The organism is Nocardia sp. NPDC127526 (assembly GCF_042672265.1).
GTDB lineage: Bacteria > Actinomycetota > Actinomycetes > Mycobacteriales > Mycobacteriaceae > Nocardia.
On record NZ_JBHXVO010000045.1, the window covers coordinates 1 to 41,657 of the forward strand.

At 68.9% G+C, this 41,657-nt stretch carries 37 protein-coding genes; 27 read left to right on the top strand and 10 right to left on the bottom strand.

The genetic code is table 11. The annotated features are described in order from the left end of the window. Positions 1 to 37 precede the first annotated feature (37 nt). A complete protein-coding gene (locus ACFVIV_RS36985) occupies positions 38 to 496 on the bottom strand; it encodes a VOC family protein (protein ID WP_379204651.1) in 459 nt (152 codons plus the stop codon). Positions 497 to 750: 254 nt separating this feature from the next. On the opposite strand from ACFVIV_RS36985, the gene ACFVIV_RS36990 reads away from it, so the two are divergent. After that, positions 751 to 2,532, top strand: coding sequence for a thiamine pyrophosphate-requiring protein (locus ACFVIV_RS36990; RefSeq protein WP_379204653.1), 1,782 nt, complete (start codon positions 751 to 753; stop codon positions 2,530 to 2,532). 1 nt (position 2,533) lies between these two features. On the opposite strand, the gene ACFVIV_RS36995 is transcribed toward ACFVIV_RS36990, so the two are convergent. Continuing rightward, on the bottom strand, positions 2,534 to 3,745 hold the full coding sequence (locus ACFVIV_RS36995; RefSeq protein ID WP_379204655.1) for a pyridoxal phosphate-dependent aminotransferase: 1,212 nt from the start codon (positions 3,743 to 3,745) through the stop codon (positions 2,534 to 2,536). A 93-nt stretch (positions 3,746 to 3,838) separates the two neighbouring features. Between ACFVIV_RS36995 and ACFVIV_RS37000 the strand changes: the two genes are divergently transcribed. Further along, on the top strand, positions 3,839 to 4,420 hold the full coding sequence (locus ACFVIV_RS37000) for a winged helix-turn-helix transcriptional regulator (RefSeq protein ID WP_379204657.1): 582 nt from the start codon (positions 3,839 to 3,841) through the stop codon (positions 4,418 to 4,420). Positions 4,421 to 4,441: 21 nt separating this feature from the next. Here ACFVIV_RS37000 and ACFVIV_RS37005 read toward each other — a convergent pair whose 3' ends face one another. Together ACFVIV_RS37005 and ACFVIV_RS37010 are read right to left on the bottom strand one after the other, a co-directional pair. Continuing rightward, the gene (locus ACFVIV_RS37005; RefSeq protein ID WP_379204659.1) at positions 4,442 to 4,870 is read right to left on the bottom strand and encodes a CBS domain-containing protein; all 429 of its coding nucleotides are present in this window, start codon (positions 4,868 to 4,870) and stop codon (positions 4,442 to 4,444) included. 89 nt (positions 4,871 to 4,959) lie between these two features. Then, positions 4,960 to 6,330, bottom strand: coding sequence for a dihydrolipoyl dehydrogenase family protein (locus ACFVIV_RS37010; RefSeq protein ID WP_379204661.1), 1,371 nt, complete (start codon positions 6,328 to 6,330; stop codon positions 4,960 to 4,962). A 265-nt stretch (positions 6,331 to 6,595) separates the two neighbouring features. Between ACFVIV_RS37010 and ACFVIV_RS37015 the strand changes: the two genes are divergently transcribed. The 6 genes from ACFVIV_RS37015 (at position 6,596) to ACFVIV_RS37040 (ending at position 13,399) form a co-directional block, all read left to right on the top strand. After that, a complete protein-coding gene (locus ACFVIV_RS37015) occupies positions 6,596 to 7,891 on the top strand; it encodes a DegT/DnrJ/EryC1/StrS family aminotransferase (RefSeq protein ID WP_379204663.1) in 1,296 nt (431 codons plus the stop codon). Then, on the top strand, positions 7,888 to 9,060 hold the full coding sequence (locus tag ACFVIV_RS37020) for an MFS transporter (protein ID WP_379204664.1): 1,173 nt from the start codon (positions 7,888 to 7,890) through the stop codon (positions 9,058 to 9,060). Before ACFVIV_RS37015 ends, ACFVIV_RS37020 begins: the two co-directional genes overlap by 4 nt. Next, positions 9,057 to 9,986 carry a sulfotransferase gene (locus ACFVIV_RS37025; protein ID WP_379204666.1) on the top strand — a complete coding sequence of 310 codons (930 nt, stop codon included), beginning with the start codon at positions 9,057 to 9,059 and terminating at the stop codon, positions 9,984 to 9,986. Before ACFVIV_RS37020 ends, ACFVIV_RS37025 begins: the two co-directional genes overlap by 4 nt. A 6-nt stretch (positions 9,987 to 9,992) precedes the next feature. Beyond that, positions 9,993 to 10,808, top strand: a complete 816-nt coding sequence (locus ACFVIV_RS37030) for an SDR family NAD(P)-dependent oxidoreductase (protein WP_379204668.1) — start codon at positions 9,993 to 9,995, stop codon at positions 10,806 to 10,808. Next, positions 10,802 to 11,677 (top strand): family 3 encapsulin nanocompartment shell protein, encoded by an 876-nt coding sequence (locus ACFVIV_RS37035; RefSeq protein WP_379204669.1) that lies wholly within the window; start codon positions 10,802 to 10,804, stop codon positions 11,675 to 11,677. The genes ACFVIV_RS37030 and ACFVIV_RS37035 overlap by 7 nt, the downstream gene beginning before the upstream one ends. Before the next feature lie 306 nt (positions 11,678 to 11,983). Further along, the gene (locus ACFVIV_RS37040; protein ID WP_379204671.1) at positions 11,984 to 13,399 is read left to right on the top strand and encodes a PQQ-binding-like beta-propeller repeat protein; all 1,416 of its coding nucleotides are present in this window, start codon (positions 11,984 to 11,986) and stop codon (positions 13,397 to 13,399) included. A gap of 358 nt (positions 13,400 to 13,757) precedes the next feature. Here the strand turns inward: ACFVIV_RS37040 and ACFVIV_RS37045 are convergent, their stop codons facing one another. The 5 genes from ACFVIV_RS37045 to ACFVIV_RS37065 form a co-directional block, all read right to left on the bottom strand. Then, positions 13,758 to 14,558, bottom strand: coding sequence for an SAM-dependent methyltransferase (locus ACFVIV_RS37045; RefSeq protein ID WP_379204673.1), 801 nt, complete (start codon positions 14,556 to 14,558; stop codon positions 13,758 to 13,760). Positions 14,559 to 14,673: 115 nt separating this feature from the next. After that, positions 14,674 to 16,866 carry an RNA polymerase recycling motor ATPase HelR gene (gene helR / locus ACFVIV_RS37050; RefSeq protein ID WP_379204675.1) on the bottom strand — a complete coding sequence of 731 codons (2,193 nt, stop codon included), beginning with the start codon at positions 16,864 to 16,866 and terminating at the stop codon, positions 14,674 to 14,676. A 171-nt stretch (positions 16,867 to 17,037) separates the two neighbouring features. Beyond that, complete coding sequence (locus ACFVIV_RS37055; RefSeq protein ID WP_379204676.1) at positions 17,038 to 18,273, bottom strand: FHA domain-containing protein; 1,236 nt, start codon at positions 18,271 to 18,273, stop codon at positions 17,038 to 17,040. Next, positions 18,270 to 18,713, bottom strand: coding sequence for a hypothetical protein (locus ACFVIV_RS37060; protein WP_379204678.1), 444 nt, complete (start codon positions 18,711 to 18,713; stop codon positions 18,270 to 18,272). The genes ACFVIV_RS37055 and ACFVIV_RS37060 overlap by 4 nt, the downstream gene beginning before the upstream one ends. A gap of 63 nt (positions 18,714 to 18,776) precedes the next feature. Continuing rightward, the gene (locus ACFVIV_RS37065; RefSeq protein ID WP_379204679.1) at positions 18,777 to 20,324 is read right to left on the bottom strand and encodes a hypothetical protein; all 1,548 of its coding nucleotides are present in this window, start codon (positions 20,322 to 20,324) and stop codon (positions 18,777 to 18,779) included. Positions 20,325 to 20,482: 158 nt separating this feature from the next. Here ACFVIV_RS37065 and ACFVIV_RS37070 point away from each other — a divergent pair, with 158 nt between their 5' ends. The 19 genes from ACFVIV_RS37070 (at position 20,483) to ACFVIV_RS37160 (ending at position 41,387) form a co-directional block, all read left to right on the top strand. Further along, the gene (locus ACFVIV_RS37070; RefSeq protein WP_379204680.1) at positions 20,483 to 20,893 is read left to right on the top strand and encodes a hypothetical protein; all 411 of its coding nucleotides are present in this window, start codon (positions 20,483 to 20,485) and stop codon (positions 20,891 to 20,893) included. Between the two features lie 372 nt (positions 20,894 to 21,265). Then, on the top strand, positions 21,266 to 21,646 hold the full coding sequence (locus ACFVIV_RS37075; protein WP_379204710.1) for an NADH-quinone oxidoreductase subunit A: 381 nt from the start codon (positions 21,266 to 21,268) through the stop codon (positions 21,644 to 21,646). Positions 21,647 to 21,739: 93 nt separating this feature from the next. Further along, a complete protein-coding gene (locus tag ACFVIV_RS37080) occupies positions 21,740 to 22,294 on the top strand; it encodes a NuoB/complex I 20 kDa subunit family protein (RefSeq protein ID WP_379204682.1) in 555 nt (184 codons plus the stop codon). Then, positions 22,291 to 23,097, top strand: coding sequence for an NADH-quinone oxidoreductase subunit C (locus ACFVIV_RS37085; RefSeq protein ID WP_379204684.1), 807 nt, complete (start codon positions 22,291 to 22,293; stop codon positions 23,095 to 23,097). Before ACFVIV_RS37080 ends, ACFVIV_RS37085 begins: the two co-directional genes overlap by 4 nt. Next, positions 23,097 to 24,428, top strand: coding sequence for an NADH dehydrogenase (quinone) subunit D (nuoD, locus tag ACFVIV_RS37090; protein WP_379204685.1), 1,332 nt, complete (start codon positions 23,097 to 23,099; stop codon positions 24,426 to 24,428). Before ACFVIV_RS37085 ends, nuoD begins: the two co-directional genes overlap by 1 nt. Then, positions 24,425 to 25,120: an NADH-quinone oxidoreductase subunit NuoE gene (gene nuoE / locus ACFVIV_RS37095; protein WP_379204687.1), complete on the top strand. Its 696-nt coding sequence runs from the start codon at positions 24,425 to 24,427 to the stop codon at positions 25,118 to 25,120. Before nuoD ends, nuoE begins: the two co-directional genes overlap by 4 nt. Further along, positions 25,117 to 26,436, top strand: a complete 1,320-nt coding sequence (nuoF, locus tag ACFVIV_RS37100; protein WP_379204689.1) for an NADH-quinone oxidoreductase subunit NuoF — start codon at positions 25,117 to 25,119, stop codon at positions 26,434 to 26,436. The genes nuoE and nuoF overlap by 4 nt, the downstream gene beginning before the upstream one ends. Then, positions 26,433 to 28,901: an NADH-quinone oxidoreductase subunit G gene (locus ACFVIV_RS37105; protein ID WP_379204690.1), complete on the top strand. Its 2,469-nt coding sequence runs from the start codon at positions 26,433 to 26,435 to the stop codon at positions 28,899 to 28,901. Before nuoF ends, ACFVIV_RS37105 begins: the two co-directional genes overlap by 4 nt. Then, positions 28,894 to 30,672: an NADH-quinone oxidoreductase subunit NuoH gene (nuoH, locus tag ACFVIV_RS37110; protein ID WP_379204692.1), complete on the top strand. Its 1,779-nt coding sequence runs from the start codon at positions 28,894 to 28,896 to the stop codon at positions 30,670 to 30,672. The genes ACFVIV_RS37105 and nuoH overlap by 8 nt, the downstream gene beginning before the upstream one ends. Continuing rightward, entirely contained in the window at positions 30,669 to 31,532 is an 864-nt protein-coding gene (locus tag ACFVIV_RS37115) for an NADH-quinone oxidoreductase subunit J (protein WP_379204694.1), read from the top strand. The genes nuoH and ACFVIV_RS37115 overlap by 4 nt, the downstream gene beginning before the upstream one ends. Further along, complete coding sequence (nuoK, locus tag ACFVIV_RS37120; RefSeq protein WP_067538598.1) at positions 31,529 to 31,828, top strand: NADH-quinone oxidoreductase subunit NuoK; 300 nt, start codon at positions 31,529 to 31,531, stop codon at positions 31,826 to 31,828. The genes ACFVIV_RS37115 and nuoK overlap by 4 nt, the downstream gene beginning before the upstream one ends. A 19-nt stretch (positions 31,829 to 31,847) precedes the next feature. Further along, positions 31,848 to 33,719, top strand: coding sequence for an NADH-quinone oxidoreductase subunit L (gene nuoL / locus ACFVIV_RS37125; RefSeq protein ID WP_379204712.1), 1,872 nt, complete (start codon positions 31,848 to 31,850; stop codon positions 33,717 to 33,719). A gap of 73 nt (positions 33,720 to 33,792) precedes the next feature. Further along, the gene (locus ACFVIV_RS37130) at positions 33,793 to 35,409 is read left to right on the top strand and encodes an NADH-quinone oxidoreductase subunit M (protein WP_379204696.1); all 1,617 of its coding nucleotides are present in this window, start codon (positions 33,793 to 33,795) and stop codon (positions 35,407 to 35,409) included. Further along, positions 35,406 to 37,043: an NADH-quinone oxidoreductase subunit NuoN gene (gene nuoN / locus ACFVIV_RS37135; protein WP_379204697.1), complete on the top strand. Its 1,638-nt coding sequence runs from the start codon at positions 35,406 to 35,408 to the stop codon at positions 37,041 to 37,043. The genes ACFVIV_RS37130 and nuoN overlap by 4 nt, the downstream gene beginning before the upstream one ends. A 157-nt stretch (positions 37,044 to 37,200) precedes the next feature. Continuing rightward, complete coding sequence (locus tag ACFVIV_RS37140; protein ID WP_379204699.1) at positions 37,201 to 38,271, top strand: hypothetical protein; 1,071 nt, start codon at positions 37,201 to 37,203, stop codon at positions 38,269 to 38,271. 120 nt (positions 38,272 to 38,391) lie between these two features. Next, on the top strand, positions 38,392 to 39,204 hold the full coding sequence (locus ACFVIV_RS37145) for an SAM-dependent methyltransferase (protein WP_379204701.1): 813 nt from the start codon (positions 38,392 to 38,394) through the stop codon (positions 39,202 to 39,204). Positions 39,205 to 39,312: 108 nt separating this feature from the next. After that, entirely contained in the window at positions 39,313 to 39,798 is a 486-nt protein-coding gene (locus ACFVIV_RS37150) for a hypothetical protein (protein ID WP_379204702.1), read from the top strand. A gap of 15 nt (positions 39,799 to 39,813) precedes the next feature. After that, positions 39,814 to 40,551 carry an ABC transporter ATP-binding protein gene (locus tag ACFVIV_RS37155; RefSeq protein ID WP_379204704.1) on the top strand — a complete coding sequence of 246 codons (738 nt, stop codon included), beginning with the start codon at positions 39,814 to 39,816 and terminating at the stop codon, positions 40,549 to 40,551. Then, positions 40,548 to 41,387 (top strand): ABC transporter permease, encoded by an 840-nt coding sequence (locus ACFVIV_RS37160; protein WP_379204706.1) that lies wholly within the window; start codon positions 40,548 to 40,550, stop codon positions 41,385 to 41,387. The genes ACFVIV_RS37155 and ACFVIV_RS37160 overlap by 4 nt, the downstream gene beginning before the upstream one ends. 37 nt (positions 41,388 to 41,424) lie before the next feature. Here the strand turns inward: ACFVIV_RS37160 and ACFVIV_RS37165 are convergent. Further along, a partial coding sequence (locus ACFVIV_RS37165; RefSeq protein WP_379204708.1) for a cytochrome P450 occupies positions 41,425 to 41,657 on the bottom strand: 233 nt, incomplete at its 5' end.

Here is a 41,657-nt window from a genome sequence, read left to right on the forward strand (position 1 = left end):
TTCGCATCACCGCGAACCTCCCGCCGCGCCAGGATGATCAGGCGCGATCGTAGGCGTCGCGCAGGGCCTGCACATCGATTTTCGACATGCCGCGCAGCGCCGTGGTGAGCGCGGCCAGGCGCGCGGGATCGGTGGCCGCCATCAGCTTGGGCAGATCGGCGGGGGCCACCTGCCAGCTCACGCCGTACTTGTCGGTCAGCCACCCGCACGGCCCGGGCTCACCGCCCTCGGTCAGCGCCGCCCACAGCCGGTCGATCTCGGCCTGGGTGTCCACCACGACCTGGATCGAGGCCGCATCGGTGAACTCGTGGCCCGGCCCGCCGTTGAGCAGGGTGAGCGCGTGCCCGGCCAGCTCGAGCTGCACGGTGAACACCGCGCCGTCGGGGGTGCGGGTGGTATCGACGATGCGGGATTCGGGAACCACCGAGGTGTAGAAGGCGGCGGCCTGCTCGGCCTGGTTGTCGAACCAGAAGAAGGTGTTGACGGTGGTGGACATGGCGGGCTCCTTGCGAGGTTGGTGAGCTGCTTTCACACTCTGGTCGGAACCGGCCCCCGCCCTTCGACGTATCCGCCGAAATTTCTCGAAGAATTTTTCTCCCGCCCCTTCCGTCGTGCGCACGCGCGGCGATTGATCGCCACCAGAGCACGCGCGGCGATTGATCGCCACCAGAGCACGCGCGGCGATTGATCGCCACCAGAGCGGGTAGCTCGCCCTCGACAGGGTTGACGAGCAGCGGACGGAGAAGGCCGATGTCGACAGATGTTTCCGATCATGTGGTGGGGCGGTTGCGCGAATGGGGCGTCGACCACGTCTTCGGCTACCCCGGCGACGGCATCAACGGATTGATCGCCGCCCTCGGGCGCGCCGACAACCAGCCGCAATTCATCCAGGCCCGCCACGAGGAGACCGCCGCCCTCACCGCGGTCGGATACGCGAAATTCAGTGGGCGCGTAGGGGTGTGCCTGGCCACCTCCGGTCCGGGCGCGATCCATCTGCTCAACGGGCTCTACGACGCCAAACTCGACCACGTGCCCGTGGTCGCCCTGGTCGGGCAGACCGCGCGCAGCGCCATGGGCAGCAGCTACCAGCAGGAGGTGGATCTGCAGGCCCTGTTCAAGGACGTCGCTTCGGACTACCTCGTCGAGGTGAACGTCCCCAGCCAGCTGCCCAACGCCCTCGACCGCGCCTTCCGCACGGCCGCGACCCGCCGCGCCCCCACGGCGCTGATCATTCCCTCCGATCTGCAGGAGGAGACCTATGAGCCACCCCGGCACGAGTTCAAGCAGGCCCCCTCCAGCGCGCCCGCCGCCCTGCCCGCCACCACCGTGCCGCCGCGCGCCGACCTCGAACGCGCCGCCGAGATCATCAATGCCGGCAGCCGCGTGGCCATCCTCATCGGCCAGGGCGCGCGCGGCGCGGCCGCCGAGGTGCTCCAGGTCGCCGACCTCACCGGCGCAGGCGTGGCGAAGGCCCTGCTCGGCAAGGACGTGCTGCCCGACGATCTGCCGTTCGTCACCGGCCCCATCGGCCTGCTCGGCAGCCGCCCCAGCTACGAGCTCATGCGCGACTGCGACACCCTGCTGATCATCGGCTCCAATTTCCCCTACACCCAATTCCTGCCCGACCTCGATCAGGCCCGCGCCGTGCAGATCGACCTCGACGGCACCATGATCGGCATCCGCTACCCCACCGAGGTCAACCTCATCGGCGACGCCAAAGCCACCCTGCGCGAACTGATCCCGCTACTGGCGCCGCGGCGCGACCTGGAATGGCGCGAAACCGTGGAACACCACGTCACCCGCTGGTGGGAGACCGTCGAACACCAGGCGATGCTCGACGCCGAACCGGTCAACCCCATGCGCGTGGTGTGGGAGCTGTCGCAGCGCCTGCCCGACAATGCCGTCGTCACCGCCGATTCCGGCTCCTCCACCAACTGGTATGCCCGCTGCCTGCGCCTGCGCGCCGAGATGCGCGGCTCGCTGTCGGGCACCCTGGCCACCATGGGCTCCGGTGTCCCCTACGCCCTCGGCGCCAAGTTCGCCCACCCCGACCGGCCCGTCGTCGCCCTGGTCGGCGACGGGGCCATGCAGATGAACGGGCTGGCCGAACTGCTCACCATCGCCCGCTATCACCGCGCCTGGACCGACCCGCGCCTGATCGTGTGCGTCTTCCACAACAACGACCTCAACCAGGTCACCTGGGAACTGCGCGCCATGGGCGGGTCCCCCAAATTCGAGCAGTCGCAAACCCTGCCCGACGTCTCCTACGCCGATCTGGCCCGCTGCATGGGTTTCCAGGCCATCCCCATCGACGATCCCGACGCCCTCGCACCCGCCTGGGACCGCGCCCTGGCCGCCGACGCCCCGGTGCTGATCGACGTGCACTGCGATCCGGAGGTGCCGCCCATCCCGCCGCACGCCACCTACGACCAGATCAAGGACATGGGCCTGGCGCTGCTGCGCGGGGACCCGCAGGCCTGGCACGTGATGGTGCAGGGCGCCAAGACCAAGGCCCAGGAGTTCCGGCCCTGACCTACTGGCGGTAGGTCTCCAGGAACCGGCCGATGCGCTCGATGATCGCTTCGAGGTCATCGGCGTGCGGCAGGGTCACGATCCGGAAATGGTCCGGGCGCGGCCAATTGAAGCCCGTGCCCTGCACGATGTGGATCTTCTCCTGCAACAGCAGATCCAGCACGAACTGCTCGTCGCTGCGGATCGGATACACCTGCAGGTCGATGCGCGGGAACGCATACAGCGCCCCCTTGGGCTTGACACACGAGATGCCGGGCAGCGCATTGAGCGCCTCGAAGGTGCGGTCGCGCTGCTCGCGCAACCGGCCACCGGGCAGGGTCAGATCGTAGATGCTCTGATGCCCGCCCAGCGCCGCCTGAATCGCCTGCTGCGCGGGCACATTCGCACACAACCGCAATCCCGCCAGCATGGTCAGGCCCTCGAGATAGTTCTCCGCGTGCTGGGTCGGCCCCGACACCACCAGCCACCCGGACCGGAAACCCGCGGCGCGATAGGACTTCGACAGCCCGGAGAAGGTCAGCACCAGCAGATCCGGGGCCAGCGACGCGGTGGCGGTGTGGGTCAGATCGTCGTAGAGGATCTTGTCGTAGATCTCGTCGGCGAACACCACCAGATTGTGGCGGCGCGCCACCTCGAGGACCTGGCGCACCACCTCCGGCGAATACACCGCACCGGTCGGATTGTTCGGGTTGATGAGCACGATCGCGCGCGTGCGATCGGACACCTTGGCCTCGATATCGGCCACATCCGGGAACCAGTCGGCGCCCTCGTCGCAGAGGTAGTGCACCGGGCGGCCGCCGTTGAGCACCGTGGCCGCGGTCCACAACGGGAAATCCGGCGCCGGAACCAGCACTTCGTCGCCGGTCTCGAGCAGCGCCGTCATGGCCATCATGATCAGCTCGGAGACGCCGTTGCCCAGGAACACCTCCTCCACGTCGACCCCGTCCACGCCCAGGGTCTGGTAGTACTGCACCACCGCGCGCCGCGCCGAGAGCAGCCCCTTGGAGGTGACGTAGCCGGCCGAGGCGGGCAGGTTGCGCACGATGTCCTGCAGGATCTCCGCCGGCGCCTCGAACCCGAAGGTCAGCGGATTGCCGGTATTGAGCTTCACCACGTGATGGCCCTCGGCCTCGAGCCGGGCGGCGTGCTCGGCCACCGGACCGCGGATCTCATACGACACTCCCGCCAGCTTGCTCGACTGCTTGACCTGCATGAACATCCTCTTCTCGAAGTCGTTGCCGCACACTCTACTTGGTAAATCCAAGTTTGCACTTTGAATTTCCAAGTTCTTGGTTACAGTGGGAGCGTGCCACGCCGAAGCTATGACCACTACTGCGCGCTCAGCCGCGCCCTCGACACCGTCGGTGATCGCTGGAGCCTGCTGGTGGTCCGCGAATTGTGTTCCGGACCGCGCCGATACAGCGATCTGTTCGCCGACCTACCCGGAATCAGCACCGACATGCTGGCGGCACGGCTCAAGGACCTCGAACGCGACGGCATCCTGACCCGCCGCAAGGCCGGGCCGCGCACCTCCACCGCGGTCTACGAACTCACTGCAGCCGGTGCGGGTTTGCGCACGGTGCTCGACGCCCTGTCCGCGTGGGGCACCCCGCTGCTGGGTGAGCGGCGCGCCACCGACGCGGTGCGCGCGCACTGGTTCGCCCTGCCGCTGGGACGCGCGCTCGCGCAGCGGATTGCGGCGGGCACGGTCACCGTGCACATCGGGGAGAGCGTGTTCCACTACGTGATCACCGAGACCGGCCTGTCCCATCACGACGGGCCGGCGGCGGTCGCGGATCTGGTGCTGCACCTGGACCTGAACCGGGCGATCGCCATCGCCACCGGCGCCGAGTCCCTCGCCGATGTCCTGGAAGACCGCGCGCGCTGACCGCGGCGCGGTCGCCGCCGCTCAGCTCTGCAGGTAGCGCACCAGGTGTTCGCGTTCGGTTTCCAGCTCGGAGATCTGGCTCTTGACCACGTCGCCGATGCTGACGATGCCGACCATGCGCCCGCCCTCCATGACCGGCAGATGCCGGATGCGATGGCGGGTCATGGTGTGGTTGAGCGTCTCCACCCGGTCCTCGGGCGAGCAGGTGTGCAGGGTCGCGGTCATGATCTCCGAGACCGGCACCTCCAGCAGCGCCGCCCCGTCGCTGTGCAGGTTGCGCACGATATCGCGCTCGGAGACGATGCCCGCCATCGCCACCCCGTCCGGCGAGACCACCACCGCGCCGACATTGTGTGTCGCGAGCACTCGTAGCAGTTCGCGCACCGTCGCATCCGGTGCGATCGTGATGACGCCGGTCGCCTTACGACGCAGGATTTCCGAGATTCGCATATGTCCACCACCCGTGTGATCCGATCACCGCCGTCTCTCAGCATGGACCGTTCACGAGCCGGTGACCAGCAACGATTACGCGGCGATATCTAACCGGAAACGAGGGCGTCCAGCGCGGGCTCGATAGCGCGATGGAAGGTCGGATAGGCGAAGATCATCTCCCGCAGCGCGTGCGTGGGCACCTGCGCGTGCACCGCCACGGCCAGCGCCGCCAGCACCTCCCCGCCGTCGGGGCCCACCGAGGTCGCGCCCACCAGCACACCCCGGTCGGCGTCCTCGATGAGCTTGATGAACCCGGCATTGCCGGATTTATGCAGCCAGCCGCGCGTGGAGGACGGGAGCTGCGAACAGCCGGTGCGGACGGTCGATCCCGCGGCCCGCGCGCGTTCCTCGGTCAACCCCACCGAGCCCACCTCCGGATCGGTGAACGTCACCCGCGGCACGGCCCGATACTGCGCGGGTTCGGCGAGTTCGCCCAGGATGTCCTGCGCGGCGATGCGGCCCTGATACATCGACACATGTGTAAAGGCCCCCTGACCGGTGACGTCGCCGATGGCCCACACGCCGTCGGCGACCCGCATGCGCTCATCGACGGGAATGGATGTCGCGTCCTCGTCCACCCCGAGCACGCCGAGACCGAGGCCCGCGATAGTGGTGCGCCGCCCGGTCGCCACCAGCAGGTGCCGGGCGCGCACCGGTTCGCCCCGGTCGAGCTCGACGGTGAATCCCTGCCCGTCGTGGCGCACCGCGGCGCCGCGCCCGGCGCGCACCGTGATGCCCTCGGCCTGGAACACCTCGGCCAGCAGCCGGCCCGCCTCCGGCTCGTCCTGGGGCAGCAGCCGATTGGCCACCACCGTGACCCGCGCCCCGAAGCGCGCGAAGATCTGCGCGAACTCCACCCCCACCGGGCCGCCGCCGAGCACGATCAGCGATTCGGGCACCGCGGTGACCGCCACGGCCTCGCGGTTGGTCCAGTAGGGCGTGCCCGCGAGGCCCGGCAGGGACGGAACCAGCGGCGCGGTCCCGGGATTGAGCACGATCGCCGTGCGCGCCCGCAGCACCCGCTCCCCCTCCTCGGTCGCCACGGTTACCTCACCCGGCGCCGAGATCCGCCCCCACCCGCGCACGAGCCGGCCCCCGGCCTTCTCGAACCGCTCCACCGCGACGGCATTGTCCCAGTTATCGGTGATCTCCTCGCGGACCCGCGCCGCCACCACACCCCACTGCGGGCGCACCGCCGCCGTCCCGGCCAGCCCGTCCACCCGCCGCGCCTCGGCCAGCACGCCCGCGGCCCGCACCATCGCCTTGGTGGGCACGCACGCGTAGTACGGGCATTCGCCGCCGACGAGGCGGGCCTCCACGCCGATCACCGACAGCCCGGCGCGCGCCAGCCGGGTCGCCGCGTCCTCACCGCCCGGTCCCATCCCGATGACCACGGCATCCACGGTGTCGGCGCCCATGACCGCTCCTTTTCCCTCGTCGGCGTTTCGTTCCACCGTAATGCGCGCGGCCCCGCCGACCCGGCTCCGTCATCGAATGGTCAGCATCGGCGATGCTGGGCAAAACGGCTAGCAACACTGCGTGTTTCGTGAAACAGGTTCGCAGACTGCCGGTTTCGCAGCGAAGTTGTCGAGAATGTCTGTGCAAGCGACCAATTGGGCGTACCCTTGCCGACAATCGGGCGGCAGCACCGATCCACGAACGGCAGTCTTGACAGGAAACCCTATGGCGCACAGTGGGATTGACGACTCTTTGCTGGCCCTTCACGGCGGCGATCCGGTGCGGCGAACACCCTGGCCCACCTACGACCGCGGCGCGGTGTGCGTGCACCCCGAGGACGAGGACGCCGCCCTGCGCGCCCTGCGCAGCCACCTGTACTTCCGCTACGACTACCGCCCGCCCCAGGACACCGAGTGCGCGCAGTTCGAGGCCGAGCTGTGCGAGTTCTTCGGCTCCCGCCACGCCCTGGCAACCTCTTCGGGCACCACGGCACTGGCGCTGGCCATCATGGCCGCGGGCATCGAACCCGGATCCCTGATCGCCTGTCCCGGTTTCACCTTCGCCGCCACCCCCAGCGCCATCCTGCTCGCCGGGTGCACGCCCTTCCTCGTCGACGTCGACGAGAACCTGCACCTGGACGTCGAGGATCTGCGCCGCCGCTGGACACCGCGCATCACCGCGATCGTGGTGGTGCACATGCGCGGATTCGCCGGGGACATGGCCGCGCTGAGCCGCTTCGCCGACGAGCAGGGCGTGCCGGTGTTCGAGGACGCCGTCCCGGCGCTCGGGGCCGAGCTGGACGGCCGCAAGCTGGGCACCTTCGGGCTGGCGGGCGCATTCAGCACCCAGTCCGACAAATCGCTCAACAGCGGGGAGGGCGGGTTCCTGCTCACCGACGACAGCGCCCTGTTCGCCCGCGCCACCGTGCTGTCGGGCGCCTACGAGGGCCGGTTGCGGCGACACTTCCCCGGCGGCGAACCACCCCTGGCCACCGATCTGGATCTGCCGTTGTTCAGCTTCCGCATGGACGAGATCCGCGCCGCCCTGCTGCGCTCGGAACTGGCGCGACTACCGTTGCGGCTGGCGGCCTTCCGCAGCAACTACGACCGCGTCGCCGCCGCGCTCGCCGACCTCGACGCCATCGCCATCCGCCGCCCGGTCGCGCCCGGCGCCTACCTCGGCGAGGCCTTCATCTTCCGGGTCGGCGGCGCCCGCGCACCGTGGTTCGTGCAGGCCCTGCGCGCCGAAGGCATCGAGGCCCGCAATCTGGGCTCGGACTCCGATCACAATATTCGCGCCTTCTGGAATTGGCGGTTCCTGTTCCGCGGCATGGACACCGGCGCGGTGCAGCGGTTGCTGCCCCGCGCCACCGGCTATCTGCGGGAGGCGGTGGACGTGCCGCTGTCCTCGACGCTGACACCGGAGGACTGCGCGGATCTCGTCGCGGCCGTGCGCAAGGTCGCCGCCGCGCTGCCCAGCGCCGAGGCCGACCCGATGTCCGCACCGGCCGGGCACCGATGACCGCATCCTCGCAGACGGGCGCACTGCCGCGCCTGGCGCTGGCCGGGGTGTTCGGGGGACTGTTCTGCGGCTATCTCGGTCTGGCAGCGGCCATTCCGGTGCTGCCCGGCCACGTCCGCGCCGAATTCGGCGCCGGTGACCTCGCGGTCGGGCTCGCGGTCACCGCCACCGCGCTCACCGCGCTGCTCACCCGCCCCTGGTTCGGCGGGCTCGCCGACCGGCACGGGCCGCGCACCGTCATGCGATTCGGGGCCCTGGCCGTCGCCGTCGCCGGGGTGCTGTATTTCGTGCCACTGGGTTTGGCCGGGCTGCTGGCGGTGCGGCTGCTCGCGGGCCTGGGCGAGGCCGCCCTGTTCACCGCGGGCGCGGCCTGGGCGGTCGCGCTCGCCCCGCAGCAGCGGCGCGGGCAGGTGATCGGGCTCTACGGGGTCGCCATGTGGGGCGGCATCTCCCTGGGCACCGCCACCGGCGCCGCCCTGGGCAGCCTCGGCGTCGGCGCGGTCTGGCTCTTCTGTGCCGCCCTGCCCGTGGTGGGCATGGCCCTGATCAGCACGGTCACGCCGCCACCGGCCACCGCGCCCGGCGGGGGCCGCGGGCTGATGCTGCGGCCCGCCGCGCTGCCCGGCCTGGCCCTCGCACTGGCCGCCGCCGGCTACGTGGGCCTGGCCGCCTTCATCATCCGCGACCTGGACCTGCGCGGAATCGGTTCGGGCGCCGTCGTGCTCAGCGTCTTCAGCGCCGTCTACGCCGGCACCCGGCTGTTCATCGGGCACCTGCCCGACCAGCTCGGCCCCCGCGGCGTGGCCACGGTCTCCGGCATCGGCGAAGCGGCCGGGCTGCTCATCATCGCCGCCGCCCCGAACCTGCCCGTCGCGATCGCCGGCGTGCTCGTCATGGGTGCGGGGTTCTCGCTGCTGCACCCGTCGCTGGCGCTGCTGGTCATGAACCGCGCCGACGCCACCAAACAGGGTGCGGCCCTGGGCGCCTACACCTCGTTCTGGGATCTGGGCCTGTTCGTGTGGGGCCCGGCCACCGGGGCCATCGCCGCCGGATTCGGTTACCGGGCCGTGTTCGTGGCCGCGGCCGGCTGCGCCCTGGCCGCGGCGGCGCTGGGTTACACGATTGGGCAACCGGTCTCGGCACCGGCTGAGAAGGGAGTCGGCAGATGACGACCACACCGCAGATCACGGTCTTGTGCATCACCGGCTGGTGCCGCAACGGCAGCACCATCATCGGCAATATCCTCAACGAGATCCCCGGCTTCTTCCACGTCGGCGAACTGCACTTCCTGTGGAAGAACGCCGCCGGGCGCGGCGCCAACGAACAATGCGGCTGCGGGCTCAAACTCGTCGACTGCCCCTACTGGTCGGCCATCCTGCCCATCGGGCGGCCCCCCGGCACGACCCTGGAAGCCCACGCCAACACCGTCATCCGCCGCCAGCTCGCCACGGTCCGCACCCGCCACACCTGGCGGGTGCTGCGCAGCGGGGTCTACAACGCCGATCTGCGCGCGCACGCCGACCTGATGGGCCAGGTCTACCACGCCATCGCCGACCGCAGCGATTCCCGCGTCATCGTCGACACCTCCAAGATGCCCGGCGAATCGGCGCTACTGGCCCACCTGGACGGCATCACCCCCTACTACGTGCACCTGGTGCGCGACCCGCGCGCCACGGCCCAATCCTGGAGCAAGCCCAAGGAATACGTGTACGCGCTGCCGCCGGGCAAATCCACCGGCTACTGGACCGGATTCAACCTCGCCGCGCACGCGCTCACCCGCCGGCATCGGCGCCGGTCGATGTTCCTGCGGTACGAAGACTTCATCGCCGACCCGGCCGCCGGCATCGACGCGCTGCTGCGGCTGGTCGGCACCGACCCGGTGCTGAGCCCGATGCGCGGGCGCACCGTGGAGCTGCACCGCAACCACACCGTCACCGGCAATCCCGACCGCTTCCACACCGGCGCCACCCTCATCCGCCCCACCGACGACGCCTGGCGCGCCGGGCTGCCCGCCCCCGCCCGGCGCACCGTCACCGCCCTGTCCTGGCCGCTGGCCTGGCGCTACGGCTACCTCACCGGCACCCGAAAGGAGTGAGCGACAGTGGATCTGGGACTGACCGACAAGGTCGCGCTCATCGCGGGCGGATCCAGCGGCATCGGGCTGGCCATCGCCCGCGAACTGGCCGCCGAAGGCGCGCACATCGCCCTGGGCGCCCGCGACCCGGCCCGGCTCGCCGAAGCCGAACGCCTCGTCAAGGAGACGGCGCGCGGGCGCGTGCACGCCACCGGCGTGGACATCACCGACAGCGCCGCGACCACCCGCTGGATCGAGGAGGTGGCCACCGCATTCGGGGCCCTGCACATCGTGGTCGCCGGCGGCCCCACCCCGCCGACCGGCCCGGCCGCGGCCTTCGCACCCGCGGACTACCGGGCCGCCGTGGACACGGTGCTCCTGCCCGCGGTCGACCTCGCCCTCACCGCGCTGCCACACCTGCGCGCCGGACGGTGGGGGCGAATTCTGTTCGTGGCCTCCGAAACCGCCGCCGTGCCCAACAGCGGGCTGGCACTGTCGGGGGTGACCCGGGCAGCGATCGTGCGCTTCGCCCAAGCCCTGGCCGCCGACACCGGGCGCGACGGCGTCACCGTCAACGTGCTCGCCCCCGCCGCCACCCACACACCCCTGCTGGAACGCGTTGTCGCCCAACGCGGCGACGACGTCGCGACCGCACTCGCGGCCGTCGGCGCGCACACCGCACTCGGGCGCATCGCCCGCCCCGAGGAAATCGCCGCTGCGGCAGCGTTTCTGGCCAGCACCCGCGCCGGCTACATCACCGGCACCGTCCAGCTCATCGACGGCGGCGCCAGCGTGCTCGGCGCCTCCGCCACCCACTACGTCCCCCGGGAGCAGACATGCTGAAGTCCGACACCATCAAACCGACACTGGCGCAGGTCGTCGCCGACCGCAAACGCGAATTCTCCCCCGGGCGGATGTTCGTCGAAGCCTGTGCGCGCGACGGCCTGCACGCCGCGGTCGACTACGACGTCACCATCACCGACTCGCTCACCAGCTCCCGGCGCAAATCCCGCTATCCGGCCCGCAACATGCTACGCACCATCGACCTGTCCCGGGATCCGCGCGAATTCTATTGGCACGAAGCCCCGCCCATCCCCGGCGACACCCCCATCGCCGGAGCCGAGGTGCGGCGCGAGCTGGCCAGCCGCTTCCACAAATCGCCCATTCCCGAGCTGCTCACCACCACCGCCTGGGTGCAGGTGCCCGACCGATTGTGGGAGGATCCCGACACCTTCGAGGCCTTCGTCAACTACCGGCTCATCGTGCGGCTGTGCACCGCCGAGAACCACACCATCCTGTGCGGCCCGCACGGGCTGCTCGCCATGGCGGGCGGCGAGCGCATGACCTCACCCGGGCCGTACGCCTCCACCATCCTGCGGGCCTGCAACGAGGTCGAGCAGATGGGCGGCACCGCCGACGGTTTGATCATCAATCCGGCCGACTACTACCTCGCCCTGGGTGCGGGCCGGCTCATGCAGGACCTCGAAGACAACGGCGTGTTCATCGTCCGCACCCGCCTGGTCGATCCCGGCACCGCCCTGGTCGGCGACTTCGGCCACGGCGCACAGCTTTTCGACGCCGGACGCTCGGTCATCCGCTTCGCCGAACCACCCGCGGGCACCTTCGCCGAACCCGGCATCGCGCTGCAGGCCGAAATCTACGAGCGCGTCGTGGTGAACCTGCCCACCAGCTTCTTCCTGGTCAGCATCTAGTCCCACCGTAACCGGCCACGAAACGCCCTTCGAGCGCACCGATCCCGATGTCGCGGTCATCGGCGCCGGAGTGGCCGGACGGTGGTGCGCGCGCGAATTGCCTGTATTCCACATCGTCACCCTCACCGCCATGGTCCACCGCACCCTGTCCCCCAACCCCTTCCCCCTCCCGTAACGCCCCCGCCACCCCCGACGAGGTACTGGGCAGATGATCACCGGGAACTGGTGGCGGCATCGCCCGAGAAGGCCCCGCCACCAGTTCCCGGTCGACGTCGTTTCACATCGATGCGGGGAGGAGAGCGCCGAATGCCCACGGCGGCACGACGGTTCACCGGAGGAGGCAGGCGCGGGATCTGGATCGCGGTGCTGATCGTGGCGGTGGTGGCGGGTCTCGGCGCGGTGGCGTGGGTGACCCGATCGGCCGAGGAGCCGCAGGCGGCGCCCGTGACCGACGGGCGGTTCCTGATCGCGGATCGGCTCGATTCGACTCCGGTGCCGCAATGGACGCTGCGCGCCGCCGACCTGTCCGATGCGCCCGGCGCGGTCCTGATGTCGATGCCGGGCAGCCTGAACCGCTACTACGGATACGGCTCGCCGACGGATGCCGGGACGACGATCGTCGCCGCCACCGCGGTGCCCGGCGAGCCGCGAGCGGGCGACGACGCCGGCCTGCCCGTGGGACCGGTGCGGTTGCACGGCATCGACCCCGCCACCGGCCGGCTGCGCTGGACGACCGAGGTCGGCGAGCTCTCGCACTGCCGCGAAGTCGTCGTCGACGGACAATTGGCCTGCCTCGGCCCGCACCGCGTGCTGATCCTCGACGCCGCCTCGGGCGCGGTGCTCGGCGACCACACCACCGACTTCGAGGTCGTGGACGTGACGGTGCGCGAGGGCGTCGTGTCGGTCGCCGGCCGCACCGCGGACAGGATGACCGCCATCATCACCCGCGGCACCGCCGCCGCGATCGACGCCGCGTGGCGGCGGACCTATCCGGCGCCGGTGCCCGGCGAGCCGGTCGCACCCGGCATCGATTCGCGCGACTACTTCCTGGACGGGCGCGGCAAGGACATGCGCGTCTACGATCTGCGCACCGGCGACTTCTTGTTCACCGGTCCCTTCGCCAAGGCCTTCGACGGCGGCCTCCTCGCCGTGCAGGTGGTCGAAAACGGCTGGAGCACAGGACGGGTCCTGCTCGTCGACCGCACCGGCGCGCCGATCACCGAGGTCGCCAATGCCGGTTTCATCGTCGACTGGTATCCCACCGCGACCGCGGCACCGCCGCCGATCCTGACCGGCGAAAGCGCCTACGAGCGCACCACGGGTGCGACCCTATGGACCAATGCGCGGATCGGATACCCCGACACCGCCGGACGCGCGAATGCGATCATGGGCATCGTCGGTACCACCGTGATCGTGCGATCGGCCGAGGGCACCGAGCTGACCGGCCTGGATCTCACCGACGGACAACCGATCTGGCAGCAACCGGCGCCGTTCGCGAACGCCTCGCGCTACACGCTGTACAGCGGCGTCACCGACGCCACCCACCTCATTCTGACCGACGGCAGCACCGTGCACGCGATCGACGTCGCGGACGGCTCGACCGCCTGGTCGATGCCCTTGCCGCCCAGCGGCAGACCCTACCTCCGGACCGGGGTCACGGCCCTGGGCGGTCGCCTGGTCGTGACGACCGCCCACGACTTCACCGGATACGCTGCCGCATAAGGCGGAATAGCTGCCTTGGCAAATGATTGTCGGTGTTGCGCGCGTTGGAGCCCGCCATCAGCACCAGCACGGTGTCGGCCGGTCGATCCGGCAGGCAGAGGGTGGCGGCGAGACTGCCCTGCGGGACCGGGAATCGCAGCTCCCGGCAGCCGCCGGCTGCGACCGGATCGGCGTCGGCGACTCCGGGTTACAGGCACAGCAGCACGGCGGCCGCCGATGCGGCGAGGGCACGGACAGGGGTTCGCACGCTGGGCGCAACCCCGGACGATGGGCGCATGGGGGCGTCCGGCCCGGTGCTGGCGAGACGCGGTACCGCACACTGCAATTCGTACCGCTCGAGCGCCCGGATGGGCCCGGGTCAGGGGGGCGCGGGTTTGCGTCCGATGCCGCCGTAGATCACCAGTTTGGTGATCAGCAGCTCGGTGTCGAACCATTGCTGCAGCGGCGCCAGGCCCTTCTCCATGTCCTCGAATCCGTCGAGGAAGCGCTGCGCCTGCTCCCGGCTGCGGTAGGCGACCTGGGCGGGACTGCCGCCGGTGTCGTCTCCGGTCTGATTCATGAACTCCGCGGCGGTGCTGTCGGAGGCCTGGGTGAACACCAGATAGCTGCCCGGCGCCAGCACATCCCGGAAGCGGGCGATCACCTCGTGCGGCTTCTCCTCGTCCATGATGAAATGCAGCACCCCGACGATCAGCAGGGCCACCGGCTGCGTGAAGTCGACGAGTTCCTCGGTGCGCAGCCGGTCGATCAGCTCCTCGGTGTCGCGCACATCCGCGAGCAGGGAGGTCACCCCGGGCGTGCCCGCCAGCAGGGCATTGGTGTGCGCGTGCACGACCGGGTCGTAGTCGACGGCCACCACGCGCGCCGCCGGCTGCTCCTTCCGCGCCACCTCGTGCACGTGCGGTGCGATGGGGATGCCGGCGCCGAGGTCGAGGAACTGCCGAATCCCGTGGCGCGCCGCCAGTTCCACGCCGTAGAGCAGGAACCGGCGGCTGAACCAGGCCAGCCGCCGGGTGGCCGGATCGACCGCGAGCATCCGATGGGCGACCTGCTGGTCGACCTCGTAGTTGTCCTTGCCCCCGAGCAGATAGTTGTACACCCGCGCCGCATTCGGCTGGGATGGATCCGCTCCGACCGGGACGCGACCGGCCTCCGCCACCGCACCTCCCCTCGTCTCCTGCGATCGTAGCCAAGCTGTGGCTGCGCACAGGCGGAAACGGCTTGCGAGAGCACGGACTACGTGCGCAGACAGCGAACTGGGCGGTTCCGGTCGCTCACCCGGCGCGCACGGGCGCGCCGGTGTCGGACAGTCCCGACAGCGCCGCCGGCAGCGGGTCGCGGTGCAGCACGCCGAGGCGCTGGGTGGCGCGGGTCAGGGCGACATACAGCTCGGCCGCGCCGCGCGGACCGTCGGCCAGGATCTGCTGCGGGTCCACGACCAGCACGGCGTCGAATTCCAGGCCCTTGGTCTCCGAGGCGGGCACCGCGCCCGGCACACCGGGCGGTCCGATCACGATGCTGGTGCCTTCGCGCCCGGCCTCGTCGCGCACGAATTCCTCGATGGCCGAGACCAATTCGCCCTCGGTGACCTGCCGCGACCAGGGCTGCACACCGCAGGCGCGTACCGATTCGGGCGGTTGCACCCCGGGCGCGAACTCCGCGAGCACCTGCCCCGCGACGGCCATGATCTCGGCCGGGGTGCGGTAGTTGACCGTCAGCGAGCGATACAGCCAGCGGCCCGGCACGTACGGATCCAGCATGGTGCCCCAATCGGTCGCGCCCGCCGCCGAACGGCGCTGTGCGAGATCACCGACGATCGTGAACGACCGGCCCGGGCAGCGCCGCATGAGCACTCGCCAATCCATTGCCGAGAGCTCCTGGGCCTCGTCGACCACCACGTGCCGGTAGGTCCAGTCACGGTCGGCGGTCGCGCGTTCGACGAGTTCGCGGGTATCGCGCTCGAGGAAGCGATCGGCCAGATCCTCGGCGTAGAGCAGGTCGGTGGCGAACAGATGATCCTCGTCGTCCATGTGGTCCTCGCGGTTGACCATGAGGTCCAGCACGCCCGCGGCATACGCGGCCTCGGCCGCGCGCTCCTGGTCGGCGCTGCGGTCCTCGGGCTTGTCGCGCCCGAGCAGATCCACCAGTTCGTCGAGCAGCGGCACATCCGACACCGTCCACGCCTCGCCGTCCTCGCGCCACAGCGCCCGGTGCGCGCCGGCCGCGTCGAGGCGTTCGGGGGAGGTGTACAGCTCCGCCAGGAGCGTCTGCGGCGTCAGGATCGGCCACAGTTCGTCGAGCGCGGCGGTGAACCGGTCGTTATCGGCGAGCTCCGCGCGCAGATCCGCGCGCAGCTGCTCCCAGGCCTCGCGATCGGATCGGGTCAGCCAGCCCTTGCCGATGCGGGCGATCGCGCGCTCGGTCAGCGCCCAGGTGAGCACCTCCACGAACACCGAGCGCGCGTCATTGTGCGCCAGCCCGCTGGCCCGCGCCTCCTCGCGCGCCCACCCGGCGATCTCGGCGTCGATGCGCGTGGTCACATCGGCCAGCTCGATCGGCAGCGGATACTCCGGCAGCCGTTGCCGATCGGCGATCGCCGCCTGCAGCACCTCCAGGATCTGCAACGACCCCTTGAGCCGCGCCGCCTCCGGGCCGTCCTCGGCGGTGACCCGCAGCCCCGGCACGAAATCGCCGGTGGTCACGAACACCACATCGGATTCGCCCAGCGAGGGCAGCACGCGCCCGATGTGGTGCAGGAACGCCGGATTCGGCCCCACCACCAGCACCCCGTGGCGTTCGATCTGCCGGCGCTGGGTGTACATCAGATACGCCACCCGGTGCAGCGCCACCACGGTCTTGCCGGTGCCGGGCCCGCCCTCGATCACCAGCACGCCCGGATGGTCGAGCCGGATGATCTCGTCCTGCTCGGCCTGCACCGTGGCCACGATGTCGCGCATGCCCTCACCGCGCGGCGCGTTGACCGCCGCCAGCAGGGCCGCGTCCCCATCACCGTGCGCCCCGCCGTCGGGCCGGCCCAGCACCTCATCGGTGTAGTCGACCAAGTGCCGTCCGCGCGTGTGGAATTGGCGACGCCGCCGCATGTTCTCCGGCGTCGCGGCGGTGGCCACGTAGAACGCGCGCGCCGCGGGCGCCCGCCAATCCAGCAGCAGCGGCTCGAACTCGTTGCGGTCGTCGTAGATGCCGATCCGGCCGATGTACAACCGCTCACCCGTCACGGTGTCCAGCCGTCCGAAACACAGCCCGTTGTCGGCCACGTCCAGCCGCTTGACCTCTTTGGCCAGCGCGCGCACCTCGGCGTCGCGCTGCAGCATCGATTCCCCGCCGCCCCGCAGGGCCGCGCCGTAGCGGCCCTTGGCGGTCGCCCGCTCACCGTCGAGCCGGGTGTAGAGGTCGGCCACGTAGGTCCGCTCGGACCGTAGTTCCTCGTCGTATCCTCGAGTAGACACGCTGCCCCTCCCATTTCCGCGGATTCTTGCTTCGGCCAGCGATTGTGCAGCATGACCCGGCCCTTGCCGCAAGTCCGGGTATGCGCTATATGTTTAAAGGGGCAAGCACGTGATGCGCCCCCTTCCCTCATCGCCCGCAATCAGCAGGCAACCTCCTCCCCGCGCAGCGGCTCAGATCTGCCCGTGCTGGGAGTCGAAGGTGAAAGTGCGCCCACCCAGCAGGATCTGGGTGCCCGGATCGAGAATGACGGGCTGACCAGGGGTCGCGCGAATCCAGACGGGGTGATTGGGCGGGCGGATGTGGGTGCCGTTGGCCGAGCCCCGGTCGATGACCGTCACATCCCAGTCCATGAGCCGGATTTCGGCGTGCACGCGCGACATGCCGCCGGAGGCGTCCTCGATGCGGATGGGGTGGGCGCCGTGGCGGACCTGGGTGGAGCGTTCGGGTTCGCGGCCGATGACGATATCGGTGTCGAGGACATAGGAGGTGCCGTCGTCGAGGAGCAGCACGCCCAGCGGCGGGCGCAGGCCCTCGGTGAGCACACAGGTGAGCTGATCCATGCGGATACCGCACACCGCGCAGAAGGAGACGCGGGGGTCGTTGAGGTGGTGGCGGGCGCATTTGAAGCCGCGCACGGTGACACCGCGCGGGCCCGCCGGGGTGGGGGTGGAATGTCGTTGCGGGACAGCGGGAGACGAGCTCGCGGCGGCACGGGAAGCCTGGGCGGCGGCCGCGCCCGCGCCGGCGGCCTTGGACGCCACCTTCGCCCCGTTGACGGGTTCTTCGGCGAGATGGTCGGTTTCGGGGTCGGCGGCGGGTGCGGGGTCGGGCGGGCGGGCGCGGGGTTTGCGGAGCCGGGGAGTCGATGTGCCGGAAGCGGGTTCGTCCTTGTCGTCGAGCCACAGCACGGCGCCACTGCCGGGCAGGCGGCCCTCACGCAGCGACCAGACCCCCGGCGGCGGCAGCTCCTCGCGCGGGGATTCCTCGTCGATGAAGACCGCCGCCGCGCGGGCGGGCATCGGGCTGACCACCCGGTCGACACTGAAACCCGCGTCGCGCCCGTGCAGGATCTCCACGCGCTCACCGTGATCGAGCACGGCGGTGACCCCGCCGTGCAGGAACACCGCCAGCCCGCGCTGACCGGGCGTCAGGACCCCGAATTCGACCTGCTCCTCGTCGTCGCGGCTCATCAGCCAGGTGCTGACCAGCCGCGCGAAGGTGCGTCCGGTGCGGCGGGTTTCGCGCGAGGCCGCCTCGCGCACCAGCTTCAGCAGCGTCTCGAGCACCGTGATCGCGGTGGCATCGGCGGTGATCGGGTCCGCCTCGCGGTGGGCGACGACCACCACGACCCCGTCGACGCGGGCCACGAGGTGCGCGCCGGGGACCACTTCCGCCCGTGCGCTCATACGATCCGTCCCCCATTGAATCGCCAGCGCGGCAGCAGCACCCGCACCGGCCCGTTCACGAACACCCAGAACGCCAGCCAGGTCACCGTGAAGTGAATCGCGAACGCGGGCAGCGACGGCCGCAGATACGACGGCAGCACGATCGTCGTGTGGCGAACCAGCACCCACATGAGCAGACCCTCGTTGACGATGGTCACCAGCCCGAACAGGGTGGGCCAGTCCTTCTCCCATCGGAACTGCTGCAGGAAGTGATACAGCAGCTCCCACGCTACCCCGGCCACCACGACCGCGAGCAGGATCGACAGGGTGATGCGATAGGACTGGACCAGCGACAGCGGCCCGGTCGGGAGCACGGGTGTGAGCACCAGCGCGACCAGGACACCGATGATGCCCAGGATCACGAGGCGGGTCTGTATGCGGCCGTTGAGTGTCGGGGTCATGCACATCCTTGCGTGAGGCTCAGCTGAATCCTCGCCGGAATCCGTGGCCCGGGTGAGCCGAAGTCAGGAACCGATCTTCTTGTTCATCACCCACAGCCGCCATTGGCGCAACGAGCGCAAGGGGCCGAAACGCGGGCAGAAGCCCTGGGCGGCCAGATCGTCGGCGATTTCCAGGGCGGCGTATTGCAGGCCCAGGAAGGTGTCGACGCCGGCGTAGTAGCCGCCGAGGGTGGCGCTGCCGGCGGCGTAGATGCGGCCGGTGCCGCTGCGGGTGCCGATCAATTCGAAGGTGCGGTCGACATCGAGGCGGCCCAGCGGGTTGCGGCCGGCGCCGGTGTGGTCGAGCAGATCGGCCAGCAGCCGGTGTTCGCGGATGTCGGCTTCCAGGCCGGTGCAGTCGATGATGTAGTCGGCGTGCACATCGGTGGGGCGGTCGGGCTGCGGGAACGGCAAGGGGGCGTGGTTGTCCGGCAGGACGGTGGTGAGCACGCCGGGGCGGGTGCGGTCGGGCACGAGCTCGCGCACGGTGCCGACCATGATCTGATACCAGCCCTGGGTGCGGCCGCGCTGCAACTGTTCGCGCCAGTTCTTGCGGATCGGAGTGTTGGTGCCGCCCATGATGTTCAGGAATTCGGCGCGCTCGCGGCCCTCCAGTTTGCGCAGCCGCTGCTTGTACTGCCCGCCCCAGGTGCCCTTGGGCCAGTTGAATCCCTGATACGCCCAGCCGTGACCGCCCTTGCGGCGCATGAAGATACTGGGACCGTGCGGCCCGGCCACATAGGTGCGGAACAGGTGCAGGATCTGGGTATTGAGCCGCAGCCGATCCCGATCGTCGATGAGCCGTTGCAGCACCCGGCTGGCAACGATGCCGCCGCCGCGCACCATGACCGTGCCGGGACGCCGTTGCAGGGCCTGATAGACGTGCTCGTGCGGCTCATAGGCGTTCACCACCCGGGTGGGGTCGCGATACTTCTCCCGGTACTCCTGCAGATCCGGCAGCAGCCGCAGCCCCGGATATCCGACCGCGATGTGAACATAGTTGCTGCGGAAGGCGATTCGTTTGGTGGCGGTGGCCCGCTCGGGCGGGGTGAGGATCGTGAAATAGCCGCCGCCGTGCCGTTTGCGCACCATGCGCACATGCCCCTTGTACAGTGACCGCGCGTAGTCGACGCGATGGTATTCGCGCTCCATCGCGGTGAACACCTGCCCGGCGCGCGGGGTGTAGTAGTTGGCGAAAACGGGTTCCACCAACACATTCCACAACGGCCGCAGCGTCTTCTCCGCAACCGCTTCCCGCAGCGCATAACTGGGAAAGCCCCACAGATTGTCCGGGTTGCCGGTGGAATCGCTGCGCAGCCGCTCCTGCCGCGGAATCTGCGACACGCGCGTCAGATATTCGTAGGACCCCCACGGCACGTCCTGGGGCCCGAGCACTGCCATGGCCGTCGCCGGCACTCCGTAGATCCGCAACCGGTCGAACAGCACGAACGACCCGATCCCGCTGCCGACGCTCACCAGCGGCACGTCGATCACCGGAATCCCGGCCTCCCCCACCATCTCATCGGTCCACACATCGGTGTCGATGAGCAATTGACTGAGATCTCCCCTCATTCGCCGGATGGTACCGGCCGCGACTTACGAATCCATTGCCGTCAGCTTGTCGAGCCCCCCGGCCATCGCCGGTTTTCACCTGCCGGCCGCGGCGACGCGCGCACCGGTTCGCGCGAAGCTGCCACGCGGGCGCGGTGCGGGCACGTAGCATTCCGGTCGTGGCCGATGCGAAACGTCCCGCCGCGGTGCGGGTTCTCGTCTACAGCAATGACGCCGATACCCGGAGCCAGGTCATGCTGGCGCTGGGCAGACGCCCGCATCCGGACCTGCCGCCCCTGGACTACCACGAGGTGGCCACCGGGCCGATCGTGGTCGAGCGCATGGACGCCGGGGATTTCGATCTGCTCATCCTCGACGGCGAATCCGCCCCGACCGGCGGACTGGGGCTGGCCAAGCAGCTCAAGGACGAGATCGCCGAGTGCCCGCCGATCGTGGTGCTCACCGGCCGGCCCGATGATGTGTGGCTGGCCAATTGGTCGCGCGCCGATGCCGCGGTCTCCCATCCCATCGATCCCATCCGGCTCACCGATGCGGTGCTCGGTGTGCTGCGGAGTCGCTCGGCGGCGTGAGCCGCGCGGCGCGCCCGCTCTTCCCGGCCGGGATCCCTCATGGGTCCCGGCCGTAAACATGCCTGCGGAACGGGCATTCAACGTCACGTGACATTCGCGATTCCGTCCAATCGGTCATAAAAGACCGTTCCGAATTCGATCAAACACCCACCGCGAAACGTCGTGTATGGTGCCGTCCGAGTTGTAGGCTGTGCCGTAGCTCACACGAGCGCGGGATCGGTATCAGTCCAGCCGCCGCGTCAGTCCCCGAAGTCCCCGCGCCGTCGTGCAGCGACGCGCCCTGGGGTGTGACTGGCACGGCAGACGACGATGTCGGCCCGCCTCGGCAGCTGCCGTCCGTACGCGTCCAGTCCGCAGGAGGGGTTGTCTGTTGTGAATATCGAGGTGCCGACGCTTGTGCTCGGCGCGGTAGCCGCCGCGTTCGGGCTGTTCTCCGTGGGGCTAGCGGCCCTCATCGGACCCAAACGCTACAACCGGGCCAAGCTCGAGGCCTACGAGTGCGGTATCGAGCCGACCCCGCACGCCGTGGCCGGCGGGCCGGGAAACGCTGCCGGGCAACGCTTTCCGGTGAAGTACTACCTCACCGCGATGTTGTTCATCATCTTCGACATCGAGATCGTGTTCCTCTACCCGTGGGCCGTGCACTTCGACTCGCTCGGGGTGTTCGGGCTGGCCGCCATGGCGCTTTTCATCTTCAACGTCTCGGTGGCCTACGCCTACGAGTGGAAACGAGGCGGGCTCAGCTGGGACTGATCAGCGCGAGAGGGATTGGCGCCGAGGGGGATTCGACATAGTGCTTCCCGCCCGCGGGCGGGATCAGATGAGCCACGGGAGATGTAGTCCGATATGGGTCTCGAGGAGAAACTGCCCAGCGGGTTCCTGCTGAGCACGGTGGAAGATTTGGCCGGCTATCTGCGCAAGAGCTCGCTGTGGCCGGCGACGTTCGGCCTGGCGTGCTGCGCGATCGAGATGATGGCCACCGGCGGCGGGCGATTCGATATCGCCCGCTTCGGCATGGAGGCCTTCCGCGCCTCCCCGCGCCAGGCCGATCTCATGATCGTGGCCGGCCGGGTGAGCCAGAAGATGGCCCCGGTGCTGCGCCAGGTCTACGACCAGATGACCGAACCGAAATGGGTGCTGGCCATGGGCGTGTGCGCCTCCTCGGGCGGCATGTTCAACAACTACGCCATCGTGCAGGGCGTCGACCATGTGGTGCCGGTCGACATCTACCTGCCCGGCTGCCCGCCGCGGCCGGAGATGCTGTTGAACGCGATCCTCAAGCTGCACGAGAAGATTCAGGAAATGCCGCTCGGCGTCAATCGCGAAGAGGCCGTGCGCGCCGCCGAGGCCGCCGCGCTCGCCAGCCCCACCACCATTCAGATGAAGGGGCTGCTGCGATGAGTTTCGATACACCGGCCGGCACCGAGAGTCCCCCGGAGGACACCGTGACAGACCAGCACGGGGAGTCGAACCAGCCGATCGATCCCGAAGCATCCGAGAATCAGTCCGACGCCGCCGACACCGAGATCCCCGCGCCCGCCGACGAAGTCATCGGCGTGCGCACGGGCATGTTCGGCGTCTCCGGCACCGGCGACACCTCCGGCTACGGGCGGCTGGTGCGCACCATCAGCCTGCCCGGCGGCAGCGCGCCCCCCTACGGCGGCTACTTCGACGAACTGGTCGCCATTTTGCATCGCGTGCTGGAAAGCACCGGCGGCATCGCTGTCACCGAGGCCCTCGAGAAGATCGTGGTCTTCGCCGGCGAGCTCACCCTGCACGTGCGCCGCGAGCACCTGCCGCTGGTCGCGAAGACCCTGCGCGACAACGAGGCCCTGCGCTTCGAGTTGTGCCTGGGTGTGAGCGGCGCCCACTACCCGGAGGACACCGGGCGGGAACTGCACGCGGTGTATCACCTCAACTCCATCACCCACAACCGCCGGGTGCGCCTGGAAGTGTCGGTCCCCGACGCCGATCCGCACCTGCCGTCGCTGTATGCGGTGTACCCCACCTGCGATTGGCACGAGCGGGAGACCTACGACTTCTTCGGCATCCTCTTCGACGGTCACCCCTCGCTGACCCGCATCGCCATGCCCGACGACTGGCGCGGGCATCCCCAGCGCAAGGACTACCCGCTCGGCGGGATCCCGGTCGAGTACAAGGGCGCGCGCATCCCGCCGCCCGACGAGCGGAGGGCTTACTCGTAATGAACAACACCGACATTCGGTCCCAATCGCACACGCAGGAACGACCCGAACGCACGGTCACCCTCGTCGGCAACGATTGGGACGAGATCTCCGCGACGCTGGACGGGGTCGCCGAGGAACGCATCGTCGTGAACATGGGCCCCCAGCACCCCTCCACCCACGGGGTGCTGCGCCTGATTCTCGAGATCGAGGGCGAGACCGTCACCGAGGCCCGCTGCGGCATCGGCTACCTGCACACCGGCATCGAGAAGAATCTCGAATACCGCAGCTGGGTGCAGGGCGTCACCTTCGTCACCCGCATGGACTACCTCTCGCCGTTCTTCAACGAGACCGCCTACTGCCTCGGGGTGGAGAAGCTGCTCGGCATCACCGACGACATTCCCGAGCGCGCCAACGTGATCCGCGTGCTGCTCATGGAGCTCAACCGGATCTCCTCGCACCTGGTGGCCCTCGCCACCGGCGGCATGGAGCTGGGCGCGCTGACCCCGATGCTGTTCGGCTTCCGCGAACGCGAACTCATCCTCGACGTGTTCGAGACCATCACCGGGCTGCGCATGAACCACGCCTACATCCGCCCCGGCGGCGTCTCCCAGGACCTGCCCGAGGATGGCGTGCAGAAGGTCCGCGATCTCCTGGACCTCATGCCGAAACGGCTGCGGGACATGGAGTTGCTGCTCAACGAGAACCCCATCTGGAAGGCCCGCACCCGCAATGTCGGGGTCCTCGACCTCACCGGCTGCATGGCGCTGGGCATCACCGGCCCGGTGCTGCGCTCCACCGGCCTGCCCCACGACCTGCGCAAGGCCCAGCCCTACTGCGGGTACGAGAACTACGAATTCGACGTCATGGTCGACACCGGCTGCGACTGCTACGGCCGCTACCTCATCCGGGTCAACGAGATGAAGGAATCGCTCAAGATCGTCGAGCAGTGCCTGGACAAGCTGCGGCCCGGCCCGGTCATGGTGGAGGACAAGAAAATTGCATGGCCTGCCGATTTGCAGCTCGGGCCGGACGGGCTCGGCAACTCGCCCAAGCACATCTCCAAGATCATGGGCACCTCCATGGAGGCGCTCATCCACCACTTCAAGCTGGTGACCGAGGGCCTGCGGGTACCGCCCGGGCAGGTGTACACGGCGGTGGAATCCCCGCGCGGCGAACTGGGCGTGCACATGATCAGCGACGGCGGCACCCGCCCCTACCGGGTGCACTACCGCGATCCGTCGTTCACGAATCTGCAAGCGGTGGCGGCAATGTGCGAGGGCGGCATGGTCGCCGACGTCATCGCCGCGGTGGCCAGTATCGATCCGGTGATGGGCGGGGTGGACCGATGACAGAGATTCTGCTGAACCTGACCGTACGGCCGATCCCGTACCCGCAAGAGGTGCACGACCGGCTGCAGCTCGAGGCCACCGAGATCATCGAACGCTACCCGGATTCGCGGTCGGCACTGCTGCCCCTTTTGCATCTCGTGCAATCGGTGGAGAGTTATGTGTCGGGCACCGGCATCGAATTCTGCGCCGAGCAGCTGGGATTGACCAATGCCGAGGTGACGGCGGTCGCGACCTTCTACTCCATGTACCGCAAGAACCGCACCGGCGATTTCCACGTCGGGGTGTGCACCAACACGCTGTGCGCGGTCATGGGCGGCGACCAGATCTTCGCGGAACTGACGGAGCATCTGGGCATCCGGCACGGGGAGACCACCGCCGACGGCGCGGTCACCCTCGAGCACATCGAATGCAACGCGGCCTGCGACTACGCCCCCGTAATGATGGTGAACTGGGAGTTCTTCGACAACCAGACGCCGGAATCGGCGAAGGCTCTCGTGGACGGGCTGCGCCGCGGCGAGCAGATCACCGGATCGCGCAGCGGAATTCCCCTGTGCACCTTCCGGGAAACCGCGCGCATTCTCGCCGGATTCCCCGACGCCCGCCCCGGTGCCACCGATGGCGCGGCTGGTCCCGCCACCCTCGCCGGTCTGCATGTGGCCGAACAGGATTCGACCGACGGAGGCGCCCAGTGACGACCGCCCTCACCCCTGTCCTGTCCAAGCATTGGGGCGACCCGGACGGCTGGACCCTGGCTGCCTACCGCCGCCAAGGCGGCTACCGCGCCCTGCCCAAGGCGCTGAAGATGGACCCCGACGAGGTGATCGCCACCGTCAAGGACTCCGGTCTGCGCGGCCGCGGCGGCGCGGGCTTCCCGACCGGCATGAAATGGGGCTTCATCCCGCAGGGTCCCGGCCCGGACGGCAGCGTGAAGCCGCACTACCTGGTGGTCAATGCCGATGAGTCGGAACCGGGTACCTGCAAGGACATTCCGCTCATGCTGGCCACCCCGCACACCCTCATCGAGGGTGTGATCATCGCGGCCTTCGCCATTCGCGCCTCGCACGCCTTCATCTACGTGCGCGGCGAAGTGGTGCCGGTGCTGCGGCGGCTGCAGGCCGCGGTCGACCAGGCCTATGCCGCAGGCTATGTCGGCCGCAATATCCAGGGCTCGGGCTACCACCTGGAGATCGTGGTGCACGCCGGCGCGGGCGCCTACATCTGCGGGGAGGAGACCGCGCTGCTCGATTCCCTCGAGGGCCGCCGCGGCCAGCCGCGGCTGCGGCCCCCGTTCCCGGCCGTCGCGGGCCTCTATGCCTGCCCGACCGTGGTCAACAATGTGGAATCCATTGCCTCCGTGCCCGCCATCATCGCCAATGGCGTGGACTGGTTCCGCTCCTTCGGCACCGAGAAATCACCGGGCTTCACCCTGTACTCGCTCTCGGGTCACGTAACACGACCCGGGCAATACGAAGCGCCCCTGGGAATCACGTTGCGGGAGTTGCTGACCTACGCGGGCGGTGTCCGCGCCGGGCACACCCTCAAGTTCTGGACCCCGGGCGGCTCCTCCACCCCGATCTTCACCGCCGAACACCTCGACGTCGCCCTCGACTACGAAGGCGTCGCCGCCGCCGGCTCCATGCTCGGCACCAAGGCGCTGCAGATCTTCGACGACACCACCTGCGTGGTGCGCGCCGTGCTGCGCTGGACCGAGTTCTACGCCCACGAATCCTGCGGCAAATGCACCCCCTGCCGCGAGGGCACCTACTGGCTCGTCCAGCTCCTGCAACGCCTGGAGAACGGTCACGGCGACGACACCGACCTGGACAAGCTCCTGGACATCGCCGACAACATCAACGGCAAATCGTTCTGCGCCCTCGGCGACGGCGCCGCCAGCCCGATCTTCTCCTCCCTGAAGTACTTCCGCGACGAGTACGCCGACCACATCCGGCTCGGCGCCTGCCCGTTCGACCCGGCCCGGTCCACCGCCTGGGCCGAAGGAGAGCGATGACAGCCATAGCCAACTCCAGCACCAGCGGCGGCGTCACCCCCGCCGACATGGTCAGCGTCACCATCGACGGCACCACGGTGTCGGTGCCCGCCGGCACGCTGGTGATCCGCGCCGCCGAACTCGTCGGCATCCAGATCCCCCGCTTCTGCGACCACCCGTTGCTCGATCCGGTCGGCGCCTGCCGCCAGTGCATCGTCGAGGTGGAAGGCCAGCGCAAACCCGTCGCCTCCTGCACCATGGCGGTCGCCGACGGCATGGTGGTGCACACCCAGCTCACCTCCCCGGTGGCCGAGAAGGCCCAGGAGGGGGTGATGGAGCTGCTGCTCATCAACCACCCCCTGGACTGCCCGGTCTGCGACAAGGGCGGGGAATGCCCGCTGCAGAACCAGGCCATGTCCAACGGGCGCGCCGAATCCCGCTTCGACGGGGTGAAACGCACCTACCCCAAACCGATTCCGCTGTCCTCGGCGATCCTGCTCGACCGGGAACGCTGCGTGCTGTGCGCGCGCTGCACCCGCTTCTCCCAGCAGATCGCCGGTGATCCGTTCATCGAGTTGATGGATCGCGGGGCGCTCGAACAGGTCGGCATCGCCTCCGGGGAGCCGTTCGACTCCTACTTCTCCGGCAATACCGTGCAGGTCTGCCCGGTGGGCGCGCTCACCGGCAGCACCTACCGGTTCCGGGCGCGGCCCTTCGACCTGGTGTCCAGTCCGGCGGTGTGCGAGCACTGCGCCTCGGGCTGCGCGCAGCGCACCGACCACCGGCGCGGCAAGGTCATGCGCCGCCTCGCCGGGGACGACCCGCAGGTCAACGAGGAATGGAACTGCGACAAGGGCCGATTCGCCTTCGCCTACGCCACCGAACGCGACCGGCTCACCACCCCGCTGGTGCGCTCCTGGGACGGCAGCCTGCAACCGGCCTCCTGGTCGGAGGCCATCACCGCCGCCGCGCGGGGGCTGGCGTCGGCGCACGGCAATGCCGGGGTGCTGCTGGGCGGGCGCGTCACTCTCGAGGACGCCTACGCGTACTCGAAGTTCGCGCGAGTCGCCCTGGGCACCAACGATATCGACTTCCGTGCCCGCGAACACTCCGCGGAGGAAGCCGACTTCCTGGCCGCCAAGATCGCCGGGCGGGGCATCACCGTCGACTACGCGGCCCTCGAACGCGCGCCCATCGTGCTGCTGGTCGGGTTCGAGCCCGAAGAGGAATCGCCGATGGTGTACCTGCGGCTGCGCAAGGCCGCCCGCAAGGGCACCACCGTCGTCTACTCCCTCGCCCCGTACGCCACGCGCGGACTGCAGCGCATGTCGGGCACCCTGCTGCCCACCGCGCCGGGCACCGAACCCCATCATCTCGACGCCCTGCGCACCGGCGAAACCGATTCCAGCACACTGGCATACGAGGACATCAAGCTGGTCGCGTCCATGCTGCGGCAACCCGGAGCGATCGTGCTCGCCGGGGAACGCCTGGCCGGGATTCCCGGTGCGCTCGCCGCGGCCGCGCGCCTGGCCGACGAGAGCGGGGCCGGACTGGCGTGGGTCCCGCGCCGCGCCGGGGAACGCGGCGCACTCGAAGCCGGCGCGCTGCCGGTGCTGCTGCCCGGCGGCCGTCCCGTCGCCGATGCCGATGCGCGCCAACAGGTGCGCGACGCCTGGGGTGTCGAGGACGTCCCGGCCGCCCCCGGCCGCGACACCGCCGCCATCCTGGCCGCCGCACCCACCCTGGGCGCCCTGCTCATCGCCGGCGTCGAAGTCGGCGACATGCCCGACCCGCACGCGGCGTTGCAGGCCATCGACGCCGCCGGCTTCGTGGTCAGCATGGAATTGCGGCGCAGCGATATCAGCGATCGCGCCGATGTGGTGTTCCCGGTCGCCTCCGCCATGGAGAAGGCCGGCACCTTCCTCACCTGGGAAGGCCGCCACCGCCAATTCGACGCCGCCCTGCGCGATGCCACCGTGCGCCGCGAGGCCGCGCCCATGCCCGAATACCGGGTCCTCGACGCCATCGCCCAGGACATGGGCATCCGCCTCGGCCTGCCCGACGCCGCCAGCGCCCGCGCGGAATTGGCGGACCTGGGCGCCTGGGACGGACCCGCCGCCGCCACCCCCGTGCACCGGCCCCACCCCATCGCGCAACCGTCCTCGGGCACCGCGCTGCTCGCCTCGTGGCGCATGCTCCTGGACCGCGGCAAGATGCAGGACGGCGAACCCAATCTCGCCGGCACCGCCCGCCCCACCGTGGTGCGGCTCGCACCGGCCACGGCCGCCGAAATCGGCGCCACCACCGGCGATCCGGTGACGGTCAGCAACGACCACGGCCAGATCACCCTCCCCTTGGTCATGACCGAGATGCCCGAACGGGTGGTGTGGCTGCCCATGAATTCCCCTGGCTCCGACGTGCTGGTGCAACTGGGCACCACACCCGGCCACCTCGTGCGCATCCGACGGGAGGACCACCGTGAGTGATCTGAGTATGTTCGGCCACGACCCGTGGTGGCTGGTGCTGGTCAAATCCCTCGGCATCTTCGTGTTCCTGCTGCTCACCCCCATGCTGGCGGTGTACGCGGAACGAAAGATCGTGGCCTACATGCAGATGCGCGTCGGACCCAACCGGGTCGGGCCGCGCGGGTCGCTGCAGTCCATCGCCGACGGGGTGAAGATGCTCCTCAAGGAGGACATCGTCCCGGCCATCGTGGACAAGCCCATCTTCATTCTGGCGCCGGTCATTTCGCTCATCCCCGCGGTCATGGCGTTCGCGGTCATCCCGTTCGGGCCCGAAGTGTCCATGTTCGGGGAGCGCACGCCGCTGCAGCTGACCGATATGCCGGTGGGCGTGCTCTACATCCTGGCCATGGCCTCGGTCGGCGTGTACGGGATCGTGCTGGCGGGCTGGGCCTCCGGATCCACCTATCCGCTGCTGGGCGGGCTGCGCTCCACCGCGCAGGTCATCTCCTACGAGATCGCCATGGCGCTGTGCTTCGCGGCGGTGTTCCTGCTCTCGGGCACCATGTCCACCTCCGGCATCGTGGCGGCGCAGTACGGGACCTGGTATGTGTTCCTGCTGCTGCCCTCGTTCCTCATCTACGCGGTGTCCATGGTCGGCGAGACCAACCGCGCCCCCTTCGACCTGCCCGAGGCCGAGGGCGAACTGGTCGGCGGCTTCCACACCGAGTACTCCTCGCTCAAGTTCGCCATGTTCATGATGGCCGAATACATCAACATGGCAACGGTTTCCGCGCTCGCCACCACGCTGTTCTTCGGCGGCTGGCACGCGCCGTTCCCGCTCAGCCTGTGGGCCGGCGCCAACTCCGGCTGGTGGCCCATGCTGTGGTTCACCGCCAAGGTGTGGGCGTTCCTGTTCGTGTTCATCTGGCTGCGCGGCACGCTGCCGCGCATGCGCTACGACCAGTTCATGAACCTGGGCTGGAAACTGCTCATCCCGGTATCGCTGGCCTGGGTGATGTTCGTGGCCACGCTGCGGGTGCTGCAGAACGAGGGCATGAACGTGCAGACCCCGGGCATGGTGATCGGCGGAATCGTGGTGGCGCTGTTGCTGATCGGGCTGGTGCTCAAGGCCGGGCACGCCGGCGACGATCGCACCAAGGCCGCCCCGGATGCGGACGCGACCACCATGTACTCCGATTTCCCGGTGCCGCCCATGCCCGCCGAACCGGCGGCCGCCGCACCCAAACCCGGTCTGCTCGAACCGCTCGGCGGGTTCGCGGTCACCGCGGCCACCATGTTCAAAAAGCCCAACACCGAGCTGTATCCGGAGGTCAAGACACCGACCGCGCCGCGCTATCACGGGCGGCATCAGCTCAACCGGCATCCCGACGGCCTCGAGAAATGCATCGGCTGCGAGTTGTGCGCGTGGGCCTGCCCGGCCGACGCCATCTACGTCGAGGGCGCGGACAACACCGAGACCGAACGGTTCTCCCCCGGTGAGCGGTACGGGCGGGTCTACCAGATCAACTATCTGCGCTGCATCGGCTGCGGCCTGTGCATCGAGGCCTGCCCCACCCGGGCGCTGACCATGACCAACGACTACGAGATGGCCGACGACAATCGCGCCGACCTCATTCTCGAGAAGAAGAACCTGCTCGCCCCCATGGAGCCGGGCATGCTCGCCCCGCCGCACGCCATGTACCCGGGCGCCGACGAAGGCTCCTACTACCGCGGCGAAGTCCCCGGCGCGCCCGGCGAACTCGCCGGAGCCGAAGGAGGGACCAAGGCATGAGCACGGTCTACACGGTCGCGAATCAGGCCCAGCCGGCGCAGGAACTGGTCACCCACACCGGCACCGGCGAGGCCGTCATGTTCTGGATCCTCGCCGTCATCGCCGTGGTCGGCGCGCTCGGCATGGTCAGCGCGCGCAAGGCCGTGCACTCCGCCCTGTGCCTGGCCGCCACCATGATCACGCTGTCGGTGTTCTACATCGCCCAGAGCGCACTGTTCCTGGGCGTCGTGCAGATCGTCGTCTACACCGGCGCGGTCATGATGCTGTTCCTGTTCGTGCTCATGCTCGTCGGCGTGGACTCCTCGGAATCGCTGAAGGAGACGCTGCGCGGGCATCGGCTGGCGGTGCTCATCGTCGGCGTCGGCTTCGGCATGCTGCTCATCGCCGCCATCGCCCGCGGCATGGCCGCGCCCAGCGTCGCCGACACCGGGCCGGGCCTGGGCGGGGACTACACCATCGGCGCGCTCGCGGAACTGATCTTCCTGCAATACGTCTGGGCCTTCGAGCTCACCGGCGCACTGCTCATCACCGCCACCATCGGGGCCATGGTGCTCGCCCACCGGGAACGGTTCGGGCCGCGCACCGATCAGCGCGAACTGTCCAAACAGCGCTTCCGCGACGGCAAACGGGTCACGCCGCTGCCCACGCCCGGCGTGTACGCCCGCCACAATGCCGTCGACGCGCCCGCGCGACTGCCCGACGGCTCCTTCGAGGAGCTCTCGGTCAGCACCATCCTGCGGCACCGGCGCAACCGGGCGCACGAGGAAGCCGCGGTGCTGTCGGTGGGCAACGGCAATGGCAACGGTGACGCCCCGAACGGCAATGGCGGCAACGACTCCCACGAGGAAGGCTCGCGGTGAACCCGGACAATTACCTGTATCTCTCCGCCCTGCTCTTCACCATCGGCGCGGCCGGAGTGCTGGTGCGGCGCAATGCGATCGTCGTGTTCATGTGCATCGAGCTCATGCTCAATGCGGTGAACCTGGCCTTCGTCACCTTCGCCCGGCTGCACGGCAATCTCGACGGGCAGGTGTTCGCCTTCTTCACCATGGTGGTCGCCGCCGCCGAGGTCGTGGTCGGCCTGGCCATCATCATGACCATCTTCCGCGCCCGCCGCTCGACCTCGGTCGACGACGCCAACCTGCTGCGGTACTGACATGGATACCGCACAGATGATGCTGTGGCTGCTGCCCGCCCTGCCCCTCGGCGGGGCCGTACTCCTGCTGCTGCTCGGCAAATACAGCGATAAATGGGGGCACCTGCTCGGGTGCGCGCTGGCATTGGCGTCCTTCGGGGTCGCGGTGTGGGCGTTCTCCGAGATGCTCGGACGCGCCGACGCCGCACGCGCCGTGCACTACAACCTGTTCAGCTGGGTGCCCGTCACCGGGCTGGAAGTGGACTTCGCACTGCAGATCGATCAGCTGTCGATGTGCTTCGCGCTGCTGATCACCGGCGTCGGCTCGCTCATCCACATCTATTCGGTCGGCTACATGTCGCACGATCCGGAGCGGCGGCGGTTCTTCGCCTACCTCAACCTGTTCCTGGCGGCCATGCTCGTGCTGGTGCTGGCCGACAACTTCCTGGTGCTCTACCTGGGCTGGGAAGGCGTGGGCCTGGCGTCGTATCTGCTGATCGGGTTCTGGTACCAGAAGCCTTCGGCCGCAACGGCGGCCAAGAAGGCGTTCATCGTCAACCGCGTCGGCGACATGGGACTGGCCATCGCGCTCATGGTCATGTTCGCCACCTTCGGGTCGGTGGACTTCCAGACCGTGTTCGGGGCCGCCGATCAGGCCGGCAGCGGAACCCTCACCGCCATCGGGCTGCTGCTGCTGCTCGGCGCCTGCGGCAAATCCGCGCAGGTGCCGCTGCAGTCCTGGCTCGGCGACGCCATGGAAGGCCCCACCCCGGTGTCGGCGCTCATCCACGCGGCCACCATGGTCACCGCGGGCGTGTACCTGATCGCGCGGTCGAACCCGATCTTCGATCTCGCGCCCGGCGCGCAGGCCGCGGTCATGGCGGTCGGCGCGATCACCCTGCTCTACGGCGCGATCATCGGCTGCGCCAAGGACGACATCAAGAAGGCCCTCGCCGCCTCGACCATGAGCCAGATCGGGTACATGATCCTGGCCGCCGGTCTCGGACCGGTCGGATACGCCGCGGCCATCATGCACCTGCTCACCCACGGCTTCTTCAAGGCCGGACTGTTCCTCGGCGCTGGCTCGGTCATGCACGCCATGAACGACGAAACCGATATGCGCCGCTACGGCGGACTGCGCAAACTGCTGCCGATCACCTACGTCACCTTCGGATTCGGGTATCTGGCCATTCTCGGGGTGCCGCCGTTCGCGGGCTTCTTCTCCAAGGACCGCATTATCGAAGCCGCGTTCGCGCACGGCGGATTCGGCGGCATCGTCACCGGCTTGGCGGCCCTGGCCGGTGCGGGCATCACCGCCTTCTACATGACCCGCGTCATGCTGTTCACCTTCTTCGGCGAACGCCGCTGGAAGGAAGGCACCCACCCGCACGAGGCTCCCGCCTCCATGACCGGGCCGATGATCCTCCTGGCGATCGGCTCCGTCGCCTCCGGCGCGCTGCTGGCCTACGGTTCGGCGCTGCAGAATTGGCTCGAACCCGTCGTCGGCTCCCACCACGGCGAACCGATCATCCCGGTGTGGGCCATCACCTTCTTCGCCCTGGCCGTCGTGGCCGCCGGCGTGTGGGTGGCCTACGACCAGTACGCCCACCACGAGATCCCCAAGGTCGCCCTGGCGGGCACCCCGCTCACCGCGGCCGCCCGCAAGGATCTCTACGGCGACGACTTCAACGAGGCCGCGTTCATGCGCCCGGGCCAGCACCTGACCCGCTCGCTGGTGTTCGTCGACAATCGCGGCATCGACGGCCTGGTCAACACCACCGCCGCCGTCATCGGCGGCCTGTCGGGCCGAATCCGCCGCGTGCAAACCGGTTTCGTGCGCTCCTACGCCCTGTCCATGTTCACCGGCGCGGCCCTGGTGGCCGCCGCCCTGCTGGTGGTGAGGTTCCTGTGAGTGAGCTTGCGAACGAACCAAAGACACAGCGAGTGCCGCTCACGGTGTCGCCGAGCGCTAGCGAGGTGGCGGCGTGAGTGACTTTCCGTGGCTGACAACGCTGTGGGCGGTTCCGCTGGCCGGAGCCGCGCTGGTGCTGCTGTTCCCGGCGGCCTGGCGCACCGCGGCGCGCTCGTTCGCGCTGGCGGTCTCGCTGGGCACGCTCGGGGTCGGGATCTGGCTCGCCATCGAATTCGCACCCGGCGGGGAGCAATACCAGTTCGTCGAATCCCACCAGTGGATCCCGGCCTTCGGCGCCGGCTACACCCTCGGACTCGACGGCATCGCCCTGGTGCTGGTGCTGCTCACCGCCGGCCTGGTGCCGCTGCTCATCCTCGCCGGCTGGCAGGACGAGCGCGAAGTCGGCTCCGGGCGCCGGGTCGCGCACTACTACATGGCGCTGACCCTGGTCGTCGAGGCCATGGTGCTGATCTCGTTCGTGGCCTTGGACATTCTGCTGTTCTACGTGTTCTTCGAGGTCATGCTCATCCCGATGTACTTCCTCATCGGCGGGTTCGGCCCGCGCACCGAGGATCTGGCCATCCGGGCGCAGCGCTCGCGGGCGGCGGTGAAGTTCCTGCTGTACAACCTGTTCGGCGGGCTCATCATGCTGGCCGCGGTCATCGGGCTCTACGTGCTCACCGCGCGTGAGGGTCTCGGCCAGGACGGCAACGGGACCTTCGACTTCCGGGCCGTCATGGCGGCCGCCAACTCCGGGCAGCTCGGCGCCGGACCGATCGTGCTCAATGCGCTGTTCCTCGGATTCATGTTCGCCTTCGCGGTGAAAGCGCCGCTGTGGCCGCTGCACACCTGGCTGCCCGACGCCGCCGTGGCCGCCACCCCGGCGAGCGCGGTGCTCATGATGGCCGTGGTCGACAAGGTCGGCACCTTCGGCATGCTGCGCTACTGCCTGCTGCTGTTCCCGGACTCCTCGTCGTACTACGCGCCGGTGATCAGCGTGCTCGCGGTCATCGGCATCATCTACGGCGCGCTGCTGGCCATCGGGCAGACCGATGTCATGCGGCTCATCGCCTACACCTCGATCTCGCACTTCGGCTTCATCATCCTGGGCATCTTCGCGCTCACCACCCAGGGCGGAACCGGGGCGACGCTGTACATGGTCAACCACGGCATCTCCACCGCGGCGCTGTTCCTCATCGCCGGATTCCTGGTCTCGCGCCGGGGAACCCGGCTCATCGCCGACTACGGCGGAGTGCAGAAAGTGGCGCCGGTGCTGGCGGGGACGTTCTTCATCGCCGGTCTGGCCACGCTGTCACTGCCCGGACTCGCGCCGTTCGTCAGCGAATTCCTGGTGCTGATCGGCACATTCACCCGCTACCCGGTCGCCGCCGTGTTCGCGGCGTCGGCGCTGGTGCTGGCCGCGCTGTACGTGCTGTGGATGTACCAGCGCATGATGACCGGGCCGGTCAAGCCCGGCAACGAACGCCTCTACGACCTGCTGCCGCGCGAACTGGTCGTGGTGGTGCCGCTCATCGGGGCGCTGCTGTTCCTCGGCTTCTACCCGAAACCGGTGCTGGACACCATCGATCCGGCCGTGGCCAACACCCTCACCACCATCGGCCAACATGATCCGGCGCCCGCCGTCACGCCCGAAGCCGCCCAGACGCAAACCGGAGGTGCACACAAATGAGTGGACCCCTGCTCCACGCCGCCGCAGCGGCCGATATGCGGCTCGCCGCAGCGGTGCCCGCGCCGTCCATCGAATACCGTGAGCTCTCACCCATGCTCATCGTGTTCGGGGTCGCGGTGGCCGCGGTCCTGGTGGAAGCCTTCGCGCCCAGGCGATCCCGCTATGCCGTGCAGTTGATCCTCGCGCTCGGCGGCATGGGTGTCGCGCTCGGCGCGGTCATCGGGCTGCGCGGCACCAACGCCACCGCGGTGGTGGGCGCGGTCGCCATCGACGGGGTGACGCTGTTCCTGCAGGGCACCGTCCTCGTGGTGTCCATCCTCGGGGTGCTGTTCATCGCCGAACGGCGCGCGGACCGCATGCCGATCCGCCGCGAAGGACCCGGCACCTGGAGCCTGACCGCCGCCCGGGGAGTGGACGCCTTCACCCCGCAAGCCGCGGCCACTCCCGGCAGCTCCGACGAAATCGCCGCCACCCGAGCCGGAGTCACCACCACCGAGGTCTTCCCGCTGACCCTGTTCGCGGTCGCCGGGCTCATGCTCTTCCCGGCCTCCAACGACCTGCTCACCATGTTCATCGCCCTCGAAGTGCTGTCGCTGCCGCTGTACCTGCTGTGCGGACTGGCCCGCCGCCGGCGGCTGCTGTCGCAGGAAGCGGCCTTGAAGTACTTCCTGCTGGGCGCGTTCTCCTCGGCGTTCTTCCTCTACGGCATGGCGCTGCTCTACGGCTACGCCGGCACCGTCCGGTTCTCCGGCATCGCCGACGCCGTCGCCCGCGACACCACCGAATCGCACACCCTCGCCATCCTCGGCGTGGCCATGCTGGCCGTCGGCCTGCTCTTCAAAATCGGCGCGGTGCCGTTCCAATCCTGGGTGCCCGACGTCTACCAGGGCGCACCCACCCCGGTCACCGCCTTCATGGCGGCCGCGACCAAGATCGCTGCAGTCGGTGCATTGCTGCGCATCCTGTACATCGCGGTCCCCGGCCTGCGCGACGACTGGCGCCCCATCCTCGCCGCCGTCGCCATCGCCACCATGGTGGTCGGCGCCGTCCTGGCCATCACCCAAACCGACATGAAGCGCATGCTCGCGTATTCCTCTGTCGCCCACGCCGGTTTCATCCTCACCGCCCTGGTGGCAGCCAACAACGCCGGCGTCTCCTCCACCCTGTTCTACCTCGCCGTCTACGGCCTCGGCACCCTCGGCGCCTTCGCCGTGGTCAGCCTGGTCCGCGACGAAAACGGCGACGAGGCAACCGCACTCCCGGCCTGGGCCGGCATGGGCCGCCGCTCCCCCTGGCTCGCCTGCATCTTCTCCCTCTTCCTGCTCTCCATGGCAGGCATCCCCCTCACCAGCGGCTTCATCGCCAAATTCGCCGTCTTCGAAGCCGCCTCCTCCGGCGGCGCCGTCCCCCTCGTCATAGTCGGCGTAATCACCAGCGCCATCGCCGCCTTCTTCTACATCCGCGTCATCGTCCTCATGTTCTTCACCGATCCCCCCATCACCCCACCCACCCTCGTCTACCCCACCCTCACCACCACCGTCATAGCCCTGACCGCCGCCGCCACCCTCGTCCTCGGCATCTTCCCCCAACCCCTCCTCGACCTCGCCGACAAGGCCGCCACCTTCACCCGCTGACCGCCCTACCCGAACAGGCCCACCGCCCCCGGCGGTGGGCCTGTCCCCTATCACCATCACCGCAAAGCCGGATGCGGTCGGAATAGCCGGACCGCACGTCTCGGGACGGTCGATATGCGAGACTGGCGCCGTGCAGCCCAAGCGTAGGGTTCACTTTGTGGGCAGCCTGCCCGCACAGTTGGACAGTCCCGAGAAGGCTATGGCGTTCGCTGTCGACACAGCCGGTGAATTCCTCGATGGCATGGTTCCGGGCTGTGAAGCGGATCCGTATCGCGCCCAGTGGTACGTCAGACCCATCATCGACCGGCTCGGCGGCATCCCGGCGCTGGCGCCGGTGCGCCGCGGTGATTGGTCGACGCTGCGTTCCCGCGACACCTTTCGTCTTCGGGCCGGCCGATCGCTGGCCGAAGCCGATATCGACGCCGCGCTCGGCTATGCGGAGGAGGCCGTGCGCGCCGGGGACGCGCTGGTTCGCCGGCACCGAACCGATCCCGGACTGCGCTTGCAGGTCGGTATACCGACACCCTTTGTCATCGGTTTCATCGCCTTCGAGGCGCGCATGCTCGTGTGGCGGCGCGGCTTTCCCTACTACCGCCCAATTGCCGACGCCACGGTGCGGGAGATCGTCCGTATCCAGGAGGCGTTGCGGGACAACGTCGTATTCCAACTCGAATTGGCAGCCGAGACGCTCCTCTGCGCGGGGACACCCGCGGTGTTGCGGCAGGGACCGGCCACCGCGGCGGGTCGAGCGATCGCACGTCTCGTCGCCCGGGCCCCCCATGATTCCCGATTCGGTGTGCACCTGTGCTACGGGAGCCTCGACGACAAACCGGTCGTGCGACCGAGGTCTACGGCCCCGGTTGTCGCGCTGGCCAACGCGATAGCGCGACACTGGCCCGCGGGAAGGCGTCTCGAGTTCGTCCACCTGCCCATCGGCGACGGCACGCAGGCGCCGGTTCGGCCGCGGTACTACGCGCCGCTGGCGCGCCTCGAATTGCCTGCCACCACGCGTGTCATCGCCGGGCTGGCCCATCCGGAGCAACCGCTCGCGCAGGCACGACAGGCGCTGGCGGCGGCGGAGTCGGCCTACGGCGGCCGGTTGGACGTCGCGGCCCCCTGCGGTCTGGGCCGTTACGCGACCGTCGACCGGGCACGGTCCGCGGTAGCGCACGCGGTCGCCCTGGCCGAGGCGGATCCGGACCCGACCCGCGACAGCGGTGGGGAGTGAATACCTGTCGGCCTGTTGTGGCCTGTCGAATCATGTTGCGCCGGAACGGCGTACGCCGATGGCTCGACCGCGATGGTGATTCGCGCACACCCGGCGTAGCGGTCGGCTACGGTTACATTCGTGGCCGAAGGTGCAGAAGGACCTGCGTCGGAGCTTAGACGGAAACCGGACTCGTTCGACCCCGGAGAGGTGAACTCCGCCCGGTTGTACGACTATTTGCTGGGCGGGAAGGACAATTACGAGACCGACCGGGAGATGGCCGGTCGAATGCTCTCGCGCGTACCCGAACTCAAGACCCTGGTCTGGTTCACCCGGGGTTTCCTGCTGAAAGCGGTCGAGATGGCCGCTAATGCCGGTATCCGTCAGTTCCTCGATCTCGGCTCGGGGATCCCGGTCTCGCCCAGCGTGCACGAGACGGCTCGCGAGATCGAGCCATCGGCGCGGGTGGTGTACGTCGACTACGACCCGGTCGTGGTCACCCACTGCGACGCGCTGCTAGCCGGGCCGCCCGGAGTCGCCGCACTGCTGGGCGACATTCGTTGTCCCGATGACATTCTCGATCAACTCAGCGACCGCGCTCTGATCGATTTCAACGAGCCGGTAGCCGTCATACTCTCCGGCGTGCTGCATTACGTGATGGACGACGAACGCCCCGCCGAGATCGTCGCCGCCTTCCGTGATCAATTGGCACCGGGCAGTTACCTGGCGATCAGTCACGGCTCCTCCGAGTCCGACCCGGAGATACTCCGCGTGCTCACCGGCACCGACAACACTCCGGCCCAGGTCACCTTTCGGTCCACGGCGCAGACGCAGGCATTCCTTGCCGGCTTCGAGTTGTTCGAACCCGGCGTGGTGCCGGTTCAGCAGTGGCTCCGCCCCGGCTTGCCGGACACACGGATGGTCATGCTCGGCGCTATCGGCCGCAAACCCTGAGGAAACGGCTGTGAGCGCGAGTATTCTTTGATGCGCCAATTTGTTGTTGGCCGCCTGCACATTCGAGCGTGCATCAGGCGCTGTCCCAGTTGATCAGAGGATGAAGAGATGAAGTCCTTCAATATTGTCGCTGGTGTCGTGTCGTCGATCATGACGGTCGCTGTGGCCTCGACCGGCGCCTCGGTTGTCAATGCCCCTACCGCATTTGCCGCGCCCGGTAATTTCCTAATCACCAAAGACGTTCCCACCGTGGCCGATCTCCAGGAACAGGTCGTCTTCCTGATCGAAACGCCCGGCGTCTCCGACGAGGCCAAAGCGGCCAATATGGAAGGCGGTATGGGGGCGGTCGCGGTCGCGAACGCCCTCTACAACACCGGTATGTTCCGGGCTCCGTACGGATCCAATGAGATCAGCGGTCCGGAAACCCACGACGGCGACGTGCACACCGCCATGCTGCGCACCAAGTCGGTGGGGCGGCCGGATATCACCGCGCGCGTGGTCTGGAAGCGTATCGATGGTGTCTGGAAGCTCTCCAATAGCTCTGTGTGCGAGGGCATCAAGGCCGTGGGCCTGTCGATGTCCTGCGACTTCTGACCAGCTCCGGGCACCGTGATCGATATTCGTGACCTCACCCTGAGCTACCCGGGCGTGACCGTCCTGGAAGTCCCCGCACTCACCGTGGCAGACGGGGCGGTCACCTACCTGATCGGTCTCAACGGCACCGGCAAGACTACGCTGCTGCGGTGTATCTGCGGCCTCGTCGCGCCCGCCGCTGGGACCGTCCGGGTCGACGGCACCCTTGTCCGCGCCCATCACACCACACCTGCCACGCTCGGAATGCACCTCGACTACCGGGCTTTCGACCCGCGCCACACCGCACGCCGGCATTTGCGCTGGATCGCTCGTGCCCGCGGCATACCCACCGCCCGGGTCGGCGAGGTGCTCGAGATCGTCGATCTGGTCGGGGTCGCCGATCGCAGACTCGGGCACTATTCGCTCGGCATGCTCCAACGCGTCGGCATCGCCGCCGCACTGCTCTGCGAGCCTCGGACCCTGCTGCTCGACGAGCCGCTCAACGGCCTCGACATCGCGGGTATCCGCTGGATACGCGAATTGCTGCGCGACCTGGCCGATGCCGGGACCTGTGTCCTGGTCGCCACGCACCTGCTCGACGAGGTCGAACGCAATGCCGACCACATCGTCATCCTCGGCAACCGGCGCATTCTGGCCGACCAGCCCTTCGCCCACCTCATGAGCACGCTGGGGCCCGACGAGACCAGCCTCGAAGACGCCTACGTGCGAATCGCCGGCCTGCCCACCCGTCTCGCATCCGGCGCGGTCTCATGAACAGTCCCGCTCCGGCCACCCTCCTGTGCCGCGGCGTCGCCGCCGAATGGACCCGCACCACCGGACGCAGTTTCCTGTGGACCGTTGCCGTCCCGCTCACCTTCGTCCTGCCGCTGGCCGTCACCTTCGGAATCGCCGCCGTCGCAGAACGACTCGCCACCCTGCCCGGACAGCGTTTCGTGGCCCCGGTATCCACCGTCAACTCCGTGTACTGGGTGATGACCTTTTCCGTCTCGGTCATGATGGTCACCGCCGCCTACGCCCACGGCACCCAGCGACGCGGTCGGACCAGCGATCTCAACACCTTCCTGTTCCCCCGGCTCTGGACGGCCGCGCTGGCCCGGTGGATCTACTACGGCGCCATCGCGGCGATATCGACACTCGTGCTGCTCGTCGTCGTGATGGTCACGCTGCCCCTGCAGTTCCCGGAACTCTATGGGGGCGTGGACATCACCGACTCGGCCGGTGTCCGGTTCCTCTGGACCGTCCCGGTCTACGCGTTCGCCGCATGCGGGGTGGGCATCGCGGTCGGGTCGCTGATTCGCGCGCCGTCCGCCGCCGTCGCCGTCCTCCTGTTCTGGGTCTATGTAGCCGAGAGCGCCATGAATCTGCTCCCCCACGGATTCACCCTGCAGGCCTACGCCCCGTTCCTCAACGCCGTCGCCGCGACAGGCCAGCAGGTCGCTTTCGTCCCCCGCTTCGGCCGCACCGGATCGCTGCTCTACTTCATCCTCGTCGCCGCCACCCTCTTCGTCGCCGCCGCGGTGCTGCCCCTCCTCCTTCGCCGGATATCCGGACATCGCAGGACGGCGCCCACCGAATCAGGCAAAAGCTAGCCGCGGTCACCGGCCCGGTGACCGCGGCGCCGATTGTTCACGCGACGGCCGGACGAACCTCCAGCGGAAGCCTTCTCAGCCCGGGGATCGGCCCCATCACCCGCGGGAGCTTCCTGGCCGGGACCGGCCGGAACTCCCACTGCGACAGCAGACTGTGCAGAGTCGTCTGCAGTACCACCCACGCGAAATTTCGACCGACACACATCTGATTGCCCATGCTGAACGGAACGAAGCTCCGGTTTTTCGACCCAGGGTTCGACGGCGACCACC

Coding starts and splice junctions, on each gene's coding strand:
- ACFVIV_RS36985 (WP_379204651.1), bottom strand. CDS start 496: ATGTCCACCACCGTCAACACCTTCTTCTGGTTCGACAACCAGGCCGAG.
- ACFVIV_RS36990 (WP_379204653.1), top strand. CDS start 751: ATGTCGACAGATGTTTCCGATCATGTGGTGGGGCGGTTGCGCGAATGG.
- ACFVIV_RS36995 (WP_379204655.1), bottom strand. CDS start 3,745: ATGCAGGTCAAGCAGTCGAGCAAGCTGGCGGGAGTGTCGTATGAGATC.
- ACFVIV_RS37005 (WP_379204659.1), bottom strand. CDS start 4,870: ATGCGAATCTCGGAAATCCTGCGTCGTAAGGCGACCGGCGTCATCACG.
- ACFVIV_RS37010 (WP_379204661.1), bottom strand. CDS start 6,330: ATGGGCGCCGACACCGTGGATGCCGTGGTCATCGGGATGGGACCGGGC.
- ACFVIV_RS37015 (WP_379204663.1), top strand. CDS start 6,596: ATGGCGCACAGTGGGATTGACGACTCTTTGCTGGCCCTTCACGGCGGC.
- ACFVIV_RS37020 (WP_379204664.1), top strand. CDS start 7,888: ATGACCGCATCCTCGCAGACGGGCGCACTGCCGCGCCTGGCGCTGGCC.
- ACFVIV_RS37025 (WP_379204666.1), top strand. CDS start 9,057: ATGACGACCACACCGCAGATCACGGTCTTGTGCATCACCGGCTGGTGC.
- ACFVIV_RS37035 (WP_379204669.1), top strand. CDS start 10,802: ATGCTGAAGTCCGACACCATCAAACCGACACTGGCGCAGGTCGTCGCC.
- ACFVIV_RS37040 (WP_379204671.1), top strand. CDS start 11,984: ATGCCCACGGCGGCACGACGGTTCACCGGAGGAGGCAGGCGCGGGATC.
- ACFVIV_RS37055 (WP_379204676.1), bottom strand. CDS start 18,273: ATGAGCGCACGGGCGGAAGTGGTCCCCGGCGCGCACCTCGTGGCCCGC.
- ACFVIV_RS37060 (WP_379204678.1), bottom strand. CDS start 18,713: ATGACCCCGACACTCAACGGCCGCATACAGACCCGCCTCGTGATCCTG.
- ACFVIV_RS37065 (WP_379204679.1), bottom strand. CDS start 20,324: ATGAGGGGAGATCTCAGTCAATTGCTCATCGACACCGATGTGTGGACC.
- ACFVIV_RS37080 (WP_379204682.1), top strand. CDS start 21,740: ATGGGTCTCGAGGAGAAACTGCCCAGCGGGTTCCTGCTGAGCACGGTG.
- ACFVIV_RS37085 (WP_379204684.1), top strand. CDS start 22,291: ATGAGTTTCGATACACCGGCCGGCACCGAGAGTCCCCCGGAGGACACC.
- nuoD (WP_379204685.1), top strand. CDS start 23,097: ATGAACAACACCGACATTCGGTCCCAATCGCACACGCAGGAACGACCC.
- nuoE (WP_379204687.1), top strand. CDS start 24,425: ATGACAGAGATTCTGCTGAACCTGACCGTACGGCCGATCCCGTACCCG.
- ACFVIV_RS37105 (WP_379204690.1), top strand. CDS start 26,433: ATGACAGCCATAGCCAACTCCAGCACCAGCGGCGGCGTCACCCCCGCC.
- ACFVIV_RS37115 (WP_379204694.1), top strand. CDS start 30,669: ATGAGCACGGTCTACACGGTCGCGAATCAGGCCCAGCCGGCGCAGGAA.
- nuoL (WP_379204712.1), top strand. CDS start 31,848: ATGCTGTGGCTGCTGCCCGCCCTGCCCCTCGGCGGGGCCGTACTCCTG.
- nuoN (WP_379204697.1), top strand. CDS start 35,406: ATGAGTGGACCCCTGCTCCACGCCGCCGCAGCGGCCGATATGCGGCTC.
- ACFVIV_RS37150 (WP_379204702.1), top strand. CDS start 39,313: ATGAAGTCCTTCAATATTGTCGCTGGTGTCGTGTCGTCGATCATGACG.
- ACFVIV_RS37160 (WP_379204706.1), top strand. CDS start 40,548: ATGAACAGTCCCGCTCCGGCCACCCTCCTGTGCCGCGGCGTCGCCGCC.